We start from the raw sequence: 54947 nt of genomic DNA on the forward strand, positions 1-54947 counted from the left end.
CGGTTGCCCATGAGCTCACCGCGCCCCGTCGCCGCGACGACGTCGCTCATGGGGCTGACGCGGTTGCGGGCGGGGCCGCTCACTCGAGCACCTCGAGGGCGAACTCGGCGGGGTCGCCCTCGTCGAGGCGCTCGGCCCGGCGGACCGCCTTCTTGACCGGCAGCACGTAAGCGCCGCGCGTCGAGTCGGGGAAGACGGACGTCGTCCAGGTCGTGGCGCCGACGGTGGCCCGCACCCGCACCGAGCCGAAGCCGCGCGGTGGGCGGGGGACCTCGCGGATGCGTGCGGACACGTCCGGGTCGACCGTCACGAAGAACCACCCGGACTGTGCCTCCCACCGCCACAGATCGGCCGTGAACCGCAGGGTCGTCATGCCGTCCACGCTACGACCCGGCACCGACACGACCCGCGGCCCCAGGAAGCAGCAGGAACCCGTCAGCACCGGGTGCCGTCGCAGCAGCGGCCCGGTCCGGGCGGTGCGTGCAGCACTAGGATCGGCACACTGACCGCCCTGCTACCGGGAGAACCCCATGATCATCGTCTGGATCCTGCTCGGCCTCGTCGTGCTCCTCGCCGTCGTGGGCGTCGTCATGTACAACGGGCTCATCGGCCTGCGCAACAAGGTCGAGGAGGGCTGGCGCCAGATCGACGTCGAGCTGAAGCGCCGCCACGACCTCATCCCCAACCTCGTCGAGACGGTCAAGGGGTATGCCGCCCACGAGCGCGGCACCCTCGAGGAGGTCATGCAGGCCCGGTCCGCCGCGATGTCCGGCGCGGCGACGCCGGCCGCCGCAGCCCAGGCCGAGGGCCAGCTGAGCCAGGCACTGGGTCGCCTCCTCGCCGTCGCCGAGGCCTACCCCGACCTCAAGGCCAACCAGAACTTCCTCGCCCTGCAGTCCGAGCTGACGAGCACCGAGGACCGCATCGCGAGCTCGCGCCGCTACTACAACGCGCTCGTGCGCGACCTCAACACGAAGGTCGAGAGCGTGCCGTCGAACATCGTCGCCAACATCGCCGGTGTGAAGCGCGCCGAGTACTTCGAGACCCCGGCGACCGAGGCGATCGTGCCGAGCGTCTCCTTCGGTGGCGAGGGTGTCGGCGGCTCGACCCCGCCGCCCGCCGTGTCCGCGTCGACCCAGCCGGGCGCAGTCGGCGGTCCGTCGACCCAGCCCGGCACAGCCCCGGGCGCTCTCCCGCAGGCGCAGGCCCCGGGCGCGGCCCAGCCGGACCCGACGACCGACTCGACCTCCGACTCCGGCACGCCCCAGGCCTGACCGGTCCGAACAGGGGGTTGTCATGGCGAAGCGCTTCTCCGTTCCCGGCCGCGACGAGATCGCGAGCCGCCTGCCGCTCGACCGGATCCCGGTCCTGGGCCCGCTCGTGCCGCACCTGCCGGGCAAGATCCCGATCAAGGTCCCGATCAAGGTCCCGATCAAGGTCCCGATCAAGCTGCCGCCGTGGCTCTTCCGCGACATCGCGTACTTCTCGTACGCCGTCCCAGACCCCGGGCCGGTCGAGGGGGAGACCACGAGCCAGGAGGACATCTTCCGGGTCTCTGCGTGGTCTGGTCTCGTCCGCCGCGTCACGGACGACCGCTCGTCGCCGGTGTTCAAGAGCGACCGTGACCCGGCGTGGTCGCCGTCGCGCGGATCGCTCGCGATCCACACGGCGAGCGACGCCGACCCCGACTCGCACCTGGCCGTCATCGACGCGGCCACCGGCGCCGTGACGCACACCCTCGGCCCGGGCCACAGCCCGGTGTGGCTCGACGGCTCGACCCTGCTCTACCTCGGCGTCGTCGACGGCGGCACCGACGGCGCCCGCACCGACGTCTTCTGCGTCGACATCGCCACGGGTGCCGTCACCCGCATCACCGACGCGGGAGTCGGCGCAGACATCGGCACGCTGTCGTGGCACCCGACCGCCGGCCTGGCGATGGGCGTCGCCGAGCTCTCACCGACCGAGCGCTGGTCGGTCGCCGTCGTCCCGGCCGCGGCCGTCGGCGCCGTGCGAGCGGGTGGCCCGCCCGTCGCGCGGTCGGCGTTCACCTACGTCACCGCTGCGGCGACGCGCGCCGCGGCGCCCGCGTGGTCGCCCACCGCCGACCGCATCGCCGTGTCGACGTGGACCGACGGGTCTCCTCCGCGCGTCGCCATCCTCACCGTCGCCACCGGCGTGATCACGCCCGTGCCCGGCCCGACGCCGGCCACGCTGACCGACTTCGGTCCGGTGTTCTCGCGCGACGGCAGGATGCTGGCGTTCACGCGTGGCGACGAGGACCTGTGGAGCGAGATCTGGCTCTACACCATCGCGTCGGGACACCTGCGCCAGCTCACCGACGACGCGCAGACGCGGTTCAAGGGCGGCCTGGACTGGTGAGCCTCACCCCTTGACGTAGGAGAGCTTCTCGCACACGAGACCGTCACGCAGGCGCATGGCGTCGACACCGCGTACGTGCCCCGGCGACTCGCCGCCCCAGTCGAACCGCCACCGCAGGACGGCGCGGTCACCCGTGACGAACGACTCCTCCTCGCTGAACCGCGGGTCGGGCGTCTGGCCGAAGAGCTGCTCCCACACTGCGCGCACGGCCGCGGCGCCCTCGTGGCGCTCGCCGTCGGGCGCCGGGCCGGTCGACTCGAAGACGCAGTCCTCGGTCATGCAGGCCATGATGGCGTCGACGTCTCCACTTCCGAACGCGGCGTTGAAGCGGGCGAAGCCGGCGTGCACCGGTCCCCATGCGGCGTCGCGTCCGAAGCGCGCGAGCAGGTCGCCCTGCGGGTCGCCCGTCAGCCTCGTGCGCGCACCGATCGCACCGCCCGAGCGGTACGCCTCCTCCGTTGCGTCGAACCACGCCGCCACCTCGGTGACGAGCTCGGGATCCAGGCTGCGCTCGCGGCCGATCGCGACGGCGAGGTCCCATCCGTGGACCAGGTGGTCGGCCATGAGCTGGCGCACGTACTCGTCCATCGACTCCTCGCCGTACGACAGCTGCACCGTGCCGTGCGAGGGGAGGGCGCCGTCGACGCCGGCCAGGGCCTCTACCGCAGCCGAGGCGGCGGCGCGGCGCGGGTGCTCGCCGAGCAGGTCGCCGTCGAGGCGGTCCCCGACCTCGGCGATCGTCCGCCCACCCATGAGCGGCGAGGTCCAGAGGTCCTCGCCGACGACGTGGTTGACGAGGTCGCGCACGCTCCACTCGGTGCACGGAGTCGGCTGACCCCACTGGTCGTCGGTGACCGCGGCAACCTGGGCCGCCCACCACTGCACGCTGCGCCGGTAGAGCGCGGCGAGGTCGGTCGTACCGGTGCGCGGCTGCGCGAGCGGGCTGTCCATGACGTCTCCCATCGCCCCTGCCCACCAGTGTGCTCCGCCGCCGCAGCGCCGTCAGGGCATCGGGCGAAGAGGCGCGCAGGGTTCAGAGGATGCGTCAGGGCGTCCGGTCGGTGTCGGTCGCGCGGTCGGCGAGGTCGCTCGCGGCCTCGCCCACCTCGGCCGCGATGCCCTTGGCCTCGCGTCGGTGCTTGAGGTACTCGTAGACCATCGGCAGCACGGACACGCCGACGATGAGCACGATCGCGATCTCGAGCTTGTCAGCGAGGCCCGGGAACGACTTGCCGAGGAAGTAGCCGACGAGCGTCAGCCCGGCCGCCCACAGGACGGCACCCACGGCGCTCCACGTGAAGAACCGGCGCCGGTCCATGCGGCTCACGCCGGCGACGACGGTGATGAAGGTGCGCACGATCGGGACGAACCGGCCGATGACGAGCGCCTTGTTGCCGTGCTTGTCGAAGAACGCGGTCGTCTGGTCGAAGTACTTCTTCTTGAGCACCCGCCCGTCACGTTCGTAGAGCGGTGTCCCGATGGCGCGGCCGATCTCGTAGCCGACGACGTTGCCGAGGAAGGCTGCGGCGCACAGGGCGATGATCGCGACGCCGAGGTTGACGTGCACCTGGCCGGTGGCGATGAACAGGCCCACCGCGAAGAGCAGCGAGTCACCCGGCAGGATCGGGAAGAGCAGCCCGCACTCGATGAAGACGATGGCGAGGGCGATGGCGAAGAACGCGCCCTGGTACTGGTTCAGCAGGTAGGCGGGGTCCATCCAGTCGGGGCCCAGGGCCGGAGCGACGGTGGCTGCGAGTGCGTGCATGCGTCACAGGGTATGCCGTGTGGCCGTGGCCCTCTGGGTCCCCGCTGTCCCCGGGCTGTGGGTCTGGTTGTGGGTCTCGGTGTGGGTCTCGGACCGGTCTCGAAGCCGTATCGATGACGTGTCGACCCCTTCCGCCCGTGCGCGGCGCCGGATCACGATGGCGGTGGGAGCGAGGGAGGAGGTCGGTCGCGACCGTGGTCGCTCCGTCCTCCTCCTGAACCCACGTCGCACCCGCTCGTAGACTCAGGGCGGCCGCCCGGCCGTTCGAACCGCCGTCTGCGTCGAGGAGTCGCGAATGTCCCGTCCCCCTGGCGTGGACGGACCCGACGTCGGGGTCGGGCCGTGGGAGGGGCCGTGGCCCGAGGGCGACCACTACGACCCGGACCTGCTGGCCCACGGTGACCGGCGCAACGTCGTCGACGCGTACCGCTACTGGCGGCACGATGCGATCGTCGCCGACCTCGACGCGAAGCGGCACGACTTCCACGTCGCGGTCGAGAACTGGGGCCACGACTTCAACATCGGCTCGGTCATCCGCACGGCGAACGCCATGGGTGCCCGGGCGTTCCACATCGTCGGCAAGCGGCGCTGGAACCGCCGCGGCGCGATGGTGACCGACCGCTACCAGCACGAGCACCACCACCCGGATGCCGCCGCCCTCGCCTCGTGGGCGCGGGCCGAGGGGCTCGCGCTCGTCGGGGTCGACAACCTGCCGGGGTCGGTGCCGATCGAGACGTACGACCTTCCGAGGCGGTGCGTGCTCGTCTTCGGACAGGAGGGGCCGGGGCTCTCGGAGCCCATGCGTGCCGAGTGCGAGGCGGTGCTGCACATCGAGCAGTTCGGCTCGACCCGGTCGATCAACGCGGGAGCCGCGGCGGCCGTCGCGATGCACGCGTGGGTCCGCCGTCACGTCTTCGACCAGCACGTCTGACCGGCGGGCGGCAGGACACGCCTCACGCGCCGGGGTCGCGGCCGCGCCAGCGCAACGGCTCCTCGGCGTACTCCTCGACGACGTGCGCGGCGACACCCACCGAGCGCGCCACCTGGAAGACGACCTCGCCGGACTCGGCGGGCAGGCGCAGCGCGTGCAGCACCGCCGCGCTGGCGAGGTCGATGTTGGGCAGGGCGCCGGTCCGGTCGGCGACGAGCGCGGCCAGCGCCTCGACCCGACGGCGTAGGCGGGTCGTGCCACGACGCCGCCACAGGGCGTTCAGGACCACGTCGGCGCGTGGGTCGCCGTCCGGGTAGAGGAAGTGCCCGAAGCCGGCGACCCCACCGCGCTCGCGCAGCGAGCGGGCCACGAGCACGGAGGGGTCGGTGCCCTCGGCGAGCAGGCCGTGGGCGGCGATGGGCGCCGCGCCGTGGAGCGGACCGGCCATGGCGGCATAGGCCGCGCAGAGGCAGTCGTGCAGGCCGGCGCGAGTCGACGCGGCCACGCGTGCGGCGACCGTCGAGGCCGTGAGCCCGTGGTCGAGCAGCGCGACGAGCAGGACACGGAGGACGGCGACGTCGGCGCTCGAGGCGGGGTCGCCTCCCAGCGCCTCGAGCGTCAGCGCAGCAAGATCGACCGGGCGATCGCGGCTCGACCCGGTGGCTGGGGCTCGATCCCACGACATGTCGCCGGTTCGAGGACGTGTGGTGGGAGCGAGCACCGATCGTCGCGCCACGAGACCCACGGCGGCCCGGACGGTCGACAGCGCCGAGGCCCGCACCCGGTCGGGGTCGGCATCGGACGAGAACGGGTCGGCCGCTGCGAGCAGCTGGACCGCGACCGGCACCCGTCGCTCGAGGGGCAGCGCCGAGAGGTCGACGCCCACCGGCACCTGGGCGGGTGGAACCGGTTGCGCCCCAAGGGAACCCAGCACGACGCCAGCGGCCTCGTCGAGCGAGCCGATCGCGACGACGTCCGCGAGCGGGACGCCCCGATAGAGGAGGTCTCCGTCGGCCTGGCTGCTGACGGCCGTGGCGATGCTCCGGAAGCGCAGCAGCGGCTGGGGACCACCCGGTGCGCGGGTCGCCGACGCCATGGCGTCGATCTGCGCGCGCTCGAAGAGGCTCTCCTGCTGGCCAGGACGACGTTCGCTCCGCAGCAGCCCACGGCTGACGTACGCATACAGCGTCGCTCGCTTGACCCCGAGCCGTTGCGCGGCCTCGGTGGTGGTGATCCACGCCCCGGTCGTGCCCGTCATCCCGCCTCCGTGTTGATCGGGTCAACGTTGACTGGATCAACATTGACGATGTTGATCAACATGTTTGAGAGTGACGAGTGAACCCGAGAGGAGCACTCATGTCCAGCACCACCGCAGACTCGACACCCGCCGGCACGACCGACGCGGGCTTCGTCACCGTCCCGAAAGGCCTCGCGAAGGTCGTCGTCACCGACACCGAGCTCGGCGACGTCCGAGGCGACGAAGGCTTCTTCCACTACCGGCAGTACTCCGCCGTCGAGCTGGCCCAGAAGGTCGGCTTCGAGCAGGCGTGGCACCTGCTCTTCCACGGCCACCTGCCCGACGACGACGAGCTCGCCGCCTTCACGGCCGAGGTCGGCCGGCTGCGCATCATGCCCCGCGAGCTCGCCGACCTGCTGCCCGGGATCTGCGCGACCACGACCGACTCGCTGCAGGTCCTGCGCACGGCGCTGTCCGCGTGGGGCGGCGTCAGCGGCATCCGGCCGCTGTACGACGCCGACGCGGACGAGGCGCGCGCGGCGGCCATGGCGGCCGTCGCCGTCACACCGACGATCCTCGCCGCGGCCCACCGCCTGCACCAGGGCCTCGAGCCGATCTCCGCCGACCCGGGCCTTCGGCACGCCGGGGACTACCTGCGCATGGTGACCGGCGAGCTGCCCTCGGCGCGAGACGCCCGGGCCGTCGAGCAGTACCTCGTCGCGACGATGGACCACGGTTTCAACGCGTCGACGTTCACGGCTCGTGTCATCGCGAGCACCGGCGCCGACCTCGCCGCGTGCCTCGTCGGCGCCATCGGGTCCTTCTCCGGCCCCAAGCATGGCGGCGCACCGAGCCGGGCCCTCGAGTCGCTCGACGAGATCGGGACGCTCGACCGCGCCGAGCCTTGGGTGCGTGGGCGCATCGAGGCGGGCGACCGGATCATGGGCTTCGGCCACGCCGTCTACCGCACGCGCGACCCGCGTTCCGAGATGCTCAAAGCGGTCGCCCGCGGGTGGGACGACCCGCTCGTCGTCCTCGCCACCGGTGTCGAGGACGCCATCGAGAAGGCGCTGGCGCAGCTCAAGCCCGGTCGCGAGCTGCACGCCAACGTCGAGTTCTACGCCGGGGTCGTCATGAAGCTTGCCGGTCTCGACCCGTCGATGTTCACCCCGACCTTCTGCGTGGCGCGCGTCGTCGGCTGGACCGCCAACGTCCTCGAGCAGAGCCGCGACCCGAAGATCATCCGGCCGGCCGCGCACTACGTCGGTCCGCCGCCGCCCCAGCCGGTGCCCACCGGCATCCGCACGCCGCAGCCGGCCTGACGGCATACGGCCTCCGCCGGGGGTGGACGTGGGCGTGGACGTGGGCGCAGACGTCAGCGCGGACGTAGGCATGGAGCGGGCCCCGACGCATCCGGCGGCCGGGGCCCGCTCACCCGCGATCAGAGGGAGCTGCTGATCACGTCAGCTGCCGTACACCGCCTGCACTCCGGCGCGGTCGGAGGCGGTCATCGACAGGTCGTCGGACGTCCCGTTGCACTGGGGGTAGTGCATGATCGACGCCGAGTCGTACGGCGTCAGCGGACGCCAGTTGTTGTCCTCGAAGCACGTCCCGGCTTCGGGGCGGGTGTGCTCGTGGCGGAACCCGAGGGTGTGGCCGAGCTCGTGCGCCATGATGTTCGACGGCGTCCACGACCCGGCACTGTAGAGCGACTTCGCGTTGACGAGGACGTTGCGGCCCGACTTCGACGTGCTCGGGAAGAAGGCGCGGGCGATGTACTGCGTCGTCTTCGTCGGCTCGACGGAGAAGACCACCGAGCTGTTGCGGGTGGTGCAGCTGCCGTCCTGTGTCGAGACGTGGATGAAGTCGACGGCCGACGAGGCCGCCTCCCACTGGCCGGCGCCGGCAGCCATCGCGGACACGACGCGGCTGTAGTCGGCGCCGAACTTCGTGCTGACGCAGTACGTCAGGTTGCCGACGGCGGCCTGGCTCCAGCGGTCGTCCTGACCGTTGACCCGGTTGATGATGAGCGACTCGGCGTCGACGTGGCGCGGACCGGTGACCATGGCGTCGTAGAACTGACGCAGGTCGCCCTTGCTGTCCTCGGGCTCGTCTCCGTTGACGATGTACTGCCCGTCGAGGTCCTCGAAGGTGGTAGCGGCGAACTCCTGGAACGTCGGCACGTCACCCTCGACCGGGGCGGCGCTGGCGCTTGTGGCGGCCAGGCCTGCGGCGAAGGTGGCGGCGAGGGCGACGGACAGGGTCCGGAGCTTCGTGAGCTGCATGGATGGTGCTCCTCGGGGTTCGGGTCACCCGTTCGGCCGGGCGACTGCTCGAAACCGTAGGTTGGTCGTGGCAGGGCGTTGTCGTGGCGTTGGTCAGGACTCGGCAGGCAGTCGTCAAGGATGGGTCGGCATCGCGTAAGGAGACCACAGGCATGACGGGCGAGCTCGGGGGCGTGTCCAGGCATGCGGCATTCGTCCGTTTCTGGGTGGCCGATGCCGTGTCGAACCTCGGCACGTTCGTCTCGACCCTCGCGCTCCAGCTGCTCCTCATCGAGACGCTCGACGCGGACCAGGTGGCGCTCGGTGTCGTGCGCGCCGCGCAGTGGCTGCCGTACCTGCTCTTCGGCCTCGTCGCGGGCGTCGTCGTCGACCGGGTCCGGCGGCGTCCGTTGCTCATCGGGGCCGACGCGGTGTGCGCGGCACTCCTCGCGACGGTGGGCCTGCTCGCGCTGACCGGGCACCTCACGGTGCCGGTGCTCGCCGGGCTCGTCTTCGTCGTCGGGTCTGCGTCGATGTTCTTCAGCGCCGCCCACCAGTCGCTGCTGCCGACGATCGTCCCGGCATCGTCACTCGCCTCGGCGAACGCCCGTCTCTCCCAGACGTATGCGGCGACGCAGTCACTCGGTCCGCTCGTCGGCGGGGCCCTCGTGCGGCTGCTGTCCGCACCGGTGGCGGTCCTCGTCGACGCCGTGTCGTACGCCGTGTCGGCGCTCGTGCTCGCGACCGTCCGGGTGGACGAGCGCAGGCCCGAGGCGACCGGTCATGAGCACGACCGCCACCTGTGGACCGAGCTGCGCGAAGGGGCCCGCTGGGTCTACCGCCACGCGACGCTCGGTCCGTACGCGGTGTCGCTCCACCTGTGGTTCTTCGCCAACGCAGTGGTGACGACGGTCCTCGTCCACTACGCCACGACCGAGCTGCGGCTCGACGCCCTCGCGGTCGGACTCGTCCTGGCCGCTGCGGGCGTCACGGGTGTGCTCGGCGCGGGGCTCGCCCCACGGTTGGGGGTGCGGTTCGGCACCGGCCGTGTGATCACGGCCATGGAGTGGCTCAGCCCGGCGGCATACGCCCTGCTCCTGCTCGCGCAGCCGGGGCCGTATGCCGTCGTGTGGCCTCTCGCCGCCAACGCCCTCTTCGGTCTCGGGCTCGGGCTCAAGGGCCCGCTCGAGATGAGCTACCGCAACCTCGTGACCCCCGACCGGCTGAGGGGTCGCATGAACGCGACCATCCGGTCACTCAACTGGGGCTCGATCGCCGTCGCCGCACCACTCGGTGGCTGGGCTGCGGCCACGTGGGGCGACCGCACCGCGATCCTGGCCGGCGTCGTCGGGCTCGCGGTCTCGGCGGTCGTCCTCTGGTGCTCGCCCTACCGCCGGGTCACGGTGGAGGGCGAGCGGCCGGCGGTCACCGTCACTCCGGCGCGGTGAGCGCCTGCCTCCAGGACACGCGCCCGCGGGTCTGCAGGAGCGACCGGCGGTAGATCCGCTCGCCGAGCACGACCGTCGCCGCCGAGAACGCCGCCATGACCACGAGCGAGAGCGCCGGCTCCCACCAGGCTGCGTCACCCGAGAGGATGCGGCCCGGCATCGACACGACCGAGGCGATCGGCACGAACGACGCGACCTTGAGCGCGGTGCCGGTGAGACCGAAGCTCGCCACGTAGACGAACATGAGCACGATCGTCATGGGTGCCGTCGTCGACTGGAGGTCCTCGGTGCGCGAGGCGAGCGCGCCCGCCACGGCGTAGAGGCAGGCGAGGGCGAAGAACCCGACGGTGAAGAAGAGCACGAACCACACGACCGACGTCGACAGGCTGGGCAACAGCGTCGAGAACTCGGTGAACGAGACCGCGACGAGGCCGACGGCGGCGAAGAGGACGACCTGGCCGAGGGCGATGACGGAGTTGCCGACGACCTTGCCGGCGAGCAGCTGCCGGAGCGAGATCGCGGTCGCGATGATCTCGACGAGCCGTGACTGCTTCTCCTCGACGACGCTCGCCGCGATCTGCTGACCGAACATCATCGCGGCCATGAAGAACAGCAGCGCGAAGGCGAAGGTCGCGGCCTTGACGAAGCCGGTGTGCCCGAGCTGCCCGTCGAACCGGTTGGCGGTCAGGGTGGTTCCCTGCTCGAGCGCCTCGACGGTGGCGCCTGCCGCTGCGGCGTTGCGCTCGAGGGCGGTGCCGCGCAGGGCCCCCTCGACGGCCGTCCGCAGCACCCGGTCCGGGTCGTCGGCCGACGTCAGCACCCAGCCCGACGTCCCCTCGTGCAGCCACGCGTCCGCGTCGCCGGCATCCACGAGGGCGCGTGCCGCGGCCTCGCCGGTCACCTGCGTGGTCTCGATCGCGACCTTGTCGTCCGACTCCGTGACCGCGGACGCGGCGCGCTCGACGAGCTGCCTGCCGTCGGCCCCCTGCACGGCGACGGTGTAGGTCGTCGTGCGGCCGCTCTCCCACACCGAGAAGGCGCTGAACCCGGCGATGAACAGGACCGTGATGAGCGTCGAGACGAGGAAGGCGCGGTTCGTCAGGCGCACGACGACCTCGCGCGCGGCCACGACGACCCACGGCCGACCGGCGTCCCCGAACGCGTCGGCGTCGTCGGCGGTCATGTCGTCGAGGGGGCGCCGCTGGATGGTGGTCATGCCGTCACCTCCCGGTAGATCTGGGCCAGGCTCGGCCGCTGTGGCGAGAGCTCGTGGACCTCGCCGCGCCGCAGGGCCTCCTCGAGGAGCCCGCGTTCGGCGCCGTGCTCGACGACCTCGAGCAGTGCGGTCCGGCCCTCGACGTCGACGGCGTGGATGCCGGGCACACCACGGACCCAGCCGGCGTCGCCCGACAGGACGAGGCGGTGCCGCGTCACGGAGTGGGCGCGGAGGTCGTCGGGTGAGCCCGCAGCGACGATCCGGCCGCGGGCGAGCACGACGAGGCGCTCGCAGAGCCGCTCGACCAGGTCGAGCTGGTGGGACGAGAAGAGCACCGGCACGCCACGCGAGGTGTGCTCGCGCAGCAGGTCGGCCATGCTGTCGACGGCTGCCGGGTCGAGCCCGCTGAACGGCTCGTCGAGCACCAGCGCGCGCGGTCGGCCCATGAGCGCGGCGATGATCTGGACGCGTTGCTGGTTGCCGAGCGAGAGCTTCTCGACGTGGTCCTTGGCGCGCTCGGCGAGGCCGAGCCGCTCGAGGTGGGTGGTCACCGAGGCCCGCGCGGCCGAGGCGCCGAGGCCCCGGAGCCGACCGAGGTAGACGAGCTGGTCGAGCACCGGCTGCTTGGGGTAGAGGCCGCGCTCCTCCGGCATGTAGCCGAAGCGCCGCCGGTCGAGCCGCGTGATGGGCCGGCCGTCCCAGAGCACCTCGCCGGCCGTGGGGGACAGGACCCCCATGAGCATCCGCATCGTCGTCGTCTTGCCCGCCCCGTTGCCGCCGACGAAGCCCGTGAGCAGGCCCGCCGGGACGGTGAAGCTGACGTCGTCGACGGCCCGGATGTCGCCGAACGTCCGTGTGAGGTGGCGCAGCTCGACGTCGGCCGTCGCGCGTGGTCTGGTGAGTCGTTCCCCGTTGTCGCTCATGGCGGCAACGCTAGGCGGAACCCCATGTTCGGGGGATCAGCCCGACGGGTGACCCCGGGTCTCCCCCGGGAGGATGAGGCCCGCCTCGTAGGCGAGCACGACTGCCTGGACGCGGTCGCGCAGGTGCAGCTTGGCGAAGACGTTGGACAGGTGCGTCTTGACCGTGGCCTCGCCGAGGTGGAGACGCGAGGCGACCTCGCCGTTCGACAGGCCGCGGCCGACGAGCCCGAGCACCTCGAGCTCGCGGGGCGTGAGGTCGTCGAGGCGAGCGTCCCGGTGTGAGGCGACCGGTGCTTCGGTGCCGCCGCGCGACGTCATCTGCTCGATGACGCGCCGGGTCACCTGCGGCGCCAGGAGGGCGTGGCCGTCGGCCACGGTGCGCACCGCCTCGACGAGGTGCTCGGCGTCGGAGTTCTTGAGCAGGAAGCCGCTCGCCCCGGCGGAGAGCCCCGCGAAGACGTAGTCGTCGCGGTCGAAGGTGGTGAGGATGACGACCTTCGACAGCCCGTCGGCCACGATGCGTCGGGTCGCCTCGATGCCGTCCAACACCGGCATCTGCACGTCCATGAGGACGACGTCGGGCCGCAGCTCGCGGGCCAGGCGCACGGCCTCATCGCCGTCGCTGGCCTCGCCGACGACCTCCAGGTCGTCCTCCACCGAGAGGATGAGCGAGAAGCCCGAGCGCACGAGACGGTGGTCGTCGACGAGCAGGACGCGCGTCGGCCGCGCGGCACCGGCGCCGGTCACGACAGGTCCTCGGGGAGCGGCATCCGGACGCGGACGCGGTAGCCGCCCGTGACGCGCGGGCCGATCTCGCTGACACCGCCGTGGGCGGAGAGGCGCTCGCGGATGCCGAGCAGCCCGAGGCCGGTGCCCGACGTGCCGGTGCGTGGTCGGCCGTCGTCGAGCACCTCGACCTCGGCGTAGCCGTGCGCGAACCCCGGCTCCGGACGGCGGTCGACCCGGACGAACACCCTTGCGGCAGAAGCGGTCGAGTGTCGGCGCACGTTGGACAGCGCCTCCTGCACGGTTCGGTAGAGCGACAGACCGAGGGCGTCCGGGACGGCGCCGACGGCACCGGGGAAGTCCTCGACGACCGTGCACTCGACGCGTACGTCCGCGGTGGCCACCTGGTCGACCAGCGCCGGCACGTCGGTGAGACGAGGCTCGGGGGAACGCGCGTTGCCGGTGGGCGCCTCCTCGCCCGTGCGCAGCGTGCCGAGCAGCTCGCGCATCTGCGACACCGCCTCGCGCGACGACGTCTCGACGGAGCGCAGGGCGGCCTCGGCCGCGTCGGTGTCACGGCGCAGCACCCGCCGGGCGGCGGCTGCCTGGATGCCGATCACCGAGACGTGGTGCGCGACGACGTCGTGCAGCTCGCGCGCGATGCGCAGCCGCTCCTCGACGACGGCCTGCCGTTGCAGGCTCGAGGCCTGCTCGTCGATGGTACGGGCCTGCTCGGCGAGCCGGTCGCGCTGGAGGGCGGCCCGCCAGGCCGCCTGGCCGCCGAGGATCGCCCCACCGAAGTACAAGAGGTTGATGAGCAGCGTGTAGACGACGTAGGCCGCGGCGGGGCTGAAGAGACCCTGCCGGACCTGCGGCTCGCCGGTGTGGCTCATCGCCTCCTCGACCCCGCTGCCGACGGCGAACTGCCACGTCAGCCAGCCGAACATCAGCAGCACGATCCCGACGACGACCCAGACCATGGCGCGGCGGTCGCGGGCCCACGCGACGCCGGTGAAGAGGGCCACGAAGTAGACGACCTGCATGGGCACCGAAACGGCCACCGCCGGCATCGCCAGGCCGAAGCCGAACAGGTGCAGGGACAGCCCCGACGCGACGAGCAGCGGCCAGCGGCGCCTCCAGACGAGCGGGATCGTCCCGACCGCGACCGCGACGTGGGGCCAGGCCCACGAGTCCTGTAGCTGGCCGAGCGAGTCGATGCTGCGTAGCAGCTCGACGCCGAGTGATCCGGTGATGAGGAAGCACAGGGCGATCCACATGTCGACCCGACGCGCGTGTGCCGGATCCCCCGGCACCCGCTCCCACTCGGAGTCGGCGCCCGCCCACGTCTCGACGCGTTCGAGCAGCGTGCGACCCCGGGACATGCGGCCCAGCCTAGGCAGGGTCGCGTCCCGGCGGATCCGCCGGGAGGAGGAGCCAGTCGCCGGGTGGGCGGCGGGGCGGCGGTACCGTCGGCGCATGGCTGTCACCACCTCCGCCCTCGACGTCTCGACGATGCGCTCGCGGCTGGACCGGCTGCGTCGTCGCGCGGTCGACGCCGGGGTCGCGGCGACCGTCGTGTCGCCGGGGTCCGACCTGCGCTACCTCACGGGAGTGGCCGGCTCCTCCTTCGAGCGGCTCACCGCCCTCGTCGTACCGAGCGACGACGCGGTCGCGCCCGTCTTCGTCTCGCCCGCGCTCGAGTACGCCGGGCTGGGCCACGTGCCGCTCGGCGACCTCGGTGTCGAGGTACGCACCTGGGTCGACGGCGAGGACCCCTACGCCCTGGCGCTGGCTGGAGTGCCGAGCGGACGTGTCGCCGTCTCCGACATGACGCCCGCGCTGCACCTGCTCAGGCTGCGCGACGCGGGGGCGGCGGACCAGCAGCTTGCAGGCCCCGTGCTGCGCGAGCTGCGGATGCGCAAGGACTCCACCGAGCTCGCCGAGCTGCGCGCGGCGGGAGCGGCCATAGACCGCGTCCACGCGCGCGTCGGCGAGTGGCTCCGGGCGGGCCGCACCGAGGCCGAGGTCGCCGCCGACATCGCGGCCGCGATCGTCGAGGAGGGTCACGCGACGGCGGAGTTCGTCATCGTCGGCTCCGGGCCCAACGGCGCGAGCCCGCACCACTCCGTCAGCGACCGGGTCATCGAGGACGGTGACGTCGTCGTCGTCGACATCGGCGGCCCGCTGCCCTCGGGCTACGGCTCCGACAGCACCCGGACGTATGCCGTCGGGTCGCCGAGGGAGCCCGACGTGTCGGAGGCGTACGCCGCGCTGCAGGCGGCCCAGCTGGCCGCGGTCGACGCGGTCCGTCCCGGCGTGTCGTGCGCGGCCATCGACCGGGCCGCGCGTGACGTGCTCGCCGACGCGGGTCTCGCCGAGTACTTCATCCACCGCACGGGCCACGGCATCGGCCTCGACGGGCACGAGGAGCCGTACATCGTCGCGGGCAACGATCTGCCCGTCGAGCCCGGCATGACCTTCAGCATCGAGCCCGGTGTCTACCTCACCGGTCGGTGGGGCGCCCGCATCGAGGACATCGTCGCCGTGACCGCCGAAGGCGTCGAGCGGTTCAACACGAGGCCGACCGACCTCGTCGTCCTCTGACGTCGCCCCCACGCGCGGGTGCAAAGTGCCCACTCGACCCGGTTCGGTGGTCTCAACCCATCTCCCCAACGTCGAGTGGGCACTTTGCACCAGCGGTCAGGAGTCGAAGCCGATGCCGATCCGGTCGAGGGTCCGCAGCCACAGGTTGCGGCGGCCGGTCCGGTCCTCGGCAGCCAGCGACGAGCGCGTGGCCCGCACGGCGGCATACCGAATCGGCTCTGGCGGGAACGGGATCGGCTTGCGACGCACCATCCCCAGACGCGTCAGCTCCGTGTCTCGTCCATCGACGAGGTCGAGTGCGACCGCCGCACCGAACCGGGTCGAGGCGACGCCAAGCCCCGTGTAGCCGACGGCATACGCCATGCGGCCGCCGAGCGCGGTGCCGAAGACCGGCGTGAAGCGTGACGTGGCGTCGATGACGCCGGCCCAGCGATGCGTGAAACGGATGCCGTCGAGCTGCGGGAAGATGTCGGCGAAGTGGTCGGCCAGCAGCCCGTGCGAGGCGTCCGACTGCTCGAACCTGGGGTCGATGCGCCCGGGGAAGTGGTAGTTCGCGTCGTAGCCACCGAAGAGCACCCGGTCGTCGAGCGTCCTTCTGTAGTAATGGAACTGGTTGGCCGCATCGGTCAGTCCCTCGCGTCCTCGCCAACCGATCGACGCGAGCTGGGCGGGGGTCAGCGGCTCGGTCATGAGGACGTGGTCGTAGACGGGGAGCACCCACGCGTTGAAGCGGCGGAGCACGCCTCGCGAGGCGTTCGTGCCGATGACGACGCGGTCGGCGCGGATCGCTCCACCGTCGAGGGAGACCCGCACGCCGGCACCGTCGGAGTCGAACGCCGTTGCGCGCGTGTGCTCGTGGAGTCTGACGCCGAGCGACTCGGCCGCCCGCGCGAGGCCCCAGACCAGCCGCGCGGGGTCGACGAGTGCGACCTCGGGGTCGTACATCCCGGCCAGGTAGCGGGGCGAGTCCACCCGCGCCCGCGACCCGGCGGAGTCGAGCAGCTCGACCGGGACGCCGTGGCGGCGGTGGAGCTCGTACGACTCGCGCACCGCCGGCACCTGGAGCCGGGTCAGCGCCAGAGTCAGCTCGCCCGGCACGTGGAAGTCGGCGTCGATGCCGTATGCCGTCAGCGTCTTCTCGATGCCGGTGAAGTTCTCCGCCGCGAGCCGGTCGAGCGTCTCCATCTCGTCGGGCCAGCACACCACGCCCTGCGCGAGACCGTGCGTGAGCGACGGGGCCACGAACCCGCCGTTGCGCCCGGACGCCCCGTCGGCGAGCCTCCCGGCCTCGATGACGACGACGTCGCGGGCGGGGTCGGCCTCCTTGGCCTGGATGGCGGCCCACAGGCCGGTGAACCCGCCGCCGACCACGAGCAGCTCGGTGCGGGCCGTGGTCCCGGTGAGGCGCGGACGCGGTTCAGGCCGCTCCGCGCGGTCGGTCCAGAACGGCACCGGCCGGGCATCGGCCAGCGCAGCGGCTGCGCGCTCGCTGAGGGGACCCGATGACCGACCGGGGTCGCGGGACGAGGTGCGGTGAGGGGAAACGCGCATGACGAGACGGATTCGACCATGCTTGGCTGGTGCCTGTGAACCCCAGTTCGTTCCAGAGCGATGGTGGACAGGCGAGCTCCGACCTCATGTCGAGCCTCACACCGGAGGAGCTGCTGCGCGTCTTCCACGACCAGACGCGCGCGCCCGTGCCGCTCGGGACTGCCGCGCGACCCATCGAGCTCGACGGCCCGGTTCGCAAGCAGTACGACGTCGACCCCACAGGCCACTTCGCGATGGTCGAGAGTCCCGACGGCCTCGGCGACGACCCCGACGGGCTCATCGCCCGCGTCCGCGACTTCTTCGCCGACCGCGGCCAGCGCGTCGAGTGGAAGACGTACGACTACGACGGCCCCGCCGACCTCGGCGGCCGACTCGTCGCGGCCGGCTTCGTGCGCCAGGACGACGAGGCGCTCATCCTCGGCGAGGCGGCGCCGCTCGCGGCCCAGGACATCGACCTGCCCGACGGGCTCGTCGTCCGCGCGGCCGACGACTTCGCCGACTTCGCCCGGATGCGCACGATGTCCGAAACCGTCTGGGGCGAGTCCCAGGCCTGGGTCACCGAGTCGCTCTACCCGGACTGGGTCGCCCGCCCCGAGTCCATGGACGTCGTCGTCATCGAGGAGTCGCGCGACGGGCCGGTGCTCTGCGCGGCGCGTGGCGAGTACGACTCGAGCGGCTTCACCGGTCTCTGGGGCGGGTCAACCCTGGCCGGCTGGCGCGGCAGGGGCCTCTACCGGGCCACGCTGCTCCACCGTGCCAGGCTCGGGCTCGAGCGCGGCAAGGACTACGTCCGCGTCGACGCCTCGCCCGACTCCGAGCCGATCCTGCGCCGACTCGGCCTGCACCGGGTCGCGACGACGACGCCGTACGTCTTCGACCCGCGCGCCTGACGCCCGACGAGCCGCTGAGCGGACGCTCACCGGTGGGTGGGCACCCGTGGGCAGGTGGCGGCATACGTGGCAGGATTCACGGCGGATCGTGAACCAGATCACTCAACAGCAGGAGTAGCAATGCCCATCGCCACCCCCGAGGTGTATGCCGACATGCTCGACCGCGCGAAGGCTGGCTCCTTCGCGTACCCCGCCATCAACGTGTCGAGCTCGCAGACGCTCAACGCGGCCCTCCAGGGCTTCGCCGACGCGGGCTCCGACGGCATCATCCAGGTCTCGACCGGCGGCGCCGAGTACCTCTCCGGCCCGAACATCAAGAACATGGTGAGCGGCTCGCTCGCCTTCGCGGCCTACGCCGAGGAGGTCGCGAAGAACTACCCCGTCAACATCGCGCTGCACACCGACCACTGCCCGAAGGACAAGCTCGACGGCTTCGTCCGCCCGCTCCTCGCCGCGTCGACCGAGCGCGTGAAGGCCGGCGGCAACCCCTGGTTCCAGTCGCACATGTGGGACGGCTCGGCCGTGCCGCTCGACGAGAACCTCTCGCTCGCGCGCGAGCTGCTCGACCTCGCCAAGCAGGCCAACGTCGTCCTCGAGATCGAGGTCGGCGTCGTCGGCGGCGAGGAGGACGGCGTCGCCCACGAGATCAACGACAAGCTCTACTCGACGCCCGAGGACGCCATCGCGACGGTCCAGGCCCTCGGCGCCGGTGAGAACGGCCGCTACCTGACGGCGCTCACGTTCGGCAACGTCCACGGCGTCTACAAGCCCGGCAACGTCAAGCTGCGCCCGGAGGTGCTCCTCGAGGCGCAGAAGGCGGCCGCCAAGGAGCTCGGCCTGTCGGAGGACGCGCGCCCCTTCGACCTCGTCTTCCACGGCGGCTCGGGCTCGCTGCCCGAGGAGATCTCGGCGGCCGTCGACTTCGGTGTCATCAAGATGAACGTCGACACCGACACGCAGTACGCCTTCACGCGGCCGATCGCCGACTGGATGATCTCCGGCTACGCGGGCGTGCTCAAGGTCGACGGCGAGGTCGGCAACAAGAAGCAGTACGACCCGCGTGCGTGGGGCAAGGCCGGCGAGGCCGGCATGGCCGCGCGCATCGTCGAGGCCTGCACGGCGCTGCGGTCGGCGGGCACGCACCAGTGAGCGACAACCTGCTCGGCATCCCGGAGACGCGGCTCGCCGTCGACCCTGCCGCCGAGAAGCTCGACTCCGGGGTCGACCCGGTGACGGTCGCCTCCACCCACCCGTCGAGCTCGCTCGCGTGGGCGGTGCTCGCCGAGGACGCTCTCGCCGAGGGTGACCGCGACGTCGAGGCGTACGCGTATGCCCGCACCGGCTACCACCGCGCCCTCGACGCGCTGCGCAAGTCGGGCTGGCGCGGCCAGGGCCCGGTGCCGTGGTCGCACGAGCCCAACCGTGGGTTCCTGCGCGCGCTCGCCGCGCTCGCCCGCGCCGCGCGCGCGATCGGCGAGACCGACGAGGAGGCGCGCTGCGCCCAGTTCCTCCGCGACTCGAGCCCCGAAGCCGCGCGCGAGCTCGGCTTCTGACCGACAGGCTCGACCCGATCCGGTGACCCCGGTTCGATCCCGCGACATATCGCCCGATCGAACCGGGGTCAGCCGCTTGAGCCGTTGTCCCCATCCCCGAATCGCGGGGGCCGGCCGTCCACAGCCGGCCGCCGGTGCCTTTCCGGACGGGACTCTGTCGCGGAACTGTCACGGCATGGACCTCACCCTGATCGCCCGCGACGACGTGTTCCCCCTGTCCCGCGCCCGCGCGGCTGGGATCGACCAGGCGGAGCTGCGCGCGTTGCTGCGTGCTGGACGCTGCCACCGCCTCCACCACGGGTGGTTCTCGACCCGCGCGCCGGCCGACGACGAGGATCACCACCGACTGCGGCTGGCCGCGCTGCTGCAGCAGTACGCCGGGGTCGCGGTCGCCAGTGACGCGTCGGCCCTGCTCCTGCTGGGTCTGCCCACCTACGAGCCGGACTGGGCGGTGGCGCACCTCATGCGGACCCGTCCAACAGGCAAGGCACACGCCAAGCCTGGCCTCATCGTCCGTCCGGCCCTCGAACATCCGGACGCCCATCGCCTGCCAGGCACGTCGCACACGGTCCATCCCGCCGTGGCTGTCGCCCTCGCCGGACTGAGGCACCCGTGCTCGTTCCTCGTGCCGGCTGACGCAGCGTTGGGTCGAGGGCTCGTCAGCGCCGATGCGCTCCAGCTCGGCGCCGACGTCCTCGGCCGCCGGCCCGGCATCAGCCGAGTGCGTGCCGCGCTGCCGCTGTGTGACGCGAGGCACGAGTCCGCAGGGGAAACCGTCACTGCGTGGGTGCTCCGGCAGCTTGGCTACCGTGCCGTCCCGCAGTACGCGGTGCCGGACACGGGCACCTGGACTCCGGGCGGCCTTGGCTACCGGGCCGACTTCGGAATCGTGGGGACGCGCGTGCTCGTCGAGTTCGACGGACGGCTGAAGTACCGCAGCGAGAAGGACCTCTGGGACGAGAAGCAGCGGGAGGACCGCATACGCTCGCTCGGGTGGGAGGTCGTACGGCTCACCTGGGGTGACCTGCGGCATCCGGAGCGCGTGCGTGCGCTCGTCGACGCGGCGCTTCAGCGGGCCCACCGCGCTCGACGTCCTGCCTGACGGCTCCCGCGACCGCGCGTCGATGGGTCGCCTTCGGTTCGTTCCGGCGAGATGTCGCCCGAACGAAGCGCGCTCGCGGGTTCGAGGAAAGTCGCCCGCTACCCACCACTGGGCGCGGTCTGGGGCAGGGGTCTCGAACCGATAACCTTGCGTTTGGCTTGGACCACAACCGGAAGGCAGACCGATGCCGGCAATCGTGCTCGTCGGAGCGCAGTGGGGTGACGAGGGCAAGGGCAAGGCGACCGACCTGCTGGGCAGCAGCGTCGACTACGTCGTCAAGTTCAACGGCGGCAACAACGCCGGCCACACCGTCGTCATCGAGAAGAACGGCAAGCGCGAGAAGTACGCGCTGCACCTGCTGCCGTCCGGCATCCTCAGTCCGAACTGTGTCCCGGTCATCGGCAACGGCGTCGTCATCGACATCTCCGTCCTCTTCGAGGAGCTCGATGGCCTCGAGGCCCGTGGCGTCGACACGAGCAAGCTGCAGGTCAGCGCCAACGCGCACATCATCCCGCCGTACAACCGGACGCTCGACAAGGTGACCGAGCGCTTCCTGGGCAGCCGCCGCATCGGCACCACCGGCCGCGGCATCGGGCCGACCTACGCCGACAAGATGAACCGCATCGGCATCCGCGTCCAGGACCTCTACGACGAGGGCATCCTGCGGCAGAAGGTCGAGGCGGCCCTCTCCGTCAAGAACCAGGTCCTGGCCAAGATCTACAACACGCGTGCCGCCGACGTCGACGAGGTGGTCGCCGAGCTCCTGTCGTATGCCGCCCGCCTCGCTCCCATGGTCACCGACACGGCGCTCGAGCTGGGTCGCGCCCTCGACCGGGGCGAGACCGTGCTCTTCGAGGCCGGTCAGGCCACGCTCCTCGACGTCGACCACGGCACCTACCCCTACGTCACGTCGAGCAATGCGGTCGCGGCCGGTGCGTGCACCGGGTCCGGCGTCCCGCCGACGCGCATCGACTCGGTCATCGCCATCCTCAAGGCCTACACGACGCGCGTGGGTGAGGGCCCGTTCCCGACCGAGCTGCACGACGACATGGGTGAGTTCCTCCGCAAGACCGGTGCAGAGTTCGGCGTGACCACGGGACGTCCCCGCCGGTGTGGGTGGCTCGACGTCGTCATCGGCCGCTACGCCCAGCGCATCAACGGGGTCACCGACTTCGTCATCACCAAGCTCGACATCCTCACCGGCCTCGACAAGGTGCCGATCTGCGTCGCCTACGACGTCGACGGCGTCCGACACGACGAGATGCCGGTCAACCAGACGGACTTCCACCACGCGAAGCCGATCTACGAGGAGCTGCCCGGCTGGTGGGAGGACATCACCCACTGCCGCCGGTTCGAGGACCTGCCCCCCAACGCCCAGGCCTACGTGCTGCGCGTCGAGGAGCTCATCGGGGCGCGCGTGTCGGCGATCGGTGTCGGCCCGGGGCGCGACGAGATCATCGAGCGCTTCCCGCTCAAGCCCGCCGTCGCCAGCTGACGCCATCGCGGCGTCACGGACGTCAAGGGCGTCACGAGGCACACGGCATACGACAGCGTTTGGAGAAGAAGGACATCCATGTCTGAACTGGTCGCCCCGCTCGACTGGGTCACCCGTCTGGCCGACGAGGTGGTCGCGGAGGCGCAGGAGCGCAACCCCGGCGAGACCATCGTGTGCGCGTCGGGCATCAGCCCGTCCGGCCCGATCCACCTCGGCAACTTCCGCGAGCTCATCACGCCGCACCTCGTGGCCGACGAGATCAAACGGCGCGGCATCCCGTGCGAGCACCTCCTCAGCTGGGACGACTTCGACCGCTTCCGTCGCGTGCCGAAGAACCTCGCCGGCGTCGACGACTCCTGGGAGCGGTACATCGGTATGCCGCTGACCTCGGTGCCGCCGCCCGCCGGGTCGCCGCACGCCAGCTGGGCCGACCACTTCAAGGCGCCGCTGCTCGAGGCCATGGCGGCGACGGGCATCGAGGTGCGCGAGATCAGCCAGACCGAGCAGTACCGCGCGGGCGTCTACCGCGAGCCGGTGCTCCTCGCGATGCGCGAGCGCACCGCCATCGACAAGGTGCTCGACCAGTACCGCACGCTCGAGGCCGTCGAGGCCGCGCGCCGGAAGACGACCGGCAAGGGCAAGGGCGGCAAGGGCGGCGGCAAGGGCGGCGGCAAGGCCGCGACGCTCACCGAGGAGCAGGCCGCCGCCGCGACCGAGGCCGAACGCGGCTCGGGCGCCGCCCTGGAGGACGACGGCAGCGAGGGCAAGGCCGGCTACTTCCCGTACAAGCCGTTCTGCACCGTGTGTGGCACCGACTTCACCACGGTCACGGCCTACGACGACGACAGCCACGAGCTGACCTACGACTGCACGAAGTGCGGCCACACCGAGACCGTCGACCTCGACACCTTCACGAACGGCAAGCTCGTGTGGAAGGTCGACTGGCCGATGCGGTGGGCCCACGAGCACGTCATGTTCGAGCCGTCCGGCGTCGACCACCAGAGCCCGGGGTCGAGCTTCGTCGTCGGCAAGGACCTCGCGCCGATCTTCGGCTGGGAGCGTCCCGTCGGCCCGATGTACGCCTTCGTCGGCATCGCGGGCATGGCCAAGATGAGCTCGAGCAAGGGTGGCGTGCCGATCCCGAACGACGCCCTCGAGGTCATGGAGGCGCCAGTGCTGCGGTGGATCTACGCGCGACGCCGACCCAACCAGAGCTTCGACGTCGCCTTCGGTCCCGAGCTGCAGCGTCTCTACGACGAGTGGGACGCCCTGGGCCGGAAGGTCGCCGACGGTACGGCCCAGTCCGGTGACCTCGCCGCGCACCTGCGCGCGACGTCGACTGCGACGGCCACCCTGCCGGCCACGCCACGTCCGATGCCGTTCCGCACCATCGCGTCGGTCATCGACGTGACGCAGGGCGACGAGGACCAGGCGGTCCGCATCCTGTCCGACCTCGACCCCGACAACCCGGTCGAGTCGACGGACGACCTGCGCCCGCGGCTCGACTGCGCCGAGCGGTGGATGCTCGGCTACGTGCCGGCCGAGGACCGCACCGTCGTGCGCACCGCCCCCGACACCGAGCTGCTCGGCTCGCTCGACGAGCAGCAGCGCGACTCGCTGCGCCTGCTCGTCGACGGGCTGGACGACCACTGGTCTCTCGACGGGCTGACCCACCTCGTCTACGGCGTGCCGAAGATCCAGCGCGGCATCGACCCCGAGGCCAAGGTCAAGGACCCCGAGCTGTCAGCCGCCCAGCGCGCGTTCTTCGCCCTCGTGTACCGGCTGCTCGTCAGCAAGGACACCGGGCCGCGTCTGCCGACTCTGCTCCTCGCCGTCGGCGCCGACCGCGTGCGGACCCTCCTCGGCCACTGACCCGAGCCGGCGTCGAGTGGGCACTTTCACCCGCCGCCCCACCTGGACGAAGGTCGAGTGGGAACGTGCATCCGGGTGAAAGTGCCCACTCGACCCACGAACGGTCGAGTGGGCACTTTCATTCGCACATGCGCCTGACGGCACACGGAACGGGCCCGGACATGGGAGCGGGCGAGGGGCGAGATGCAGGGGGGTTGCATCTCGTCCCTCGCCCGGTGCGTCGTCCACATTGGGGGGCGGGACTTCGCCAAACGCCAAGGGTCTCAGGGGGGAGGAGACGGCGGGGAGGGTAGGTTCGCACGCCCTGGCGTTGGACCAATCATCCCCCGCAGTCGGGGTTCAGTCGATGGTTCGAGCAATCCTTGAACAACTCTTTACCTAGGTGGAAACGGGTGCCTGCAGCGCATCCTGCGGGCACATCCGGTGAGCACCTGACAACGGGCGACACGAGCCGTCCACGACGGTGAAGTCTGCGGCGACCAGCTCGGAAATCAGGATCACGCAATCCGGACAGGCCGTCCGCCCACCGGGCACCGCCCGCATCCTGCGTCAAGAGCGGATCAGGACAGGACGGTCATCCGGTGCGCGGCGCGCGTCAGGGCGACGTATAGGACACGGACGCCACCGGGCGACTCGCGGGTGATCTCGTCGGGGTCCACGACGACCGTGGCGTCGTACTCGAGGCCCTTCGTCGACATCGGGTCGACGACCTGGACGCGGCCCTCGCCGAGCTCGGTCACCGGCGCGAGCGCGGCCGCGTGGAGGGCCGGCGTGACGACCGCGATGGCGCCCTCGACCTGCGTGAGCAGCTCGACCACGGCGGCGCGGACCGACGAGAACGGGTCGGTGCCGAGGGCGCCCTCGACGGGCTCGACGCCGGTCTCGCGGACAGCCTGCGGGATGTCGGCGTCGGGCACCTCGCGGCGCACGACCTCGGCGGCGTAGTCGAAGATCTCGCGAGCGTTGCGGTAGTTCGTGTCCATGTGGAAGAGCTGCCGCGCCTGCGAGCCGAAGGCCTCCTCGCGCGCGTCGGCCGCTTCGGCGGCATCGGGCCACGACGCCTGCGCCGCGTCGCCGACGACGGTCCAGGACGCGTGGCGACCCCGGCGGCCGATCATCCGCCACTGCATGGGGGAAAGGTCCTGCGCCTCGTCGACGAGCACGTGGGCGTACTCGTCGGGCTTGCCGATGCGGCCGGCGAGGAGGCGTTCGCGCGGATCGGTGAGCACCAGCGGCGCGTGGTCACGCGCGGCGCTGACGACGGGCTGCACCTCGGTCACGCCGTACTGGCTGAGGTCGTCGAGCTCCTCGATCTCGTAGAAGCCACGCTCCTCCTGCGGGGCCTCCTGCACGGGCCCGACCCGCCCAGCGACGTCGTCGACGAGCGCGACGTCGGCGACCGACCACGTGCCGGTCTCGAGCGCGAGGCGGAAGGACGCGGAAAGAGCCTCGACCTCGTCGTCGCGCAGTGTCCCGCGGGCGTGCCGGCGCACGAGAGCGGGGTCACCGAGCCAGAGCAGCACCTCGCGCGGGTCGACCTGCGGCCACCACGCCTGCAGGAACGCCTCGACGTCGAGGTGGTCCTCCCACCTGTCGAGGAACTCGGCCTTGGCCTCGCGCTCGCCCGTGATGCCGAGCGAGGCCCAGGCGGCCTCGCCGAGGGCAGCCTGTGCGGCAGCCGTGGCCGTGTTGCGCTGGTGCTGGCGCAGGACCTGCGAGCGCACCCGGTCGAGGTCGCGCGCCTCGAGACGCACGGGCCGCCCGGCGACCATCGCGCGGAACTCGGTCGGTGCGTCGGGGACCCGGCCGCGGGACGCGGCCCCCAGCAGCGTGCGGATGCGGGTGGAACCCTTGACTCGTGCGACCGCCGGGGGGTCGAGGCGCTCGGTGTGCACGACGTCGAGCACGTCGCCGAGGGCGCGCAGGATGACACTCTCCTCGCCGAGCGAGGGGAGGACGCGCTCGATGTAGGCCGTGTAGGCGCCCGACGGGCCGACGACGAGGATGCCACCCGACTCGAACCGGCGCCGGTCGGAGTAGAGAAGGTACGCCGCCCGGTGCAGCGCGACGACCGTCTTGCCGGTGCCGGGGCCTCCCGTGATCTCGGTGACGCCACGAGCGCTCGCGCGGATGGCCTCGTCCTGGTGGGCCTGGATCGTCGCGACGATGTCGCGCATGCGCTCGCCGCGACTACGGGTCAACGCGGCCATGAGGGCGCCGTCGCCGACGACGACGAGGTCGTCGGGTGCCTCGGGGACCATGAGGTCGTCCTCGACGCCGATGACGGTCGTGCCGCGGCTGCGCAGCACGCGACGGCGCAGCACCCCCATCGGCTGCGTCGGGGTCGCCCGGTAGAAGGCAGAGGCGGCCGGGGCGCGCCAGTCGATGACGAGCGGCTCGTAGTCGTCGTCGCGGACGCCGAGGCGTCCGATGTAGCGGACCTCGCGGTCCTCGCTCGCCGCGTCGGAGGCCGGGCGGTAGCCGTTGCCGGACACGTCGCCGGTGCCGGCGGCGGCAGCGGCCCGCAGCATCGCGTGGTCGATGTCGAGCCGACCGAAGACGAGACCCTCGTGCTGCGTGTCGAGCGCGGTGCGCCGCTTGGCAGCGTGGAACATCAGGGCGTCGCGCTCGAAGAGCCCGGCGCCCTCGGCGTCGCCGACCTCGACGGACCGGCCGAACTGCCCGCGCGCCAGGCCCTCGGCCTGCACGACGTCGGCCCGCAGGCCCGCCTTCCCGAGCTCCTCGTGGACGCGGTCGACGTGGGCCTGCTCGACGGCGATCTCGCGGGCGAGCTCGTCGGGGATGCTCTTGGTCGCCACCGACGAGACATCGCGCGATCGGGACGCGCTGCTCCGCTGGGACGATGCGTTCGAAGTGCTCACTGACATCCAAGGACTCGAGGGACGCCTGAGGCGGCGCGGGAACCATCAAGTCTACTGTCATGTCATGCCAACCACGCCCTGTGTCCCGCCCACCGGCGCGCCGCTCGTCGGCCGGGTCGTCCGCCTCGACCTGACGACCCCGGACGACGCTGCCGAGCTCTTCGCCGTCTACTCCGACCCGCGCTGCTACGAGCAGGGTTACGCGATGTCGGCGCCCCACGAGACCGTCGCCGAGACGGAGGCCCTCGTGGCCGCGGCGGTGGCGTCGCGCGAAGCCGGCCGGACGGCATACACGATCCGGCTCGTCGCCGACGGAGAGCTCGGCCCGGCCGGCACGGTCGTGGGGACCAGCTCGCTCGGCGACGTCGACACGGTGCGTGAGCACGTGCACCTCGGGTGGACGATGTACGGCTCACGCTGGTGGGGCACGGCCGTCAACCCGGAGAGCAAGCTGCTGCTGCTGGAGCACGCCTACGACACGTGCGGGTTCGGCCGCGTCAAGATCCAGACCGACGTCATCAACGCACGCTCCCGCGCCGCGATACTCAAGCTCGGCGCGACCTTCGAGGGGATCACGCGGCGGGACGTGAGGCGTGCGGACGGGTCCTGGCGCGACTCGGCGGTGCACTCGATCCTCGTCGACGAGTGGCCCCGCGTCCGTGAAGGGCTGCTCGCCCGGCTCGCGTGATCCTCAGCGGTACGCCTCGGCCGCGGCCTGCACCTTCGCGACGTAGGCGACCCACCAGTCGCGGTCGACGTCGGGCAGGTTGTCGCGCCCCTGGAAGCGGCCGGCTGCACCGTCGATCAGCTCCCGCAGGATGTCGGCGTGGCCGGCGTGACGGGCGGTCTCGGCGACGAGGTGGCCGAGGACGAACCGGACGTCGACGTGGGCCCGCTCCTCCGGCCAGTGCGGCACGCGGCCCATCGTGTCCAGGCCGAGCGCGACCGTGCGGTCGCCGTGCCGCCACGCCTCGCGGTAGAGGTCGACGACCTCTTCGCGCGACTCATCGGCGCGGGCATACATGTCGTCGTTGAGCTCCGCGCCGTCGGCCCACGCCGGCAGCTGGCGGTCCGCGGGGCGGCCGAACGTGGCGCCGAGATAGCCGAACTCGACGTACGCGAGGTGCTTGACGAGTCCGAGGAGGTTCGTGCCCGTCGGCGTCAGCGGTCGACGCGTGTCGTACTCCGACAGGCCGTCGAGCTTCCACAGCACCGCGTCGCGGTGCGCCTGGAGGGTCTGCACGAGCCACGCGCCGTGGTCGGGGGCCGGGTGGGTGTTGGGCACCGAGACAGCGTGGCAGCCACGGGTGGGTCAGCCAATAGGCTGTCGGCCGTGAAGGTCCTCGTACTCGGCTCCGGCGCCCGTGAACACGCACTCGTCAAGGCCGTCGCGGCCGATCCCGAGGTCGATGCGGTGATCGCCGCGCCCGGCAACCCGGGCATCGACGCGACCGCGCTCTGCGTCCCCGTCGACATCCTCGACGGTGCTGCGGTGGCGGCGCTGGCGCGCGAGCACGAGGTCGACCTCGTCATCGTGGGCCCCGAGGCGCCGCTCGTCGCAGGCGTCGCCGACGTATGCCGTGAGTCCGGCCTCGCCGTCTTCGGCCCCTCCGCCCAGGCCGCCCGCCTCGAGGGCAGCAAGGCCTTCGCCAAGGAGGTCATGGCCGCAGCCGACGTCCCGACCGCGCTGGCCCACGTGTGCACGACCCTCGACGAGGTGGAGGCAGCGCTCGACGCGCTGGGCGCCCCCCACGTCGTCAAGGACGACGGCCTCGCCGCCGGCAAGGGCGTCGTCGTCACGGACTCTCGCGAGGCCGCCGTCGAGCACGCCCGCAGCTGCCTCGCCAAGGCCGACGGCCGCCTCGTCGTCGAGGAGTTCCTCGACGGGCCGGAGGTCTCCGTCTTCTGCGTCAGCGACGGCGAGACCGTCGTCGTCTTCTCGCCGGCCCAGGACTTCAAGCGCGTCGGAGACGACGACGCCGGTCCGAACACCGGCGGCATGGGCGCCTACTCACCACTCGAGTGGGCGTCGCCAGGGCTCGCCGACGACATCGTCGCGCGGGTCGCGCAGCCGACGATCGACGAGATGCGCCGCCGCGGCACACCCTTCGTGGGCGTCCTCTACGTCGGGCTCGCGCTGACGTCCCGCGGCCCCAAGGTGATCGAGTTCAACGCGCGCTTCGGTGACCCCGACGGGCAGGCGTCGATCGCGCGCCTCGAGACGCCCTTCGCGCAGCTCCTCTTCGCGGCGGCCACCGGCGGCCTGGCCGACTTCGGGCGGCTCCGGTGGTCGAGCGACCATGCCGTCGTCGTCGTCATCGCGTCGGACGGCTACCCCGCGTCTCCGCGGACGGGCGACCCGATCATCGGGCTCGACGCCGCTGCCGAGGTGCCCGGCGTCGTCGTCCTCCACGCGGGCACCGCGCTCGACGAGAGCGGCACGCTGGTGTCCGCGGGTGGGCGGGTCCTCGACGTCGTCGCCGTGGCGCCCTCGCTCGCGAAGGCGAGGCGGGCGGCATACGACGCCGTGGACGTCATCGAGCTCGACGGGTCGCATCACCGCACCGACATCGGGCTGCGCGCAGAACGAGGCGAGATCGCGGTCGGCTGAGGCGAACCGTCCGGGCTGAGCCGGACTCTCCTTGGCATGAGCACGACGACTGCGATCCGAGGAGGGGCGATGACGGAATCCGGCGGCGCGCTGGACGACCGAGGGCTGTGGTCGCGGCTGGCCGACGCCGACGGCGCGGCGCTCACGGAGCTGTACCGGCGGCACTGCGATGCCGTGTACAACTTCGCGTTCCGGCGCACGGCGTCCTGGGCGGCTGCGGAAGACGTCGTGCAGGCGACCTTCACCGCCGTGTGGCGACGAGCCCGCAACGGCACGGTGGACCAGCTGCGGGCCGAGACGGCGCGGGCCGTGCTGCTCGTGATGGCGGGGCAGGAGTGCGCCAACGTCGCGCGCTCGGCTCGGCGGCAGCGGCTGCTACACGGGCGGATCGAGGCGGACGCCGGTGGCGCTGTCTCGGCCGACCATGCTTCCTCCACTGCGGCGCGCGTCGACGACGAACGGCAGATGAGCGAGGTGCACCGCGCCCTGAAGCGCATCCCGGCGGTACAGCGCGAGGCGATCGAGCTGGTCGTCTGGTCGCACTGCTCCATGGCCGAGGCGGCTGGCGCGCTCGGCGTCTCGGAGGGGACCGTGAAGTCCCGTCTGCACCGGGCTCGCCGGAGCCTCACCAACGTGATCGAGATCGATGCCCTCAAGGAGGCCCTGTCATGAACCTGCCCATTCCCCCTGAGCGCGTGCTGTCCGACCGTCTGACCAGGTGGCAGGCTGTGCGCGTGACCGATCTACCGCTTGAACTGCCCGGCTACGAGCACATCTACTCCGGCAAGGTGCGCGACCTCTACGCGCCGCTCGACGCGGACGGGGACGTCGTGCCCGACCGGCTGCTTCTCGTCGCGTCCAACCGGCTCTCGGCGTACGACTGGATGATGTCGCCCGAGATCCCCGACAAGGGAGCGGTGCTGACGCGCCTGTCGCTGTGGTGGTTCGACCAGCTCGCCGACCTCGTGCCCAACCACGTCGTGTCGACGGAGGTGCCCGACGCCGTCGCCGGACGGGCGGTGCTCGTGCGCAAGCTCGACATGCTCAAGGTCGAGGCGATCGCGCGGGCCTACCTCACGGGTGGTGGCCTCGAGGAGTACCGCGAGAAGGGCTCGGTGTCCGGCGTCGCCCTGCCGGAGGGGCTCGTCGACGGGTCGAAGCTGCCCGAACCCGTGTTCACGCCGACGACGAAGGCGCCCCTCGGGGAGCACGACCTCCCGATGGGTCCGGCCGAGGTGGAGGCCGAGCTGGGTGCCGACGTGGCCGCGGAGGTGTCGCGCCTGACGCGAGCCATCCTTGCCCGCGGCAACGAGATCGCCTCTGCGCGCGGGATCCTCATCGCCGACACGAAGGTCGAGTTCGGTGTCGCGCCCGACGGTTCAGGTGGTCTGGTGCTCGCCGACGAGGTGCTGACGCCCGACTCGTCGCGGTTCTGGCCGGCCGAGCTGTGGGAGCCGGGCCACGCCCAGTCGTCGTACGACAAGCAGTTCGTCCGTGACTGGCTCACCTCGCCGGAGTCGGGCTGGGACCGCGCCAGCGGCGAGGCGCCGCCGGAGCTCCCCGAGCACGTCGTCGAACAGACCCGGGCCAAGTACGTCGAGGCCTACGAGCGGCTCACCGGCGAGTCGTTCTGACCCTTCCCTCGGAGTCTCAGCAGCGGATGCTCGTCCGAGGTGCTGGCGCATGCTGAGAAGGTCCGGAGACCCCGACGTCACACCTTCCGGATCCGGTCGGCGACCTCCTGCCTCGCCGCGAACCCGGCCGCCTTGTACGTCGCGACGCCGCCGACGTTGGAGCTCGGCGTGCACACGCGCACGCTCGACGACCCCATCTCCCGCAGCGCGGCCGCCCCGGCGACGGTGATCGCCCGGCCATAGCCGCGGCCGCGGTGGTCCGCATGGACGCCCATCGGCTCGACCAGTCCCGGCTTCCCCTTGCCGGCCGACCAGACCGTCACCACCGCGGCGGGGCTGCCCTGGTCGTCGTAGGCACCCAGGCATCGGGCGTCGGCGTAGAACGGTGCCGCGGACATCTCGTGCCGGTACTCGCGCGTGGGCCTCGTGGTGTCGAACGCGGACCGCAGGACGTCGGCGAAGTCCTGTGCCTGCTCCAGGCCGATCGCCTTGATCGACACGCCGGGGTCCTCCACCGCTTCGGCGAGGTCGCGGAAGAGCGGCGTCCACGGCTCGTCGACACCCCAGCCCTCCTTGGTCAGCAGGTCGTGGAGCAGCAGGCCCTGCGGCGCCTCGATGGACACCGCTCCCTCCGGCAGCACGCCGCGCTCCGGCAGCGAAAGGTCCTCGACGAGTCGCCGAGCCAGGCCCTCGTCCCCGAAGGCGTGAGGAGCCACCGTCATCCGCACCAGCGTGGGCGTATCCAGCATCCCGACAGCGACGATCCGTCCGTGCCGGCTCCAGGTCCTGACCACCGCGGCCGTCTCGGCCGTACCGAACCGGTAGTTCCAGCCGATGTCACCGGGATGCAGCTGCATCGGCGCTTCGTCGTGCTGCCACTCCCGCAGCGCCGCAACAGCCTCGCGCATCCCGTCGGGCGTCGGCGTGCTGAGCACAATCGTCATAGCCGGGATCTGACACCTCCGTCTCGGTGGCTGCAACCGAATAACCAAGAACGCCGGCCACCCTTCTGAACCACCGGACTTCGCGACACGAGCGTTCATGCACAGCGAGTTTCATTGGCGTGCAAGGCATTCCGACCTAGAGACCGGCTATCGCTGTCAGATGCGAAGATGGCGGCATGTCTGCTCTCCCCGTGGCCGTCGGGCCTGGTGCCCTCAACGGCCAGGCACAGCCGAGCATCCCGGCCGGTGACGACCTCTCCCTCCGGCCCTTCCGTGACACCGACGCCGAGGTGCTCGTCCGGGCGTACGCAGACCCGGCGATCCAGCGCTGGCACCGTCGGTCCATGACCCACGACGATGCGCTCGAGTGGATCCGCGGTCGGGCGCACGCGCGCTGGGCCACGGAGACCGGCGCCGAGTGGGCGGTGGTCGAGCACACCGGCCGTATCGTCGGCCGCGTCGGCCTGCCCGTCCTGCACCTCCGCGAAGGCCTCGCGGAGGTGGGCTACTGGGTGCTGCCCGGGGGCCGCGGCAGGGGTGTCGCCGGGCGTGCGCTCACCGCGATGACGGAGTGGCTCTTCGCTCTCGGCCTGCACCGGGTCGAGCTCATGCACTCGGTGCACAACGAGCCGTCGTGCCGCGTCGCCGAGAAGAACGGCTTCGAGCTCGAGGGCACCCGACGGTCGGCGCTGTTGCACCCGGACGGCTGGCACGACATGCACCTGCACGCGCGCATCGCTCCTGGTCGGTGACGGTCGCGTCGGCCCTCTGCGCGCCCACGGCATACCGCAGGGGAGTGTGACGCCCGCTGTGGCACGCTGGGCGCATGACCGAACCCGTCGCCGACAAGACCCCCGCCGCTGCCGAGCGCTACGTGCTCCGGCAGAAGCTCACGCTCATGGTCAACCGCTACGAGATCATCCGCGCCGACGAGCAGGGCAACGAGCTCGGTCTGCTCTGCTTCGCCGAGCAGAAGCGGATGGCGTTCAAGGAGCAGGTCACCTTCTACACCGACTCCGCCAAGACGCATCCGCTCTTCGGCTTCAAGGCCCGCAAGCGCATCGACCTCGGCTCCGGCTACGACGTGACCGACGGCAACGGCCAGCCGATCGGCTACTTCAAGAAGCAGTTCGGCGCCTCGCTCCTCAACTCGACGTGGATGCTCGCGCTGCCCGACGGGCGCGAGTTCATCGGGCGAGAGCGCAACCAGAAGGTGGCCATCGCACGACGTCTCTGGGAGGTGCTCCCCGTCGTCAACGACCTGCCGGGGCCCTTCCTCTTCCACTTCGACTTCAAGGCCCCCGACGGGTCCGTCGCCTTGAGCTCAGACAAGAAGGTGGGGCTCAAGGACGTCTACCACGTGACCCTCCCGGCGCTCGCCGACGGCAAGCCCATGGACTGGCGGGTGGGCATGGCGATGGCGGTCGCGCTCGACGCCCTCCAGTCCCGTTGAGACGGTGTCAAGGGCGCCCGCGCCGCCCGATATAGACTCTGGGCGTCCTGAGGGACGCCTCCATCCCCATCCAGCGCAGGGAGAAGCACCACTGATGGGAAGCATCGTCGTCGACGTCATGCTCAAGCCCGAGATCCTCGACCCGCAGGGACAGGCCGTCGGTGGCGCCCTGCCGCGGCTCGGGTTCAACGGTTTCACCGACGTCCGCCAGGGCAAGCGCTTCGTGCTCACCGTCGAGGGTGACGTCACCGACGCGCAGCTCGACGCGGCCCGCGAGGCCGCCGAGACCCTCCTGTCCAACCCGGTCATCGAGGACGTCGTCTCGGTGCGCGCTCTGGACGAGAGCGGCTCCGACGGCGGCGACGAGCAGGACGACGAGCAGGACGACGCGCAGTGAAGATCGGCGTCGTCACGTTCCCCGGTTCGCTCGACGACCGTGACGCGGCGCGCGCCGTGAGCGAGTGCGGCGGCGAGGCGGTCTCCCTGTGGCACGGCGACGCCGACCTCAAGGGCGTCGACGCCGTCATCCTCCCCGGCGGCTTCTCCTACGGCGACTACCTCCGCTGCGGCGCGATCGCGCGCTTCGCCCCCGTCATGGAGGCCCTCGTGCCCGCAGCCCAGGGCGGGCTGCCGGTCCTCGGCATCTGCAACGGCTTCCAGGTGCTGACCGAGAGCCACCTGCTGCCCGGTGCGCTGATCCGCAACGACCACCGCAAGTTCAACTGCGTCGACCAGCGCCTCGTCGTCGAGAACGCGACGACGGCCTGGACCTCCGACTTCGAGGCCGGCCAGGAGATCACCATCGTCCTCAAGAACGGCGAGGGCGGTTTCGTCGCCGACGAGCGCACGCTCGACACGCTCGAGGGCGAGGGTCGGGTCGTCTTCCGCTACGTCCCCGACGCCCAGGACCGCAACCCCAACGGCTCCTACCGGCACATCGCCGGCATCACCAACGAGCGCGGCAACGTCGTCGGCCTCATGCCGCACCCCGAGCACGCGGTCGAGGAGGGCTTCGGTCCGAGCCTCGACGGCCGCGGCTTCTTCACCTCGATCATCAAGCAGACCCTCGAGAGCGCAGCCAACGCATGAGCGACACGCAGACCGTCCCGCAGGCGCCGGCGGCGCCGGTCCTCGACACCGTCGAGCACGCCGCCGTCACGCCCGACGTCGAGCAGCCCTGGGCCGAGCTCGGCCTCAAGCCCGACGAGTACGCCAACATCCGCGAGATCGTCGGCCGCCGTCCGACCATCGCCGAGCTCGCCATGTACTCCGTCATGTGGAGCGAGCACTGCTCCTACAAGTCGAGCAAGGTCCACTTCTCGCTCTGGGGCGAGAACACGACCGACGAGATGCGCGAGAAGCTCCTCGTCGGCATCGGCGAGAACGCCGGCGTCGTCGACATCGGTGACGGCTGGGCGGTGACCTTCAAGGTCGAGTCGCACAACCACCCGTCCTACGTCGAGCCCTACCAGGGCGCCGCGACCGGTGTCGGCGGCATCATCCGCGACATCATGTCGATGGGTGCGCGCCCGATCGCGGTCATGGACCCGCTCCGCTTCGGCAACCTGCACCACCCGGACACCCAGCGCGTCCTGCCCGGCGTCGTGGCCGGAGTCGGCGGCTACGGCAACTGCATCGGCCTGCCCAACATCGGTGGCGAGGTCGTCTTCGACGACTGCTACCAGGGCAACCCGCTCGTCAACGCCCTGTGCGTCGGCGCCATGCGCATCGAGGACATCCACCTCGCCAAGGCGTCCGGTGTCGGCAACAAGGTCATCCTCTTCGGTGCCAAGACGGGCGGCGACGGCATCGGCGGGGTCTCGGTGCTCGCCTCCGAGACGTTCGACGAGGGCGGCCCGACGAAGCGCCCCGCCGTGCAGGTCGGCGACCCGTTCGCCGAGAAGGTGCTCATCGAGTGCTGCCTCGACCTCTACAAGGCGGGCGTCGTCGACGGCATCCAGGACCTCGGTGGAGCCGGGCTCTCCTGCGCGACAAGCGAGCTCGCCTCCAACGGTGACGGCGGCATGCAGGTCGAGCTCAGCCTCGTGCCCCTGCGCGACGCGAGCCTGCAGCCGCAGGAGATCCTCATGTCCGAGTCGCAGGAACGCATGATGGCCGTCGTCGAGCCGAAGCACCTCGAGCAGTTCCTCGCGATCACCGACCGCTGGGACGTCGAGGCCACCGTCATCGGTGAGGTCACCGACGGCGACCACCTCGTCATCACGTGGCACGGTGAGGTCATCGTCGACGTGCCGCCGCGCTCGGTCGCCCACGAGGGCCCGACGTACAACCGCCCGCTGGCCCGGCCGGCATACCTCGACGAGCTCAACGCGTCGGGCACCGCCTCGCTCGCCAAGCCGGAGACGGGCGACGACATCCGCGCGCAGCTGCTCACCCTCATCGGCTCGCCCAACCTGTGCGACAAGTCCTGGGTCACCGACCAGTACGACCGCTACGTCCTGGGCAACACGGCGCTCGCTCAGCCCGACGACGCCGGCGTGGTGCGCGTCGACGAGGAGACGGGACGTGGCGTCGCCGTCGCGACCGACTGCAACGGTCGGTTCGCCAAGCTCGACCCGTATGCCGGCGCGCAGCTCGCGCTCGCCGAGGCGTACCGCAACGTCGCAACCGCCGGGGCGGCACCGCTCGCCGTCACCGACTGCCTCAACTTCGGCTCGCCGGAGGACCCGGGCGTCATGTGGCAGTTCCGTGAGGCGATCCGCGGCATCGCCGAGGGCTGCAGGTTCCTCGGCATCCCCGTGACCGGCGGCAACGTGTCGTTCTACAACCAGACCGGCGACGTCGCGATCCACCCGACGCCCGTCATCGGCGTCCTCGGCGTCATGGACGACGTCTCGAAGCGGTCCGGCTCCGGCTTCCGCAACGACGACGCCCACGTCTACCTCCTCGGCACGACGCGTGACGAGCTCGACGGGTCCGAGTGGGCGCACGTGGTCCACAAGCACCTCGGCGGTCTGCCGCCCAAGGTCGACCTCGCCGCCGAGCAGGCACTCGGGCGGGTCCTCGTCGAGGCGGCCGGCACCGGTGTCGTCGAGGCGGCGCACGACCTGTCCGACGGCGGCCTGGCCATCGCGCTCGCCGAGGCGTGCATGCGCCACGGTGTCGGCGTGACCGTCGACGGGCTCGACCGCGTCGGAGTCGACGCAGACGGCAACCCGCTCGACGCGTTCACCGCCCTCTTCTCCGAGTCGACGGCGCGTGCGCTCGTCGCCGTCCCGGCCGGCCACGCCGCCGAGTTCGAGGCGATGCTCGGCGACGTGCCGCACGCCCGCATCGGCGTCACGGGTGGCCGCGACCTCGAGGTCCCCGGCCTCTTCTCGGTCTCGGTGGCCGAGCTCAAGTCGGCCCACGAGTTCACGCTGCCGGCGGTCTTCGGCGCCTGAGGTCCGCCACGATGGGGTCATGGCCCGCTTCGTCGTGGTGGTGGGAGCCGGGACCCTGCGCTACGACGCGCTACGACGCGCTCAGCGCACCCGCCAGCCACGGGCGTCCGGGGGCACTGGGCTCGCTTCACCCTCCGGCCCGAACGGACGTGCACCGGCGACCATGCGACGCAGCGCCTCTCCCTCACGCAGGCCGGTCGGCAGGTTGGCCCGCGCCACCGCCCTCCGCAGCGTCTCGACGGGAAGCGGCGACACGCTCGCGAGGAGGACCACGTTGCCGAAGCGCCGTCCCTTGAGCACCTCATGGGTCGCGACGAGCGCCACATGTGGCAGGAGGGCCTCGACGGTGGCGACGACACGAGCCACCCACCGCAGGCCGGGCTCGTCCGCGAGGTTCCACAGGGCCAGGCCGGCCGGCCGCACGACCCTCCCGACCTCTTCGACGTATGCCGTCCCGACGAGCTCCGGCGGCACGCGTCCTTCGGCGTACGCGTCCGTCACGACGACGTCGGCCGAGGCGGTCCTGAGGGCGCGCACTCCCGTGAGCCCGTCGACGGGCCGCACCCGGATGCGGTGGCGCCGGGGGAGCGGGACCTCACGGCGGACGAGCTCGGTGAGCGCGGCATCGGGCTCGAGGACGATCTGCGGCGACCCCGGACGCGTCGCCTCGACCCACCGCGGGAGCGTGAGTCCCGCGCCACCCACGTGCGTCACGCCGAGCGGACGGGGCGCAGGGGCCACGGCCTCGACCGCCAGCGCCAGGTGCTGGACGTACTCGAAGACGAGGAGCGTCGGGTCGTCGGGCTGGACGTGCGACTGAGGCGAGCCGTCCATGTGCACGGTGACGCCGCCCTGCTCGTCCCACTCGAGCGAGACCCGCTCGGCCGTCGGCGGGGTCACGAGAGGTCGAGGACGAGCTGGCGTTCCTCGCCGTACCGCGTGAACCCGGCCCGGCGCAGGATCGGCGACGACGTGTCGACCACTCCGTGGGTGAGGCCGAGCGTGGCACCGGCGGCGCGCGCGGTGCGCAGGCGAGCGTCGAGGACGGCGCGGTAGGCGCCCCGGCCGCGTACCGAGCGGTGCGTGCTGCCACCCCACAGGCGGCACACCTCGCCGGCGAGCGTGTAGCCGCCCGTGCCCGCCGGACGCCCGTCGACGTACGCGACCCACCGTCCGCCCGAGTCGTCGACGAGACCGCGTTCGACCTCGAGCAGCGCCGTCGCGACCTGGTCGTCGCTCGGGGGCTCGCCGCCGAACGCGTCGTTGCCGACCACGATCGCGTCGCGAACCGTCTGCTCGTCGGTGACGCGGCGCACCTCCACGTCGTCGGGCACCGCGAGGTCGGGCCCGCCGGCGGCCAGAGGGACGGCGAGCACGTCCATCCGTTCGACGACGGCCGCCCCGCGCGCCATGAGCTCGACCTCGAGCCCGGGCGGACGGGTGAACTCGGAGAGGCGCCACCAGAGCCGCTCGCGGCCCCAGCCGAGCGCGACCGCGCAGATCTCGTCGGCGAGCGAGGCGGCATCCCGCTCCGAACCGAAGACGCGTGCCGACGTGGGGGTGAGGAAGTAGTCGGGGTACGCGACGACGAGGTACTCCTCGTTCCGCACGTGGGGCGCGCCGTCCGGCACGCAGCTCCACTCGTTGGAGGCGGCGAGGACAGCCTCGGCGTCCCAGTTGGTCGTCACCCCCACAGGCTACGGTCGGGGCATGCGATTCGGTCTGGCGATCCTGCCCGAGCACCCCTGGCGCGTGGCCGAGCCGATGTGGCGCGAGGCCGAACGGCTGGGCTTCGACCACGGCTGGACCTTCGACCACGTGACCTGGGAGGGGCTGCCCGACTCCCCGTGGTTCGGTGCCGTGCCGACCCTTGCCGCGGCGGCCGCGGCCACGGAGCGGATGGCCCTGGGCACCTTCGTGTCGTCTCCCAACAACCACCACCCCGTCCAGCTCATGCGCGAGGTGCTGGCGCTCGACGACATCTCCGGTGGCCGCTTCCTCCTCGGTGTCGGCGCCGGGGGTGACCTGGACTCGCGCATCACGGGCGAGGACCTCCCGCTGCGCGACCGCACCGCCCGGTACCACGAGTTCACCGACCTGCTCGACCGTCTCCTCAGCCACGACCGCGTCACCGCCGAGGGCCGTTTCTACAGCGCGCGCGACGTGCGCACGCTCCCGGGCCCGGTGCGCGGGGGCGAGACCGGCAACCGCGTGCCGATGGTCATCGCCGCCAACGGCCCGAAGTCGATCCGGCTCGCCGTCGAGCGTGGTGACGGATGGATGACCTACGGCGGCGTCGCTGACACCGACGAGGAGTGGTGGGCGCTCGTGGCGAGCCACAGCCGACGCGTCGACGACGCACTCGAGGCCGCCGGCCGCCCGTCCGCGGACCTGGCCCGCTACCTCGACATCGACGCCCCGCCGACGTTCGCGCTCTCGAGCGCCGCCGCGTTCGAGGACGCCGTCTGTCGTGCCGCCGACCTCGGCTTCACCGACGTCATCACGCACTGGCCGCGCACGACCGACCCGTTCCGCGGCACACGCGACGTGCTCGACGAGGTCGCCGCCGACGTCATGCCTCGGTTGCGCTGACCCGGGGGCGCACTGACGGCGCCCGTCGATAGCCTGCCCGTATGCCGCCCCGCCGACGTACGCCGATCGCCGACGGCCGCGCCGCGCTCGCCGCCTGCCGCGCCGCCGACTATGCCGCGGACCGGAAGACCACGGCGACGGCCGTCCGGTTCACGCTCGAGGAGCTCGCGACGACCGCGCCCGGCCGCACCCTCGAGGTGCGCGTCCCGCCGCACGGCGCCGTCCAGTGCATCGAGGGCCCCGTCCACACCCGCGGCACGCCGCCCAACGTCATCGAGACCGACGCGTCGACGTGGCTGCGGCTCGCCGTCGGCGACCTGACCTGGGAGGCCGCCGTCGACGGGGCCCGCGTCCGGGCGAGCGGTCAGCGCGCCCACCTCGAAGGACTCCTCCCGCTCGCCTCGCTTAGGCTGGGCCCGTGACCCAGCCGACCCAGCCGACCCCTCCACGCCGGCCCGAGCGCTCGCGCATCCCGAACTTCAAGCGGTTCCTGGTCACCGGGGCTCTGGTCGGGCTCGTGATCGGCGTCTGGCTCGGTCTCCGCGACCCCGGCGGCCCGAGCTACACGACGACGAAGCCGTTCGACACCGGCGCCGCGGTGCTCTTCCTCGGGGCGCTCGGCGCCTTCTTCGGCGCCGGTCTCGCGGGCATCGTCGCGATCCTGCTCGAGCGCGCCGGCCGCAAGGGCTCGTGACGCAGGCCGCGCGCCCGGGTCCTCTCGCCGGGGTCCGCGTCGTCGAGCTCGCCGGCCTCGGACCGGCTCCGTTCGCGGGCATGCTGCTCGCCGACCTCGGGGCCGACGTGATCCGCATCGACCGTCCGGGCGAGGCGACCCTGCCGGTGCCTCTCCCTCCCGAGTCCGACCTGTTGCGCCGGGGCCGTCCCTCGGTTGCCCTCGACCTCAAGCACCCCGACGGCCTCGCCACGGCACTGGCCCTCGTCGACCGCGCCGACGTCGTCGTCGAGGGCTACCGCCCGGGTGTGGCCGAGCGTCTCGGCCTGGGTCCGGACGCCTGCCTCGCGCGCAACCCCGCCCTCGTCTACGGACGGATGACCGGCTGGGGCCAGGACGGCCCGCTCGCCCAGACCGCCGGCCACGACATCGGCTACGTCGCGATCACCGGCGCCCTGCACGCCATCGGTCGCGCAGGCGGCCCGCCGCAGGTGCCGGTCAACCTCGTCGGCGACTTCGGCGGCGGCGCGCTCTATCTCGTCGTCGGCGTGCTCGCCGCGCTCCTCGAGTCTCGTGCGAGCGGCCGTGGCCAGGTCGTCGACGCCGCCATCGTCGACGGCACCGCACACCTCTCGTCGCTCGTCGTCGGGCTCGTCTCGGCCGGCCTGTGGTCCGACCGCCGCGGCACGAACCTCCTCGACACCGGCGCCCCCTTCTACGACGTCTACGAGACGAGCGACGGCGGCTGGCTCGCCGTCGGGCCGCTCGAACCGGCGTTCTACGCCGAGCTGCTCCGGCTGCTCGACCTGACCGACACGGCGCCGGACCGTCTCGACCCGGCGCAGTGGCCCTCCCTTCGCAGCCTGCTCGCCGACACGTTCCGCACGCGCACCCGCGACGAGTGGACGGAGCTCCTCGAGGGCACCGACGCCTGCGTCGAGCCCGTCCTCAGCTATGCCGAGGCGCCCGCGCACCCCCACCTCGCCGCGCGCGGCACCTACGTCGAGCACCACGGCGTCGTCCAGCCTGCCCCCGCGCCGCGCTTCTCGCGCACCCCGGCGTCCCTGACCACTCCGCCCTCGAGCCCGGGGGCCGACACCCGGTCCGCGCTCGCTGCGTGGGGCATCGATGACGTCGACGCCCTACTCGCCTCGGGCGCCGCGGTGGCGCCATGAGGCTCTTCGTGGCGGTGGTGCCGCCCGACGACGTGCTCGACGACCTCGAGGAGCGTGTCGAGCCGCGTCGGGAGGCCGGCCCCGAGATCCGGTGGACCGACCGTCACCAGTGGCACGTCACGCTCGCCTTCCTCGGGGCCGTCCCCGAGGCCCGCCTCGACGACCTCACCGAGGCCCTGGCGCGCTCGGCCGCACGCCGCGACCCGCTCGTGCTGCGCCTGTCGGGTGCGGGTGCGTTCCCCAACCCGTATGCCGCGCGGATCCTGTGGGTGGGTGTGGAGCAGGTCCGCGGTGACCTCGTGAGGGCAGCGGGCGGCATACGCAATGCGGCGAGCGCGGTCGGGGCGACCCCCGACGGCACCCGGTTTCACCCACACCTGACGCTCGGCCGCTTCCACCGCCCCGCCGAGGCGACCCGCTGGATCCGCGCGCTCGACGCGTGGGAGGGCCCGGCGTGGCGCGTCGAGCAGTTCGTCCTCGTCGAGTCGCACCTCGGCGAGGGGCGCGGGCGGCGTCCACGCTACGAGGTGCTCGCCGAGCTGCCGCTGCGCGGCACCGACGGCTGACGGCGTCCTGCGGCCGTCGGCACGTGTGGGACACTTGGGCAGTGGCACGTGGCGACGGTCGTTTGAACCATGACCTCATCCCCGGCGAGAAGGGCCCGCAGGACGCCTGCGGGGTCTTCGGCGTCTGGGCTCCCGGAGAGGACGTCGCGAAGCTGACGTACTTCGGGCTCTATGCGCTGCAGCACCGCGGCCAGGAGTCCGCCGGCATCGCGACCGGCGACGGGGAGAAGATCCTCGTCTACAAGGACATGGGCCTCGTGTCCCAGGTCTTCGACGAGACGGCGCTCAGCTCCCTCCGCGGGCACATCGCGATCGGGCACACGCGCTACTCCACGACCGGCGGGTCGACGTGGGAGAACGCCCAGCCGACCCTCGGCGGCACGGGCCACAGCACGCTCGCGCTCGCCCACAACGGCAACCTGATCAACACGGTCGAGCTCAAGGCCCTCGTCGACGAGCACTTCGGTGGCACCCGCATCACGGGTGAGCTCGCGCGCGGCAACACCTCCGACACGGCGCTCGTCACGACGCTGCTGTCGGCCGACGAGGACCGCACCCCGGAGCAGGCCGCGCTCGAGCTGCTGCCGAAGCTGCGCGGCGCGTTCTCCTTCGTCTTCATGGACGAGTCCACCCTGTATGCCGCCCGCGACCCGTGGGGCGTGCGGCCCCTGGCGCTCGGCCGCCTCGAGCGGGGTTGGGTCGTGGCCTCCGAGACCGCGGCGCTGCAGACGATCGGTGCCGCCGTCATCCGCGAGGTCGAGCCCGGCGAGCTCATCGTCATCGATGAGGACGGCCTGCGCTCGCACAAGTTCGCGGCGCCCCAGCCCAAGGGCTGCGTCTTCGAGTACGTCTACCTCGCACGCCCCGATGCCGTCATCCGCGGTCGCGTCGTGCACGAGGCGCGCGTCGAGATGGGCCGCGTCCTCGCCCGAGAGCACCCCGTCGAGGCAGACCTCGTCATCGGTGTGCCCGAGTCGGGCGTGCCTGCAGCTGTGGGCTATTCGCAGGAGTCGGGCATCCCGTTCGGCCAAGGCTTCGTCAAGAACGCGTACGTCGGACGCACCTTCATCCAGCCGTCGCAGACGCTGCGCCAGCTCGGCATCCGGCTCAAGCTCAACCCGCTGGAGCACACGATCCGCGGCAAGCGCCTCGTGGTCGTCGACGACTCCATCGTCCGCGGCAACACCCAGCGCGCGCAGATCCGGATGCTGCGCGAGGCGGGCGCGGCCGAGGTGCATGTGCGCATCTCGTCGCCGCCCGTGCAGTGGCCGTGCTTCTACGGCATCGACTTCGCGACGCGTGCCGAGCTCATCGCGACCGGCCTCGGGGTCGAGGAGATCCGTGCGTCGATCGGCGCCGACTCGCTCGGCTACATCTCCGAGGAGGGGATGGTGGGCGCGACGGACCAGCCTGCCGACGAGCTGTGCTCCGCCTGCTTCACCGGTCGCTACCCGATCGAGCTGCCCGAGGACGGCCACATCGGCAAGCACGTCCTCGAGACGCTGCCCTTGACGGTCCGCACCGGCCACGACCGCTCGGTCGACGTCGAGGGCGTCAGCCTCGGTGTCGGAGTCGGCGGCGAGAACGCCCTCCAGCACCCCTGAGAATCGATCGGTTCGATGTATTCGACGGTCACCCGTGACCGCGGAACACATCGAACCGGCGGCCGGTGTGGGAGTGTGCGGCGGCAACCTGGTCGAGGAAGAGATCGGGCTCGAGGCGTAGGCCGATGACGTCGATGCGCAGCACCCGGTCGCCCGCGAGCACGAGGGCGTTCTGGCGCAGGTTGTCCATCATGACGTTCAGGCCCTCACGGTGGTGTGCGCCCTCGATCTCCACCACCAGGTCGCAGCAGTCCCACCGGACATCGAGGTAGATGCGTCCTCGTGCCCCGTGCCGGACGACCTGACGGCTCGGCTCCGGCAGCCCGCGTCGTCGACATCGACCCGCGAAGTCGAGCTCGCCCAGGGACTCGACGCCCGACGCGATGTCTCGAACCACCGCACCGATGAACGCCCTTCGCGTGCGTCCACGGACGGATCGTTGAGCCGCAGCCAGGAGGGCCGGAGCCGTGAGCTTCTGCTGGACTGTCATGAGCAGCACGAGCGCTGCTTGCCGATCCGAGACCGCCCAGTGAGCAGCGCGAACCGCGGCCACCGCCGGACGTACTCGCGGCACCCCGGTTGCGAGCACCTCATCAGGCACGCGACGAATGATCTTGTGGACCGTGACGCCCCGGCTGGTGACGGTGTTGTGGTTGTGCTTCGCGGACAGGTGGATTCGGTCGTCCTCGTAGCCCTTCAACCCGGCAGCCTGCAGCGCGGTCACCCCGTCGATCGCCGCGATCGACTCGCCGACCTCCCAGACAGCCCGCCAGCGCTGAGCCATGACACCGAGCGGTGCGGTGTGCACGGCGACGGTGTGACGGCCGTGTGTCTGCCAACGACCTGACTCGACCGCCCGTCGAACGTGAATCTCGCTCAGCCCTGCGGCGTACAGCTGGCGGCGCGACACAACCCCGTCCTGGCTCTCAGCCAGTCTGCGCGCGGTGGCCAGCCGTTCCCTGTCCATGGCGTGAGGCTGGCCTACCGAGCACGGCTGAGCGATCGCGAAGGCAGGCCTGTGGACGATGAGCATCCGACGCCCGGGGGGTGTGGACGCGTCGCGGTCGCGGGTCGATGTGTTCGACGGTCACCCGTGACAGCCGAATACATCGAACCGCCGGCCGTCGGTAGGCTGTGCGCGTGAGCGATGCCCCCATCACGTATGCCTCGGCCGGAGTCGACGTCGAGGCGGGTGACAAGGCCGTCGAGCTGATGAAGGAGTCGGTGCGGCGCGCGACGCGGCCCGAGGTCGTCGGCGGTCTCGGCGGATTCGCCGGCATGTTCGACGCGAGCGCCATCGCGCGCATGACCCGCCCGATCCTGGCCACCAGCACCGACGGCGTCGGCACCAAGGTCGCCATCGCGCAGGCCCTCGACAAGCACGACACGATCGGCTTCGACCTCGTCGGCATGGTCGTCGACGACATTGTCGTGTGCGGCGCCGAGCCGCTCTTCATGACCGACTACATCGCGACCGGCAAGGTCGTGCCGGAGCGCATCGCCGCCATCGTCGGTGGCATCGCGCGCGCGTGCGAGGAGGCCGGCGTCGCGCTCGTCGGTGGCGAGACCGCGGAGCACCCCGGACTGCTCGAGCCCGACGAGTACGACGTCGCGGGCGCCGCCACGGGTGTCGTGGAGTATGCCGCCGTGCTGGGTCCGCAGCGCGTGGCCGACGGTGACGTCGTGGTGGCCCTGGCGAGCAGCGGCCTGCACAGCAACGGCTTCAGCCTCGTTCGCCGAGTCATCGAGAGCGCCGGCTGGCAGCTCGACCGGCACGTCGACGACTTCGGCCGCACCCTCGGCGAGGAGCTGCTCGAGCCGACCCGCATCTACACGAAACCGCTGCTCGAGCTCATCGCCGACGACGGCGTCGACGTGCACGCCCTGAGCCACGTCACCGGCGGCGGTCTCGCCGCGAACCTCGCGCGCGTGCTGCCCTCGGGCACCTTCGCCCGTCTCGACCGGTCGACGTGGACGCCGCCTGCCGTCTTCCGCACGGTCCAGGACCTTGGGCGCGTGCCGCAGGCCGACATCGAGCGCACCCTCAACCAGGGCATCGGCTTCGTGGCCGTCCTGCCCGAGGCGCACGCCGACCGCGCCATCGAGCTGAGCGAGGCACGCGGCATACGCGCCTGGCGCCTCGGCGAGGTGGCCACGGAGGAGCGCGCGCACGCCGACGGTCTGGTCGCCCCGGACGTCGAGATCGTCCGCGGGGCCAAGGGCGTCGACGGCGGCGCCGTGCAGGTGGCCGGGCAGCACCCCATCGCCTGAGAGCCGTAGCCCCACGGACTGCGCCGCCACGCGACGATGCCCGCGCACCTTTGAGGGTGCGCGGGCATCGTCGCGTTGACCAGACTCCCTCCGCCGGGGGCGGAAGGCAGCACCGATCGCGCGCCGGGTGGAAACACTCGACGCACGAGGTGCAGACGGAAGGGGAAGGCGAGCTCAGCGCTCGCCCGAGGCCCACTTCCCGTATTCGTCGTACTCGTCGTCGTCGACGGACCGTGGCTGGTTGGTGCCGTCGCGTTGCGACGGACCGTGCAGCTCACGCTCCAGCGCGCTCAAGTCCGTATCAGGTGTGTAGTACTTGAGCTGCCGTGCGACCTTGGTCTGCTTGGCTTTGGCTCGGCCGCGCCCCATGGCGTGACCCCCTCGTGCGTCGTGCCGGGACGGCATCGCTCCTCGGAGAACCGGGTGGTTCTTCGATGTCCGCGTAGCGGCCCCGGGAATGTGTGTGTTCTCGTGGTGCTAACGCTACATGAGTGAGGCAAATCCCGCGCCCGCCGCCACCCAGGTAGGGCGCCTCGGCGGCGAGCGAACCGTGGGCGACCCGCCTCGGCCGTCCCGGGGGTCATGGGGGACCCCGGTTGCGGGCCCGCTTGGCGCCCGTGGTATGGAAGACCGCTCGGCGTATACACCCTGTGTTGCAAAAGCGGGACGATTTGACTCTTTTCAGTGTTTAACCGCCATCGGGCTTGCCGAGACTTTACTCTGTCTTTACTGAGCCCCGGACTGGGGCACATGCGTGTCGCTGCACCTAGCGACAGGGTGGTGGGGATATGACAATGACGACTCAGGATCGACACGAGACCGAGAAGCTGCTGACACCTGCCGAGGTTGCGGCCCTCTTCCGGGTGGACCCGAAGACCGTGACCCGATGGGCCAAGGCAGGCAAGCTGACTTCGATCCGGACCCTTGGTGGGCACCGGAGGTACCGCGAGTCAGAGGTTCGCGACCTGCTGGGTGGCGGGCACTGAGCTCGACCGTTAGTTGGGGGTAAACCGGTCAACCAGTCGGGGGAGAGGCACCAGCACGGTGTCGCTCCCCCGACTGCTACCAGGCACGAGTGCTCAGGCGTTCCCGCTCGGGACCGGGTTCACGGTGCACACGAAGTACTTCACGACGCCGCCGTCCACGAGTGCGCCGCCGTCCATGGCAGCCTGCACCTCGTCGGCCGAGTCGAGCACGCCGTTGCCGTCGAGGTCGCCCGCAGAGAGGGCCTCGGCGTACGTTCCGGTGAGCGAGACCGCGTGAACCTGCCAGCGCCCGCCGTTGTAGTCACGGTCACCGGGCGCTGCCGTCGCGACGCTCGGCTGGACGGCGCCGAAGCTGTAGATGGTGTCCCAGGCCCGCTCGGGCGCGCCCGTGCCGCTGAGGTCGGTCGGCGTCGCCACGGTGCGGTAGAGCTCGTGGTCGACGTAGAACGCCGGTCCGGACACCCCGCCGGCCTGGGCTGCGGAGCCTGCGGCCACGAGGCCGGGGAGGGCGAGGACGGCGATCCCGAGCGACCGAACGATCCCACGGGTCAGGTTGTGCGACATGGCTTTCCACCTTTCGGCCGGTCACCGTGACCGGCTCTCCACCGAGTCAAGCGGGACGGCGGGCGGCACTCCATGACGGCGTGCTTACCGGTCCTTACGGACCGGAGACGTCGGTGGAGCGTCCTATCGTGGCGGGATGACCACCCGCCCCGACATCACCGCCATCACGCTCGGTGTCCGCGACGTCGAGGTGTCGCGCACCTTCTACGTCGACGGGCTCGGCTTCCGGCTCGTGCTGCACCTCCCGGGCCAGATCTGCTTCGTGCAGGGGGCGCCCGGCCAGCTGCTCGCCCTCTGGGACGTGTCCCAGATGTCGAGCGAGTACGGCGACGTCGCCCACGGCCCTTCCGGGCCGCCGATGTCCCTCGGTCACAACGTCGCCGCCGAGGAGCAGGTCGAGCAGCTGTATGCCGCCGCGCTGGCCGCCGGTGCGACGTCCGTCACTGCCCCCGCGAGGCGTGAGTGGGGAGGCGTGAGCGCGTGCGTGGCCGACCCCGACGGGTTCCGGTGGGACTTCGTGCACAACGCGGGCTTCCGGGTCGACCCCGACGGCACCGTGCACCTCGGAGACGACTAGGCACGAGTCGCCGAGGCCCTGGGAGGGCCGGCCCGCGGTCAGTGCCCGAGCGCGCGCAGCTGGAGGCGCAGCGCGAGCCGCGTCTCGGGGTCGTGCAGGTCGAGGTCCACGACGTCCGAGAGGCGCTGCAGGCGGTAGCGCAGGGTGTTCGGGTGCACGTGGACGCCGGCTGCGGCCGCACGCGGGTCGCCGGGATGGTCGAGCCAGGCGGCGATCGTCTCGAGGTATGCCGTCTGGTGGGCCTCGTCGTGGTCGCGCAGCGTCGCGACCGGGCCGAGGAGCTCCTCGGTCCAGATGCCGCCGAGGGCACGTGCGTTCGTCACGGCGGCCCACGCGTCCTCGACGGTGGTCGTCGTGCCGGTCACCCGGCCGGCACCGCGAAGGCGCTGGACCTCGGTGGCCTCGCGTCGCGAGCGGTCGAGGTCCACGGTGCGCGAGACCCGTCCCCCGGCGCTCGCGGTGGCAGCAGGGCTCACCCCGGCCACCTCCTCGACGACACCGAGCAGCCACTCCCACGTGCCCGGAGCGGTGTCTCCGGGCACGTCCCGGACGAGTGCGAGAGCGACGCCGTCGAAGATCGCGAGGAGCGGCTGGCGCCATGACCTCCGGCGTGCCACCGACTCCCAGACCTCGAGCTCACGCTCGGGGTCTCGAGCGGCGTCGGGGTCGCGGTCGGCCCGTAAGCCCGGGTCGCGGTGCGCGCCGGACAGCACGACGACCCGCCACGGTGGCGGCGGCAGCCAGCCCTCCGCCTCGAGGGTGTCGCCGCTCAGCACGGCCCGGAGCCGGTCGGCTGAGACCCGTCGGGCGAGGTCGGCCTGCGAGCGTAGCCGGAGCAGGTGCAGGGCCACGACGGAGGCGGTCTGGGCGAGCGAGACGAGGACGTGCTGGGGCGGCTCCTCGTCGACGACGGCCCAGATCGATCCGAGCCACTCGGTGCCCGCCCGCACCGGCACGACGAGGCGGGCCCGCAGGCCACGCCCGGCCGGTACGAAGAACGGCTCGTCGGAGCGGGCGAGACGCCTGAACACGCCGCGGCCCCGGAGGCTGGCGATCACCTCGTCGGGCACGCGCCGGCCGACGATCGTCGACACGCGGGCCGGGTCCGCGACGTCCTGGGTCGAGGAGTAGGCGAGCACCCGCGACTGGGTGTCCTCGATCGTGATCGGGGCGGCGACGAGCGCGGCGCACGCGTCGGCCAGGGCGAAGAGCTCGTCGAGCACCGGTCCCTCCGCGCGCAGGGCCGGCCCACTCGCGGCGCGGTCGAGAACGCCGCGCAGGAGCCACACGACGTGTGCCCACGAGGCATGCTCGGCCAGCTCGACGAGGCTGACGCCGAGGCGCGCCGCCGCCGACCTGACCTCGGGGTTGCGGGCGGCGGCGCGCCGCATGACGACGGCACCCGTGTCGACCCCGGCCGCGCCCTCGAGCAGGGAGACCGCCTCGGCGGGACGCTCGACCCCGACCCCGAGGAGCAGGTCGCCGGCCTGGCCGAAGACGCCGGACGCCGGCTCGGCCAGCGTCACGTCGTCGACGGCGGAGCCGCCCGCGTCGACCACGACTGTGAGCAGGCCGCCGCCGAGGGTGCCGACGAGCTGCCCGACCGGCAGACCGACGGGGGTCGTGGAGGAGGTCCGGGTCGCGGAGGTGCGGCGTGGTCGCGAGGAGGCGGACGGCATACCCCATGATGACCCAACGCTGTGCCACCAGCACAAGCCATGCCTGGAACTCTGTCATCCCAGCACCACGATGCAGCGCTCCGTCACCCCCACCATGGAGGCAACGCACCACCCCAGATCTCCACCCTGACCCAGGAGTCGATCACATGGCCGCTGTGACACCGTCCGGCACCCCCGTCCCCGAGCGCGTCGCCGTCGTCGGCGCCGGCATGGTCGGCCTCGCGACCGCGTGGTTCCTCCAGGAGCGCGGCGTCGAGGTCACCGTCATCGACCGCGACGGCGTGGCCGCCGGTGCGTCCTGGGGCAACGCGGGCTGGCTCACGCCCGGCATCGCGACGCCGCTGCCCGAGCCCGCCGTGCTGAAGTACGGCCTGCGCGCCGTCCTCAGCCCGAGCTCGCCCGTCTACGTGCCGCCGAGCGCGCGCCCCGACTTCCTGCGCTTCGTCACCGGCTTCACGCGCCACAGCACGATGAAGGCCTGGAAGAAGGCCATGGGCGCCCTCGTCCCCGTCAACGACCTGTCGCTGCAGAGCTTCGACCTGCTCAAGGCCGGCGGCGTCGACGCGGAGACGTACGAGGCGAAGTCGTTCACGGCGGCCTACCGGACCGCCGAGGAGCGCCAGACCCTGCTCGAGGAGATCGAGCACATCCACGCCTCCGGCGGCGACATCACGTTCGACGTGCTCTCGGGGGACGAGGCGCGTGCCATCGAGCCGGCCCTGTCCGACCAGATCGGCGCCGCGATCGTGCTCCACGGCCAGCGGTTCATCAACCCCGGTGCCTACGTCGCCGCGCTCGCCGACTCGGTCACCGCCCGCGGCGGCAAGATCGTCACCGGCAGCGCCGTCACGGGCATCACCGACACCGCCAACGGTGTCGTCATCACCAACGACTTCGGCGGCACCGAGCACTACGACGCCGTCGTCGTCGCGACCGGTGCCTGGTTGGGCACGCTGGCCCGCCAGTTCGGCGTCAGGCGGGTCGTCCAGGCCGGCCGCGGCTACTCGTTCAGCGTCGCCGTCGACGACCTGCCCAACGGCCCCGTCTACTTCCCCGCCGCCCGCGTCGCGTGCACGCCGGTCGGTGACCGACTCCGGGTGGCCGGCATGATGGAGTTCCGCCAGCCCGAGGCCGCCCTCGACCGGCGCCGCATCCAGGCGATCGTCGAGTCCGCCCGCCCGCTGCTGACGGGCGCCGACCTCGACCACCGTCAGGACGAGTGGGTCGGCTCGCGCCCCTGCACCGTCGACGGGCTGCCCCTCGTCGGCGCCACGAAGAGCTCGAAGGTCTTCGTGGCCGGCGGGCACGGCATGTGGGGCATCACGCTGGGTCCCGTCACAGGCCGTCTCCTCGCCGAGCAGATCGTCACGGGCACGACGCCCGAGCAGCTGCGCGCGTTCGACCCGATGCGCTGACGTCAGGCGGGTCGGACCGGAGCCGTCCCGAACGCGACGTCGAACCGGTCGCACCAGATCACGACGGACGTCAGGCCGCCGAGGTCGGCATCGGCCGGGATGACGTAGTTCTGGTTGCCGTCGGTGCCCTTGAGGTCGCCCAACGCGACGTAGCGGCCGTCGTCGTACCGGCGCCAGTCGTCCCCGCCCGCCGGCTGGTCGGTGAGCCACACGTCGACGTCGGGCCCGTCGCTCGTCGAGAAGCCCTCGAGCCGCAGCAGGCGGGTGCCGTCGGCGAGCTCGAGGACCCGCGCCGTGCCCGAGGTCGCGTGCTCCCCGTCGACGAACCGTCCCTCGCCCAGCACCCGCACGGGTGCGTTGGGGGCAGGGCTCGGTGACGACGAGGTCGCGCTCGTGTCGGTCTTCGGCGTCGTGACCGCCGTTACCACGACGGGCAGTGGCTCGTCGACGACGCTGCGCGTCAGCAGGCGCCACGGCTGGAAGAGCACGAGGCCGACTGCCAGGGCGACGACGCCGGCTCCCGCGAGCCAGGTCACGACGGGCCTGCTCAGCAGGCTCCGTCGACGCGGAGTGGTGCGGGTGGGCTGCTCGGACATGGTCGCTCCCGGTGGTGCCGCCGGGCCGGCGCGCCCTGCGGTGCTCCCAGCCAAGCGCTCGGAGGCGGGCCCGGTCCATGACGAGGTGCTTACAGATCGCTGACGCCGGGTCAGCCGACGATGAGGTATGCCGGGTGCTCGGGGACACTCCCCGTCTCGAGCAGGTGCCGGGCCAGGAGGAGCGCGCCGTCGAGCGCACCGCCGCGGGCGGGCGACCGTACGGCGCCGACACGCGCAAGGCTCGCGTCGAGGGCGTCGGCGACTGGAGCCGCCGCGAGCAGGCCGCCCGTCGCCGCGAGGGCCGGATGGTCGAGGCCCTCGGCGGCGCGCAGCAGCGACTCGGCAAGCGCGGCACCGGTCTGCACGCAGAGCTCGTGCGCGACGGGGTCGTCGACCGCGGCTGCCGTGACCAGCGGGGCGACCGACGCGAGGCGTTCGGGAGCGTCGGGCGTCGTCATGACGAGTCTCGGCCAGGTCTCGGGTGCACCGAGAAGCCGTGTCGCCGTGGAGAGCAGGGCAGCCGACCCACCGGGCAGGCCGTCGTACGCCCGCAGTGCGGCGCGCAGCCCGGCCATGCCGAGCCCCGCCGCCGACCCGGCGTCACCGAGCACGTGACCCCAGCCGTCGACCCGCCGCCACTGCCGGTCGAAGTCCGTCCCGAAGGCGACCGCTCCCGTGCCGGCCGCTACCACAGCACCAGGGCGGAGGCCGCCGGTCGCACCGACGAGGTTGGCGACGGCGTCGCTGACGACGACCGTGCGCCGGGCCCCCAGCCCGTCGGCGACGGCACGGAGCACCTCGGTGCGGTCGGCGAGGAAGAGCAGCCCGCGCATCGACCATGCGACGACGTCGGGCGGCCTTGCGGCAGAGGCGGGCTCACCTGCGGCGAGAAGCGAACGCGCGTCCGCCACGAGCGCCGGCACGTCGACGCCTCCCGGCCCGAGCCGCACGCCCGGGGCGCTGAGCACGGGGCCCGGCCCCACGGCATACCTCTGCAGGCGCAGTCCCGAGCCGCCGACGTCGACGGCCACCACCGTCGGCGTCGTGGTCGGCTCGCTCACGCGAGCGAGCCGATCACTTCGCCATGCCGGCGGTCAAGCCCGCGACGATCTGCTTCGTCGCCACGAGGAAGAGCACGATGAGCGGGATCGTCGTGATGACGAGACCGGCGAAGACGGCCGAGTAGTTCGTCGCGTTCTCGCCGAAGAACGTCGTGAGGCCGACGGGCAGCGTGTACTTGTCCTCGCGGCGAAGGAGCACGAGGGGGAAGAGGAAGTCGTTCCAGATCGGCACGAAGCGGAAGACGGCCACGGTCGCCAGGGCCGGCCGGACGAGCGGGACCATGATCCGCCAGAACGTCTGCCAGCTCGTCGCCCCGTCGAGGGCCGCCGCCTCCTCGAGCTCCTCTGGAAGCTGCCGGAAGAACGTCGTCAGCACGAAGACGGAGAACGGGATGCCCGATGCGGCGTACATCAGCATCAGGCCGGCACGCGAGTCGATGAGGCCGAGACCGTCGAAGAGGTAGAAGATCGGCAGGATCGCGAGGTGGATCGGCAGCATGAGGCCCGAGAGGAACAGCGACTCGAGCCAGCGGAAGATCCGCGAGCGGGCACGTGCCAAGGCGTATGCCGCCATCGTCGCCACGGTGGTCGAGACCGCGACTGCCCCGACGGTGACGAGGAGGGAGTTGCCGAAGTACGTCGCGAAGTTACCGGTCGTCCAGGCCTCGGCGTAGCTGGCTGTCGTCGGCGGAGCGGGCAGCCCGAGCGGGTCGGTGATGAGGTCGGCGTTGGTGCGGAGGCTGTTGCTCACCATGAGCAGCAGCGGCACGAGCGCCAGGGCGGCATACGCCCAGAGCAGCAGGCCTGCGCCCGCGCCACCGACGGGACGGTTGACCCGCGGCGGGCGCCGGCCGGGGCGCGCGGCGCGGGCAGTGGGGCTCGCCTCGCCGGGCGCCTCGGTGGTGACGACGGCCGCGGTCATGCGGTGATCCGTCGCTCGTGGCGTCGCAGCACGGCGGTGGCGGCGTAGGCGCCACCGAAGATGATGAGGAAGAGCAGCGTCGCCAGCGCCGACGAGCTGCCGATCGCGTCGGTCGCGCCGGAGTCGAACGCCGTGCGGTAGAAGAGGAGGGACACGAAGTCCGTTGCGCCGGCAGGGTTTCCGGTCGACCCACCGAACGCGTACGGCAACGCGAACGCTTCCATCGCGAAGATGAACGTCAGCACCGAGACGGTACCGACGGCGGGCACGAGCAGCGGCAGGGTGATCCTGAAGAAGGCCTGCCGGTTGCTCGCGCCGTCGACGCGGGCCGCCTCGGTCAGCTCCTCCGGGACGCCGCCGAGCGCCGCGCCGTAGAGGAGGACGGGGAAACCGATCCACTGCCAGACGCTGACGAGGATGACGACCCACAGGGCCGTCTTGGGGTCGCCGAGCCACGGCAGGGCCCACGACTCGAGGCCGACGTTCGTCAGCAGGGTGTTGACCGGGCCGAACGTGGGCGACAGGAGCAGGGTCCAGAGGTAGCCGATGACGATCGGGCTGACGAGGTAGGGCATCGCGTAGAGGGTCTGCAGCATCCGTCGGGTGCGCGGCCGGCTGTGGAGTAGGGAGGCGATCGACAGGCCGACGGTGTTCTGGAGGAGCATCGTGCCGACGAAGAAGAGCACGTTGTGCAGCAGCGCGCGTGGCAGGTCCGTCGTGAACGGCGCGTCGGTGAAGAGCGTGGCGAAGTTGTCGAGCCCGGCGAACGCGCCGCGCGTCGTGCCCTGCCACTGGAAGAAGGCGTACGAGAACGCCGTCAGCATGGGGTAGAGCACGAACACCGCGAAGAGCACGAGAGCCGGCGCGACGAAGACGAGGCCGGTGCGGCGCCTCATGTCGTGCCTCCCGCGGCCGACGTCATGCGGTCGGCTTGAACCACGTCTTGACGCCGGTGTCGAGGTCCTGGCTCACGGCCGCGGCGTCCTTCGAGCCGAGGAGCAGCTCCTGCAGCCCCTTGCCGAGCAGGTCGGTGCCCGACGGCGCGCCGTAGCGGAAGTCGGTGAGGAGCAGGTACGGCGACCCCGACCTCGCGTAGTTGTCGCTCATCTGCTTGAGCAGCGGGTCGGTCGGCTCCACGCCGGGCACGGCCGAGATCTGCTTGATGTCGTCGGTGACCATCCGGCCGAACTCCTTGGAGGTCATCCACGCGACGAGCTCCGTGGCCTCGGCAGGGTGCTTCGACCTGGCCGACACCGCGAAGTTGCCATCGGCCCATCCTGCCGTCGTCGCCGTCGAGCCGCTCGGCGAGCCCGGGGCCGGCGGCACCTGGAAGATGCCGATCTTCATGCCCGGGTTGGCCTTCTGGAACACGGACAGGTCGA

At 71.9% G+C, this 54947-nt stretch carries 56 protein-coding genes (2 of these 56 only partly in view); 31 read left to right on the forward strand and 25 right to left on the reverse strand.

The window, feature by feature from the left end; genetic code table 11:
• Window positions 1–83 carry the 5' portion of a hypothetical protein gene (locus ACFQU3_RS18475; protein WP_385912441.1) on the reverse strand. It extends 583 nt beyond the left edge of the window, so the window shows 83 of its 666 coding nt (coding positions 1–83); it begins with the start codon at window positions 81–83; its stop codon lies off the left edge, out of view.
• Window positions 80–373: a DUF1905 domain-containing protein gene (locus ACFQU3_RS18480; protein ID WP_385912443.1), complete on the reverse strand. Its 294-nt coding sequence runs from the start codon at window positions 371–373 to the stop codon at window positions 80–82. Before ACFQU3_RS18480 ends, ACFQU3_RS18475 begins: the two co-directional genes overlap by 4 nt.
• A 157-nt stretch (window positions 374–530) precedes the next feature.
• On the opposite strand from ACFQU3_RS18480, the gene ACFQU3_RS18485 reads away from it, so the two are divergent.
• Both ACFQU3_RS18485 and ACFQU3_RS18490 read left to right on the forward strand, forming a co-directional pair.
• Complete coding sequence (locus tag ACFQU3_RS18485) at window positions 531–1274, forward strand: LemA family protein (protein ID WP_385912445.1); 744 nt, start codon at window positions 531–533, stop codon at window positions 1272–1274.
• Between the two features lie 22 nt (window positions 1275–1296).
• Window positions 1297–2379: a hypothetical protein gene (locus tag ACFQU3_RS18490; RefSeq protein ID WP_385912447.1), complete on the forward strand. Its 1083-nt coding sequence runs from the start codon at window positions 1297–1299 to the stop codon at window positions 2377–2379.
• Between the two features lie 3 nt (window positions 2380–2382).
• Here ACFQU3_RS18490 and ACFQU3_RS18495 read toward each other — a convergent pair whose 3' ends face one another.
• The gene (locus tag ACFQU3_RS18495) at window positions 2383–3330 is read right to left on the reverse strand and encodes a TIGR03086 family metal-binding protein (RefSeq protein WP_385912449.1); all 948 of its coding nucleotides are present in this window, start codon (window positions 3328–3330) and stop codon (window positions 2383–2385) included.
• A 94-nt stretch (window positions 3331–3424) separates the two neighbouring features.
• Complete coding sequence (locus tag ACFQU3_RS18500; protein ID WP_385912451.1) at window positions 3425–4144, reverse strand: DedA family protein; 720 nt, start codon at window positions 4142–4144, stop codon at window positions 3425–3427.
• Window positions 4145–4439: 295 nt separating this feature from the next.
• On the opposite strand from ACFQU3_RS18500, the gene ACFQU3_RS18505 reads away from it, so the two are divergent.
• Window positions 4440–5075, forward strand: a complete 636-nt coding sequence (locus tag ACFQU3_RS18505; RefSeq protein ID WP_385912453.1) for a TrmH family RNA methyltransferase — start codon at window positions 4440–4442, stop codon at window positions 5073–5075.
• Between the two features lie 22 nt (window positions 5076–5097).
• On the opposite strand, the gene ACFQU3_RS18510 is transcribed toward ACFQU3_RS18505, so the two are convergent.
• Window positions 5098–6333 carry a citrate/2-methylcitrate synthase gene (locus ACFQU3_RS18510; protein WP_385912455.1) on the reverse strand — a complete coding sequence of 412 codons (1236 nt, stop codon included), beginning with the start codon at window positions 6331–6333 and terminating at the stop codon, window positions 5098–5100.
• 98 nt (window positions 6334–6431) lie between these two features.
• On the opposite strand from ACFQU3_RS18510, the gene ACFQU3_RS18515 reads away from it, so the two are divergent.
• Entirely contained in the window at window positions 6432–7634 is a 1203-nt protein-coding gene (locus ACFQU3_RS18515) for a citrate/2-methylcitrate synthase (protein ID WP_385912457.1), read from the forward strand.
• Window positions 7635–7775: 141 nt separating this feature from the next.
• Here the strand turns inward: ACFQU3_RS18515 and ACFQU3_RS18520 are convergent, their stop codons facing one another.
• Window positions 7776–8597: a M57 family metalloprotease gene (locus tag ACFQU3_RS18520; protein WP_385912459.1), complete on the reverse strand. Its 822-nt coding sequence runs from the start codon at window positions 8595–8597 to the stop codon at window positions 7776–7778.
• 152 nt (window positions 8598–8749) lie between these two features.
• Between ACFQU3_RS18520 and ACFQU3_RS18525 the strand changes: the two genes are divergently transcribed.
• Window positions 8750–10024, forward strand: a complete 1275-nt coding sequence (locus ACFQU3_RS18525; RefSeq protein ID WP_385912461.1) for an MFS transporter — start codon at window positions 8750–8752, stop codon at window positions 10022–10024.
• On the opposite strand, the gene ACFQU3_RS18530 is transcribed toward ACFQU3_RS18525, so the two are convergent.
• Genes ACFQU3_RS18530 through ACFQU3_RS18545 form a run of 4 tightly spaced genes read right to left on the reverse strand, consistent with a single transcriptional unit; the run spans window position 10008 to window position 14271 of the window.
• Window positions 10008–11240: an ABC transporter permease gene (locus ACFQU3_RS18530; protein WP_385912463.1), complete on the reverse strand. Its 1233-nt coding sequence runs from the start codon at window positions 11238–11240 to the stop codon at window positions 10008–10010. The two genes, ACFQU3_RS18525 and ACFQU3_RS18530, sit on opposite strands and share 17 nt — an antisense overlap.
• Window positions 11237–12163 (reverse strand): ABC transporter ATP-binding protein, encoded by a 927-nt coding sequence (locus ACFQU3_RS18535; protein ID WP_385912465.1) that lies wholly within the window; start codon window positions 12161–12163, stop codon window positions 11237–11239. Before ACFQU3_RS18535 ends, ACFQU3_RS18530 begins: the two co-directional genes overlap by 4 nt.
• A 36-nt stretch (window positions 12164–12199) precedes the next feature.
• Window positions 12200–12910, reverse strand: coding sequence for a response regulator (locus ACFQU3_RS18540; RefSeq protein WP_385912467.1), 711 nt, complete (start codon window positions 12908–12910; stop codon window positions 12200–12202).
• A complete protein-coding gene (locus ACFQU3_RS18545) occupies window positions 12907–14271 on the reverse strand; it encodes a sensor histidine kinase (protein ID WP_385912469.1) in 1365 nt (454 codons plus the stop codon). The genes ACFQU3_RS18540 and ACFQU3_RS18545 overlap by 4 nt, the downstream gene beginning before the upstream one ends.
• Window positions 14272–14365: 94 nt before the next feature.
• On the opposite strand from ACFQU3_RS18545, the gene ACFQU3_RS18550 reads away from it, so the two are divergent.
• Window positions 14366–15493 carry a M24 family metallopeptidase gene (locus ACFQU3_RS18550; RefSeq protein WP_385912471.1) on the forward strand — a complete coding sequence of 376 codons (1128 nt, stop codon included), beginning with the start codon at window positions 14366–14368 and terminating at the stop codon, window positions 15491–15493.
• 96 nt (window positions 15494–15589) lie between these two features.
• On the opposite strand, the gene ACFQU3_RS18555 is transcribed toward ACFQU3_RS18550, so the two are convergent.
• Window positions 15590–17044, reverse strand: coding sequence for an NAD(P)/FAD-dependent oxidoreductase (locus tag ACFQU3_RS18555; protein WP_385912473.1), 1455 nt, complete (start codon window positions 17042–17044; stop codon window positions 15590–15592).
• A 35-nt stretch (window positions 17045–17079) separates the two neighbouring features.
• Here ACFQU3_RS18555 and ACFQU3_RS18560 point away from each other — a divergent pair, with 35 nt between their 5' ends.
• The 6 genes from ACFQU3_RS18560 (at window position 17080) to lysS (ending at window position 23956) form a co-directional block, all read left to right on the forward strand.
• A complete protein-coding gene (locus ACFQU3_RS18560) occupies window positions 17080–17934 on the forward strand; it encodes a GNAT family N-acetyltransferase (protein WP_385912475.1) in 855 nt (284 codons plus the stop codon).
• A gap of 120 nt (window positions 17935–18054) precedes the next feature.
• Window positions 18055–19083, forward strand: a complete 1029-nt coding sequence (fbaA, locus tag ACFQU3_RS18565; protein ID WP_385912477.1) for a class II fructose-bisphosphate aldolase — start codon at window positions 18055–18057, stop codon at window positions 19081–19083.
• A complete protein-coding gene (locus ACFQU3_RS18570) occupies window positions 19080–19487 on the forward strand; it encodes a DUF3151 domain-containing protein (RefSeq protein ID WP_385912479.1) in 408 nt (135 codons plus the stop codon). Before fbaA ends, ACFQU3_RS18570 begins: the two co-directional genes overlap by 4 nt.
• Window positions 19488–19662: 175 nt before the next feature.
• Complete coding sequence (locus tag ACFQU3_RS18575) at window positions 19663–20589, forward strand: hypothetical protein (RefSeq protein ID WP_385912481.1); 927 nt, start codon at window positions 19663–19665, stop codon at window positions 20587–20589.
• A 184-nt stretch (window positions 20590–20773) separates the two neighbouring features.
• Window positions 20774–22084: an adenylosuccinate synthase gene (locus tag ACFQU3_RS18580; RefSeq protein ID WP_385912482.1), complete on the forward strand. Its 1311-nt coding sequence runs from the start codon at window positions 20774–20776 to the stop codon at window positions 22082–22084.
• 78 nt (window positions 22085–22162) lie between these two features.
• On the forward strand, window positions 22163–23956 hold the full coding sequence (gene lysS, locus ACFQU3_RS18585) for a lysine--tRNA ligase (protein WP_385912484.1): 1794 nt from the start codon (window positions 22163–22165) through the stop codon (window positions 23954–23956).
• Window positions 23957–24516: 560 nt separating this feature from the next.
• Here lysS and ACFQU3_RS18590 read toward each other — a convergent pair.
• Window positions 24517–26775, reverse strand: coding sequence for a HelD family protein (locus ACFQU3_RS18590; RefSeq protein WP_385912486.1), 2259 nt, complete (start codon window positions 26773–26775; stop codon window positions 24517–24519).
• Between the two features lie 127 nt (window positions 26776–26902).
• On the opposite strand from ACFQU3_RS18590, the gene ACFQU3_RS18595 reads away from it, so the two are divergent.
• Window positions 26903–27526, forward strand: a complete 624-nt coding sequence (locus ACFQU3_RS18595) for a GNAT family N-acetyltransferase (protein ID WP_385912487.1) — start codon at window positions 26903–26905, stop codon at window positions 27524–27526.
• Between the two features lie 3 nt (window positions 27527–27529).
• Here ACFQU3_RS18595 and ACFQU3_RS18600 read toward each other — a convergent pair whose 3' ends face one another.
• Window positions 27530–28123 carry a DinB family protein gene (locus ACFQU3_RS18600; RefSeq protein WP_385912489.1) on the reverse strand — a complete coding sequence of 198 codons (594 nt, stop codon included), beginning with the start codon at window positions 28121–28123 and terminating at the stop codon, window positions 27530–27532.
• Between the two features lie 48 nt (window positions 28124–28171).
• Between ACFQU3_RS18600 and purD the strand changes: the two genes are divergently transcribed.
• From purD to ACFQU3_RS18615, 3 genes are read left to right on the forward strand one after another with little or no spacing between them, the layout of a single operon-like run.
• Window positions 28172–29449, forward strand: coding sequence for a phosphoribosylamine--glycine ligase (gene purD / locus ACFQU3_RS18605; RefSeq protein ID WP_385912491.1), 1278 nt, complete (start codon window positions 28172–28174; stop codon window positions 29447–29449).
• Window positions 29450–29485: 36 nt separating this feature from the next.
• Window positions 29486–30121: an RNA polymerase sigma factor gene (locus tag ACFQU3_RS18610; RefSeq protein ID WP_385912493.1), complete on the forward strand. Its 636-nt coding sequence runs from the start codon at window positions 29486–29488 to the stop codon at window positions 30119–30121.
• 56 nt (window positions 30122–30177) lie between these two features.
• The gene (locus tag ACFQU3_RS18615) at window positions 30178–31083 is read left to right on the forward strand and encodes a phosphoribosylaminoimidazolesuccinocarboxamide synthase (protein ID WP_385912739.1); all 906 of its coding nucleotides are present in this window, start codon (window positions 30178–30180) and stop codon (window positions 31081–31083) included.
• A 77-nt stretch (window positions 31084–31160) separates the two neighbouring features.
• Here ACFQU3_RS18615 and ACFQU3_RS18620 read toward each other — a convergent pair whose 3' ends face one another.
• A complete protein-coding gene (locus tag ACFQU3_RS18620; protein WP_385912495.1) occupies window positions 31161–32027 on the reverse strand; it encodes a GNAT family N-acetyltransferase in 867 nt (288 codons plus the stop codon).
• Window positions 32028–32203: 176 nt separating this feature from the next.
• Between ACFQU3_RS18620 and ACFQU3_RS18625 the strand changes: the two genes are divergently transcribed.
• The 5 genes from ACFQU3_RS18625 (at window position 32204) to purL (ending at window position 36884) form a co-directional block, all read left to right on the forward strand.
• Entirely contained in the window at window positions 32204–32779 is a 576-nt protein-coding gene (locus ACFQU3_RS18625; protein ID WP_385912497.1) for a GNAT family N-acetyltransferase, read from the forward strand.
• A gap of 74 nt (window positions 32780–32853) precedes the next feature.
• Complete coding sequence (locus ACFQU3_RS18630; protein WP_385912499.1) at window positions 32854–33480, forward strand: hypothetical protein; 627 nt, start codon at window positions 32854–32856, stop codon at window positions 33478–33480.
• 94 nt (window positions 33481–33574) lie between these two features.
• The gene (gene purS, locus ACFQU3_RS18635) at window positions 33575–33877 is read left to right on the forward strand and encodes a phosphoribosylformylglycinamidine synthase subunit PurS (RefSeq protein WP_385912501.1); all 303 of its coding nucleotides are present in this window, start codon (window positions 33575–33577) and stop codon (window positions 33875–33877) included.
• On the forward strand, window positions 33874–34569 hold the full coding sequence (gene purQ / locus ACFQU3_RS18640) for a phosphoribosylformylglycinamidine synthase subunit PurQ (RefSeq protein WP_385912503.1): 696 nt from the start codon (window positions 33874–33876) through the stop codon (window positions 34567–34569). Before purS ends, purQ begins: the two co-directional genes overlap by 4 nt.
• Window positions 34566–36884, forward strand: a complete 2319-nt coding sequence (gene purL, locus ACFQU3_RS18645) for a phosphoribosylformylglycinamidine synthase subunit PurL (protein ID WP_385912505.1) — start codon at window positions 34566–34568, stop codon at window positions 36882–36884. The genes purQ and purL overlap by 4 nt, the downstream gene beginning before the upstream one ends.
• An 81-nt stretch (window positions 36885–36965) precedes the next feature.
• Here the strand turns inward: purL and ACFQU3_RS18650 are convergent, their stop codons facing one another.
• Both ACFQU3_RS18650 and ACFQU3_RS18655 read right to left on the reverse strand, forming a co-directional pair.
• On the reverse strand, window positions 36966–37784 hold the full coding sequence (locus ACFQU3_RS18650; RefSeq protein WP_385912507.1) for a spermidine synthase: 819 nt from the start codon (window positions 37782–37784) through the stop codon (window positions 36966–36968).
• Entirely contained in the window at window positions 37781–38572 is a 792-nt protein-coding gene (locus ACFQU3_RS18655) for a GNAT family N-acetyltransferase (RefSeq protein WP_385912509.1), read from the reverse strand. Before ACFQU3_RS18655 ends, ACFQU3_RS18650 begins: the two co-directional genes overlap by 4 nt.
• A gap of 22 nt (window positions 38573–38594) precedes the next feature.
• Here ACFQU3_RS18655 and ACFQU3_RS18660 point away from each other — a divergent pair, with 22 nt between their 5' ends.
• The 6 genes from ACFQU3_RS18660 to purF are packed head-to-tail and all read left to right on the forward strand — an operon-like array spanning window position 38595 to window position 43494.
• Complete coding sequence (locus ACFQU3_RS18660; protein ID WP_385912511.1) at window positions 38595–39476, forward strand: LLM class flavin-dependent oxidoreductase; 882 nt, start codon at window positions 38595–38597, stop codon at window positions 39474–39476.
• 41 nt (window positions 39477–39517) lie between these two features.
• On the forward strand, window positions 39518–39898 hold the full coding sequence (locus ACFQU3_RS18665; protein ID WP_385912513.1) for a sterol carrier family protein: 381 nt from the start codon (window positions 39518–39520) through the stop codon (window positions 39896–39898).
• Window positions 39895–40170, forward strand: a complete 276-nt coding sequence (locus ACFQU3_RS18670; protein ID WP_385912515.1) for a hypothetical protein — start codon at window positions 39895–39897, stop codon at window positions 40168–40170. Before ACFQU3_RS18665 ends, ACFQU3_RS18670 begins: the two co-directional genes overlap by 4 nt.
• Entirely contained in the window at window positions 40167–41324 is a 1158-nt protein-coding gene (locus tag ACFQU3_RS18675; protein ID WP_385912517.1) for a CaiB/BaiF CoA transferase family protein, read from the forward strand. Before ACFQU3_RS18670 ends, ACFQU3_RS18675 begins: the two co-directional genes overlap by 4 nt.
• Window positions 41321–41890: an RNA 2',3'-cyclic phosphodiesterase gene (gene thpR, locus ACFQU3_RS18680; protein WP_385912519.1), complete on the forward strand. Its 570-nt coding sequence runs from the start codon at window positions 41321–41323 to the stop codon at window positions 41888–41890. Before ACFQU3_RS18675 ends, thpR begins: the two co-directional genes overlap by 4 nt.
• Before the next feature lie 41 nt (window positions 41891–41931).
• Window positions 41932–43494, forward strand: coding sequence for an amidophosphoribosyltransferase (purF, locus tag ACFQU3_RS18685; protein WP_385912521.1), 1563 nt, complete (start codon window positions 41932–41934; stop codon window positions 43492–43494).
• Between the two features lie 28 nt (window positions 43495–43522).
• On the opposite strand, the gene ACFQU3_RS18690 is transcribed toward purF, so the two are convergent.
• Window positions 43523–44461, reverse strand: coding sequence for a type IV toxin-antitoxin system AbiEi family antitoxin domain-containing protein (locus ACFQU3_RS18690; RefSeq protein ID WP_385912523.1), 939 nt, complete (start codon window positions 44459–44461; stop codon window positions 43523–43525).
• A 173-nt stretch (window positions 44462–44634) separates the two neighbouring features.
• Between ACFQU3_RS18690 and purM the strand changes: the two genes are divergently transcribed.
• Window positions 44635–45765: a phosphoribosylformylglycinamidine cyclo-ligase gene (gene purM / locus ACFQU3_RS18695; protein ID WP_385912525.1), complete on the forward strand. Its 1131-nt coding sequence runs from the start codon at window positions 44635–44637 to the stop codon at window positions 45763–45765.
• 174 nt (window positions 45766–45939) lie between these two features.
• Here purM and ACFQU3_RS18700 read toward each other — a convergent pair whose 3' ends face one another.
• Entirely contained in the window at window positions 45940–46134 is a 195-nt protein-coding gene (locus ACFQU3_RS18700) for a DUF3073 domain-containing protein (RefSeq protein ID WP_188029477.1), read from the reverse strand.
• Window positions 46135–46559: 425 nt separating this feature from the next.
• Here ACFQU3_RS18700 and ACFQU3_RS18705 point away from each other — a divergent pair, with 425 nt between their 5' ends.
• Window positions 46560–46751, forward strand: a complete 192-nt coding sequence (locus tag ACFQU3_RS18705) for a BldC family transcriptional regulator (protein ID WP_045191048.1) — start codon at window positions 46560–46562, stop codon at window positions 46749–46751.
• 93 nt (window positions 46752–46844) lie between these two features.
• Here ACFQU3_RS18705 and ACFQU3_RS18710 read toward each other — a convergent pair whose 3' ends face one another.
• Entirely contained in the window at window positions 46845–47315 is a 471-nt protein-coding gene (locus ACFQU3_RS18710; protein WP_385912528.1) for a hypothetical protein, read from the reverse strand.
• Window positions 47316–47451: 136 nt separating this feature from the next.
• Here ACFQU3_RS18710 and ACFQU3_RS18715 point away from each other — a divergent pair, with 136 nt between their 5' ends.
• Entirely contained in the window at window positions 47452–47892 is a 441-nt protein-coding gene (locus ACFQU3_RS18715; protein WP_385912530.1) for a VOC family protein, read from the forward strand.
• Between the two features lie 38 nt (window positions 47893–47930).
• Here ACFQU3_RS18715 and ACFQU3_RS18720 read toward each other — a convergent pair whose 3' ends face one another.
• On the reverse strand, window positions 47931–49571 hold the full coding sequence (locus ACFQU3_RS18720; protein WP_385912532.1) for a PucR family transcriptional regulator: 1641 nt from the start codon (window positions 49569–49571) through the stop codon (window positions 47931–47933).
• A 146-nt stretch (window positions 49572–49717) separates the two neighbouring features.
• On the opposite strand from ACFQU3_RS18720, the gene ACFQU3_RS18725 reads away from it, so the two are divergent.
• Window positions 49718–50986, forward strand: coding sequence for an NAD(P)/FAD-dependent oxidoreductase (locus ACFQU3_RS18725; protein WP_385912534.1), 1269 nt, complete (start codon window positions 49718–49720; stop codon window positions 50984–50986).
• A 2-nt stretch (window positions 50987–50988) separates the two neighbouring features.
• Here ACFQU3_RS18725 and ACFQU3_RS18730 read toward each other — a convergent pair whose 3' ends face one another.
• The 5 genes from ACFQU3_RS18730 to ACFQU3_RS18750 all read right to left on the reverse strand — a co-directional run.
• A complete protein-coding gene (locus ACFQU3_RS18730; RefSeq protein WP_385912536.1) occupies window positions 50989–51582 on the reverse strand; it encodes a DM13 domain-containing protein in 594 nt (197 codons plus the stop codon).
• Between the two features lie 110 nt (window positions 51583–51692).
• Entirely contained in the window at window positions 51693–52643 is a 951-nt protein-coding gene (locus tag ACFQU3_RS18735) for an N-acetylglucosamine kinase (RefSeq protein ID WP_385912538.1), read from the reverse strand.
• A gap of 13 nt (window positions 52644–52656) precedes the next feature.
• Window positions 52657–53565, reverse strand: coding sequence for a carbohydrate ABC transporter permease (locus tag ACFQU3_RS18740; RefSeq protein WP_385912540.1), 909 nt, complete (start codon window positions 53563–53565; stop codon window positions 52657–52659).
• The gene (locus ACFQU3_RS18745; protein WP_385912542.1) at window positions 53562–54461 is read right to left on the reverse strand and encodes a carbohydrate ABC transporter permease; all 900 of its coding nucleotides are present in this window, start codon (window positions 54459–54461) and stop codon (window positions 53562–53564) included. Before ACFQU3_RS18745 ends, ACFQU3_RS18740 begins: the two co-directional genes overlap by 4 nt.
• A 22-nt stretch (window positions 54462–54483) precedes the next feature.
• Window positions 54484–54947, reverse strand: the 3' portion of a protein-coding gene (locus tag ACFQU3_RS18750) for an ABC transporter substrate-binding protein (RefSeq protein WP_385912544.1). It continues 862 nt past the right edge of the window; 464 of the gene's 1326 nt are visible here — the last part of the coding sequence; its start codon lies beyond the right edge, outside the window — the gene reads right to left on this strand; the stop codon is at window positions 54484–54486.

The organism is Terrabacter sp. GCM10028922, from assembly GCF_042666095.1.
Taxonomy (GTDB): Bacteria; Actinomycetota; Actinomycetes; order Actinomycetales; family Dermatophilaceae; genus Terrabacter.

What these genes read in the sequence shown, in the direction of transcription:
- ACFQU3_RS18480 (WP_385912443.1), bottom strand. Translation starts at nt 373, where the DNA reads ATGACGACCCTGCGGTTCACGGCCGATCTGTGGCGGTGGGAGGCACAG.
- ACFQU3_RS18485 (WP_385912445.1), top strand. Translation starts at nt 531, where the DNA reads ATGATCATCGTCTGGATCCTGCTCGGCCTCGTCGTGCTCCTCGCCGTC.
- ACFQU3_RS18490 (WP_385912447.1), top strand. Translation starts at nt 1,297, where the DNA reads ATGGCGAAGCGCTTCTCCGTTCCCGGCCGCGACGAGATCGCGAGCCGC.
- ACFQU3_RS18495 (WP_385912449.1), bottom strand. Translation starts at nt 3,330, where the DNA reads ATGGACAGCCCGCTCGCGCAGCCGCGCACCGGTACGACCGACCTCGCC.
- ACFQU3_RS18500 (WP_385912451.1), bottom strand. Translation starts at nt 4,144, where the DNA reads ATGCACGCACTCGCAGCCACCGTCGCTCCGGCCCTGGGCCCCGACTGG.
- ACFQU3_RS18505 (WP_385912453.1), top strand. Translation starts at nt 4,440, where the DNA reads ATGTCCCGTCCCCCTGGCGTGGACGGACCCGACGTCGGGGTCGGGCCG.
- ACFQU3_RS18510 (WP_385912455.1), bottom strand. Translation starts at nt 6,333, where the DNA reads ATGACGGGCACGACCGGGGCGTGGATCACCACCACCGAGGCCGCGCAA.
- ACFQU3_RS18515 (WP_385912457.1), top strand. Translation starts at nt 6,432, where the DNA reads ATGTCCAGCACCACCGCAGACTCGACACCCGCCGGCACGACCGACGCG.
- ACFQU3_RS18520 (WP_385912459.1), bottom strand. Translation starts at nt 8,597, where the DNA reads ATGCAGCTCACGAAGCTCCGGACCCTGTCCGTCGCCCTCGCCGCCACC.
- ACFQU3_RS18525 (WP_385912461.1), top strand. Translation starts at nt 8,750, where the DNA reads ATGACGGGCGAGCTCGGGGGCGTGTCCAGGCATGCGGCATTCGTCCGT.
- ACFQU3_RS18530 (WP_385912463.1), bottom strand. Translation starts at nt 11,240, where the DNA reads ATGACCACCATCCAGCGGCGCCCCCTCGACGACATGACCGCCGACGAC.
- ACFQU3_RS18535 (WP_385912465.1), bottom strand. Translation starts at nt 12,163, where the DNA reads ATGAGCGACAACGGGGAACGACTCACCAGACCACGCGCGACGGCCGAC.
- ACFQU3_RS18545 (WP_385912469.1), bottom strand. Translation starts at nt 14,271, where the DNA reads ATGTCCCGGGGTCGCACGCTGCTCGAACGCGTCGAGACGTGGGCGGGC.
- ACFQU3_RS18550 (WP_385912471.1), top strand. Translation starts at nt 14,366, where the DNA reads ATGGCTGTCACCACCTCCGCCCTCGACGTCTCGACGATGCGCTCGCGG.
- ACFQU3_RS18555 (WP_385912473.1), bottom strand. Translation starts at nt 17,044, where the DNA reads ATGCGCGTTTCCCCTCACCGCACCTCGTCCCGCGACCCCGGTCGGTCA.
- fbaA (WP_385912477.1), top strand. Translation starts at nt 18,055, where the DNA reads ATGCCCATCGCCACCCCCGAGGTGTATGCCGACATGCTCGACCGCGCG.
- ACFQU3_RS18575 (WP_385912481.1), top strand. Translation starts at nt 19,663, where the DNA reads ATGGACCTCACCCTGATCGCCCGCGACGACGTGTTCCCCCTGTCCCGC.
- ACFQU3_RS18580 (WP_385912482.1), top strand. Translation starts at nt 20,774, where the DNA reads ATGCCGGCAATCGTGCTCGTCGGAGCGCAGTGGGGTGACGAGGGCAAG.
- lysS (WP_385912484.1), top strand. Translation starts at nt 22,163, where the DNA reads ATGTCTGAACTGGTCGCCCCGCTCGACTGGGTCACCCGTCTGGCCGAC.
- ACFQU3_RS18595 (WP_385912487.1), top strand. Translation starts at nt 26,903, where the DNA reads ATGCCAACCACGCCCTGTGTCCCGCCCACCGGCGCGCCGCTCGTCGGC.
- ACFQU3_RS18610 (WP_385912493.1), top strand. Translation starts at nt 29,486, where the DNA reads ATGAGCACGACGACTGCGATCCGAGGAGGGGCGATGACGGAATCCGGC.
- ACFQU3_RS18620 (WP_385912495.1), bottom strand. Translation starts at nt 32,027, where the DNA reads ATGACGATTGTGCTCAGCACGCCGACGCCCGACGGGATGCGCGAGGCT.
- ACFQU3_RS18625 (WP_385912497.1), top strand. Translation starts at nt 32,204, where the DNA reads ATGTCTGCTCTCCCCGTGGCCGTCGGGCCTGGTGCCCTCAACGGCCAG.
- ACFQU3_RS18630 (WP_385912499.1), top strand. Translation starts at nt 32,854, where the DNA reads ATGACCGAACCCGTCGCCGACAAGACCCCCGCCGCTGCCGAGCGCTAC.
- purS (WP_385912501.1), top strand. Translation starts at nt 33,575, where the DNA reads ATGGGAAGCATCGTCGTCGACGTCATGCTCAAGCCCGAGATCCTCGAC.
- purL (WP_385912505.1), top strand. Translation starts at nt 34,566, where the DNA reads ATGAGCGACACGCAGACCGTCCCGCAGGCGCCGGCGGCGCCGGTCCTC.
- ACFQU3_RS18660 (WP_385912511.1), top strand. Translation starts at nt 38,595, where the DNA reads ATGCGATTCGGTCTGGCGATCCTGCCCGAGCACCCCTGGCGCGTGGCC.
- ACFQU3_RS18665 (WP_385912513.1), top strand. Translation starts at nt 39,518, where the DNA reads ATGCCGCCCCGCCGACGTACGCCGATCGCCGACGGCCGCGCCGCGCTC.
- thpR (WP_385912519.1), top strand. Translation starts at nt 41,321, where the DNA reads ATGAGGCTCTTCGTGGCGGTGGTGCCGCCCGACGACGTGCTCGACGAC.
- ACFQU3_RS18690 (WP_385912523.1), bottom strand. Translation starts at nt 44,461, where the DNA reads ATGGACAGGGAACGGCTGGCCACCGCGCGCAGACTGGCTGAGAGCCAG.
- ACFQU3_RS18700 (WP_188029477.1), bottom strand. Translation starts at nt 46,134, where the DNA reads ATGGGGCGCGGCCGAGCCAAAGCCAAGCAGACCAAGGTCGCACGGCAG.
- ACFQU3_RS18705 (WP_045191048.1), top strand. Translation starts at nt 46,560, where the DNA reads ATGACGACTCAGGATCGACACGAGACCGAGAAGCTGCTGACACCTGCC.
- ACFQU3_RS18710 (WP_385912528.1), bottom strand. Translation starts at nt 47,315, where the DNA reads ATGTCGCACAACCTGACCCGTGGGATCGTTCGGTCGCTCGGGATCGCC.
- ACFQU3_RS18715 (WP_385912530.1), top strand. Translation starts at nt 47,452, where the DNA reads ATGACCACCCGCCCCGACATCACCGCCATCACGCTCGGTGTCCGCGAC.
- ACFQU3_RS18720 (WP_385912532.1), bottom strand. Translation starts at nt 49,571, where the DNA reads ATGCCGTCCGCCTCCTCGCGACCACGCCGCACCTCCGCGACCCGGACC.
- ACFQU3_RS18725 (WP_385912534.1), top strand. Translation starts at nt 49,718, where the DNA reads ATGGCCGCTGTGACACCGTCCGGCACCCCCGTCCCCGAGCGCGTCGCC.
- ACFQU3_RS18730 (WP_385912536.1), bottom strand. Translation starts at nt 51,582, where the DNA reads ATGTCCGAGCAGCCCACCCGCACCACTCCGCGTCGACGGAGCCTGCTG.
- ACFQU3_RS18740 (WP_385912540.1), bottom strand. Translation starts at nt 53,565, where the DNA reads ATGACCGCGGCCGTCGTCACCACCGAGGCGCCCGGCGAGGCGAGCCCC.
- ACFQU3_RS18745 (WP_385912542.1), bottom strand. Translation starts at nt 54,461, where the DNA reads ATGAGGCGCCGCACCGGCCTCGTCTTCGTCGCGCCGGCTCTCGTGCTC.